General features: G+C 39.0%; 61 protein-coding genes (1 of these 61 running past the window's edge). 5 read left to right on the forward strand and 56 right to left on the reverse strand.

Going from position 1 to position 57671, the window contains the following annotated elements:
• Nucleotides 1-630: 630 nt before the first annotated feature.
• The 24 genes from guaA to rpsU form a co-directional block, all read right to left on the reverse strand.
• Entirely contained in the window at nt 631-2169 is a 1539-nt protein-coding gene (guaA, locus tag FPQ10_RS03255; protein ID WP_144160232.1) for a glutamine-hydrolyzing GMP synthase, read from the reverse strand.
• A 26-nt stretch (nt 2170-2195) separates the two neighbouring features.
• A complete protein-coding gene (guaB, locus tag FPQ10_RS03260) occupies nt 2196-3659 on the reverse strand; it encodes an IMP dehydrogenase (RefSeq protein WP_144160235.1) in 1464 nt (487 codons plus the stop codon).
• Nucleotides 3660-3761: 102 nt separating this feature from the next.
• Entirely contained in the window at nt 3762-4871 is a 1110-nt protein-coding gene (locus tag FPQ10_RS03265) for a Nif3-like dinuclear metal center hexameric protein (protein ID WP_144160238.1), read from the reverse strand.
• Nucleotides 4868-5563: a tRNA (adenine(22)-N(1))-methyltransferase gene (locus FPQ10_RS03270; protein WP_144160241.1), complete on the reverse strand. Its 696-nt coding sequence runs from the start codon at nt 5561-5563 to the stop codon at nt 4868-4870. Before FPQ10_RS03270 ends, FPQ10_RS03265 begins: the two co-directional genes overlap by 4 nt.
• 69 nt (nt 5564-5632) lie before the next feature.
• Nucleotides 5633-5992, reverse strand: a complete 360-nt coding sequence (gene cccA, locus FPQ10_RS03275) for a cytochrome c550 (protein WP_144160244.1) — start codon at nt 5990-5992, stop codon at nt 5633-5635.
• Nucleotides 5993-6098: 106 nt separating this feature from the next.
• Nucleotides 6099-6638, reverse strand: coding sequence for a hypothetical protein (locus FPQ10_RS03280; RefSeq protein ID WP_144160247.1), 540 nt, complete (start codon nt 6636-6638; stop codon nt 6099-6101).
• 19 nt (nt 6639-6657) lie between these two features.
• Complete coding sequence (gene rpoD / locus FPQ10_RS03285) at nt 6658-7761, reverse strand: RNA polymerase sigma factor RpoD (RefSeq protein WP_144160250.1); 1104 nt, start codon at nt 7759-7761, stop codon at nt 6658-6660.
• Nucleotides 7762-7784: 23 nt separating this feature from the next.
• Entirely contained in the window at nt 7785-9614 is a 1830-nt protein-coding gene (dnaG, locus tag FPQ10_RS03290) for a DNA primase (protein ID WP_144160253.1), read from the reverse strand.
• Nucleotides 9615-10079: 465 nt separating this feature from the next.
• Complete coding sequence (locus FPQ10_RS03295) at nt 10080-10895, reverse strand: pyruvate, water dikinase regulatory protein (RefSeq protein ID WP_144160256.1); 816 nt, start codon at nt 10893-10895, stop codon at nt 10080-10082.
• Nucleotides 10896-10910: 15 nt separating this feature from the next.
• A complete protein-coding gene (gene ccpN, locus FPQ10_RS03300; RefSeq protein ID WP_246569048.1) occupies nt 10911-11534 on the reverse strand; it encodes a transcriptional regulator CcpN in 624 nt (207 codons plus the stop codon).
• Between the two features lie 111 nt (nt 11535-11645).
• Nucleotides 11646-12395: a DNA repair protein RecO gene (gene recO / locus FPQ10_RS03305; protein WP_144160259.1), complete on the reverse strand. Its 750-nt coding sequence runs from the start codon at nt 12393-12395 to the stop codon at nt 11646-11648.
• A gap of 30 nt (nt 12396-12425) precedes the next feature.
• Nucleotides 12426-12572, reverse strand: a complete 147-nt coding sequence (locus tag FPQ10_RS03310; RefSeq protein ID WP_144160262.1) for a YqzL family protein — start codon at nt 12570-12572, stop codon at nt 12426-12428.
• 107 nt (nt 12573-12679) lie between these two features.
• Nucleotides 12680-13591, reverse strand: a complete 912-nt coding sequence (era, locus tag FPQ10_RS03315; RefSeq protein WP_144160264.1) for a GTPase Era — start codon at nt 13589-13591, stop codon at nt 12680-12682.
• Between the two features lie 592 nt (nt 13592-14183).
• On the reverse strand, nt 14184-14564 hold the full coding sequence (locus FPQ10_RS03320; protein WP_144160267.1) for a diacylglycerol kinase family protein: 381 nt from the start codon (nt 14562-14564) through the stop codon (nt 14184-14186).
• Complete coding sequence (gene ybeY, locus FPQ10_RS03325) at nt 14554-15027, reverse strand: rRNA maturation RNase YbeY (protein WP_144160270.1); 474 nt, start codon at nt 15025-15027, stop codon at nt 14554-14556. Before ybeY ends, FPQ10_RS03320 begins: the two co-directional genes overlap by 11 nt.
• Nucleotides 15024-16487: an HD family phosphohydrolase gene (locus tag FPQ10_RS03330; RefSeq protein ID WP_186278521.1), complete on the reverse strand. Its 1464-nt coding sequence runs from the start codon at nt 16485-16487 to the stop codon at nt 15024-15026. The genes ybeY and FPQ10_RS03330 overlap by 4 nt, the downstream gene beginning before the upstream one ends.
• Nucleotides 16488-16515: 28 nt before the next feature.
• Complete coding sequence (locus tag FPQ10_RS03335) at nt 16516-17472, reverse strand: PhoH family protein (protein WP_144160275.1); 957 nt, start codon at nt 17470-17472, stop codon at nt 16516-16518.
• Between the two features lie 3 nt (nt 17473-17475).
• Nucleotides 17476-18633 carry a sporulation protein YqfD gene (yqfD, locus tag FPQ10_RS03340; protein ID WP_144160278.1) on the reverse strand — a complete coding sequence of 386 codons (1158 nt, stop codon included), beginning with the start codon at nt 18631-18633 and terminating at the stop codon, nt 17476-17478.
• A 3-nt stretch (nt 18634-18636) separates the two neighbouring features.
• Nucleotides 18637-18927, reverse strand: coding sequence for a sporulation protein YqfC (gene yqfC, locus FPQ10_RS03345; RefSeq protein ID WP_144160281.1), 291 nt, complete (start codon nt 18925-18927; stop codon nt 18637-18639).
• Nucleotides 18928-19032: 105 nt separating this feature from the next.
• A complete protein-coding gene (locus FPQ10_RS03350) occupies nt 19033-19512 on the reverse strand; it encodes a hypothetical protein (RefSeq protein WP_144160284.1) in 480 nt (159 codons plus the stop codon).
• Between the two features lie 31 nt (nt 19513-19543).
• Nucleotides 19544-20542, reverse strand: a complete 999-nt coding sequence (gene floA / locus FPQ10_RS03355) for a flotillin-like protein FloA (RefSeq protein WP_144160287.1) — start codon at nt 20540-20542, stop codon at nt 19544-19546.
• A 21-nt stretch (nt 20543-20563) separates the two neighbouring features.
• Nucleotides 20564-21895 carry an NfeD family protein gene (locus tag FPQ10_RS03360; RefSeq protein WP_144160290.1) on the reverse strand — a complete coding sequence of 444 codons (1332 nt, stop codon included), beginning with the start codon at nt 21893-21895 and terminating at the stop codon, nt 20564-20566.
• 308 nt (nt 21896-22203) lie between these two features.
• A complete protein-coding gene (locus FPQ10_RS03365; RefSeq protein ID WP_144160293.1) occupies nt 22204-22647 on the reverse strand; it encodes a GatB/YqeY domain-containing protein in 444 nt (147 codons plus the stop codon).
• An 18-nt stretch (nt 22648-22665) separates the two neighbouring features.
• Complete coding sequence (gene rpsU / locus FPQ10_RS03370) at nt 22666-22845, reverse strand: 30S ribosomal protein S21 (protein ID WP_144087509.1); 180 nt, start codon at nt 22843-22845, stop codon at nt 22666-22668.
• 163 nt (nt 22846-23008) lie between these two features.
• On the opposite strand from rpsU, the gene FPQ10_RS03375 reads away from it, so the two are divergent.
• Nucleotides 23009-23977 (forward strand): Na/Pi symporter, encoded by a 969-nt coding sequence (locus tag FPQ10_RS03375; protein ID WP_144160296.1) that lies wholly within the window; start codon nt 23009-23011, stop codon nt 23975-23977.
• A gap of 145 nt (nt 23978-24122) precedes the next feature.
• Here FPQ10_RS03375 and hisC read toward each other — a convergent pair whose 3' ends face one another.
• The 9 genes from hisC to hisZ are packed head-to-tail and all read right to left on the reverse strand — an operon-like array spanning nt 24123 to nt 31673.
• On the reverse strand, nt 24123-25181 hold the full coding sequence (hisC, locus tag FPQ10_RS03380) for a histidinol-phosphate transaminase (protein ID WP_144160298.1): 1059 nt from the start codon (nt 25179-25181) through the stop codon (nt 24123-24125).
• Nucleotides 25182-25183: 2 nt separating this feature from the next.
• Entirely contained in the window at nt 25184-25810 is a 627-nt protein-coding gene (gene hisIE, locus FPQ10_RS03385; protein WP_144160301.1) for a bifunctional phosphoribosyl-AMP cyclohydrolase/phosphoribosyl-ATP diphosphatase HisIE, read from the reverse strand.
• A 5-nt stretch (nt 25811-25815) separates the two neighbouring features.
• Nucleotides 25816-26574 (reverse strand): imidazole glycerol phosphate synthase subunit HisF, encoded by a 759-nt coding sequence (gene hisF, locus FPQ10_RS03390; protein ID WP_144160304.1) that lies wholly within the window; start codon nt 26572-26574, stop codon nt 25816-25818.
• 2 nt (nt 26575-26576) lie between these two features.
• Nucleotides 26577-27281, reverse strand: coding sequence for a 1-(5-phosphoribosyl)-5-[(5-phosphoribosylamino)methylideneamino]imidazole-4-carboxamide isomerase (gene hisA / locus FPQ10_RS03395; RefSeq protein WP_144160307.1), 705 nt, complete (start codon nt 27279-27281; stop codon nt 26577-26579).
• Entirely contained in the window at nt 27278-27892 is a 615-nt protein-coding gene (hisH, locus tag FPQ10_RS03400) for an imidazole glycerol phosphate synthase subunit HisH (RefSeq protein WP_144160310.1), read from the reverse strand. The genes hisA and hisH overlap by 4 nt, the downstream gene beginning before the upstream one ends.
• Nucleotides 27893-27909: 17 nt before the next feature.
• Entirely contained in the window at nt 27910-28497 is a 588-nt protein-coding gene (gene hisB, locus FPQ10_RS03405; RefSeq protein WP_144160313.1) for an imidazoleglycerol-phosphate dehydratase HisB, read from the reverse strand.
• A gap of 15 nt (nt 28498-28512) precedes the next feature.
• Nucleotides 28513-29799: a histidinol dehydrogenase gene (gene hisD, locus FPQ10_RS03410; RefSeq protein WP_144160316.1), complete on the reverse strand. Its 1287-nt coding sequence runs from the start codon at nt 29797-29799 to the stop codon at nt 28513-28515.
• The gene (gene hisG / locus FPQ10_RS03415; RefSeq protein WP_144160319.1) at nt 29792-30445 is read right to left on the reverse strand and encodes an ATP phosphoribosyltransferase; all 654 of its coding nucleotides are present in this window, start codon (nt 30443-30445) and stop codon (nt 29792-29794) included. The genes hisD and hisG overlap by 8 nt, the downstream gene beginning before the upstream one ends.
• A complete protein-coding gene (hisZ, locus tag FPQ10_RS03420) occupies nt 30432-31673 on the reverse strand; it encodes an ATP phosphoribosyltransferase regulatory subunit (RefSeq protein ID WP_186278522.1) in 1242 nt (413 codons plus the stop codon). Before hisZ ends, hisG begins: the two co-directional genes overlap by 14 nt.
• A 144-nt stretch (nt 31674-31817) precedes the next feature.
• On the opposite strand from hisZ, the gene FPQ10_RS03425 reads away from it, so the two are divergent.
• Complete coding sequence (locus FPQ10_RS03425) at nt 31818-32606, forward strand: histidinol-phosphatase HisJ family protein (RefSeq protein WP_144160325.1); 789 nt, start codon at nt 31818-31820, stop codon at nt 32604-32606.
• Nucleotides 32607-32637: 31 nt separating this feature from the next.
• Here the strand turns inward: FPQ10_RS03425 and FPQ10_RS03430 are convergent, their stop codons facing one another.
• From FPQ10_RS03430 to gpr, 16 genes are all read right to left on the reverse strand, one after another.
• Nucleotides 32638-32832 carry a hypothetical protein gene (locus tag FPQ10_RS03430; RefSeq protein ID WP_144160328.1) on the reverse strand — a complete coding sequence of 65 codons (195 nt, stop codon included), beginning with the start codon at nt 32830-32832 and terminating at the stop codon, nt 32638-32640.
• Nucleotides 32833-33215: 383 nt separating this feature from the next.
• Entirely contained in the window at nt 33216-34493 is a 1278-nt protein-coding gene (locus tag FPQ10_RS03435) for an IS110 family RNA-guided transposase (protein WP_144160331.1), read from the reverse strand.
• Nucleotides 34494-34537: 44 nt separating this feature from the next.
• Complete coding sequence (locus FPQ10_RS03440) at nt 34538-35170, reverse strand: hypothetical protein (RefSeq protein WP_144160334.1); 633 nt, start codon at nt 35168-35170, stop codon at nt 34538-34540.
• A 126-nt stretch (nt 35171-35296) separates the two neighbouring features.
• Complete coding sequence (deoC, locus tag FPQ10_RS03445; RefSeq protein ID WP_144160337.1) at nt 35297-35968, reverse strand: deoxyribose-phosphate aldolase; 672 nt, start codon at nt 35966-35968, stop codon at nt 35297-35299.
• A 16-nt stretch (nt 35969-35984) separates the two neighbouring features.
• Nucleotides 35985-37340 carry a tRNA (N(6)-L-threonylcarbamoyladenosine(37)-C(2))-methylthiotransferase MtaB gene (gene mtaB / locus FPQ10_RS03450; protein ID WP_144160340.1) on the reverse strand — a complete coding sequence of 452 codons (1356 nt, stop codon included), beginning with the start codon at nt 37338-37340 and terminating at the stop codon, nt 35985-35987.
• 4 nt (nt 37341-37344) lie between these two features.
• Nucleotides 37345-38094 (reverse strand): 16S rRNA (uracil(1498)-N(3))-methyltransferase, encoded by a 750-nt coding sequence (locus FPQ10_RS03455; protein ID WP_144160343.1) that lies wholly within the window; start codon nt 38092-38094, stop codon nt 37345-37347.
• 1 nt (nt 38095) lies between these two features.
• Nucleotides 38096-39055, reverse strand: a complete 960-nt coding sequence (gene prmA / locus FPQ10_RS03460; RefSeq protein WP_144160346.1) for a 50S ribosomal protein L11 methyltransferase — start codon at nt 39053-39055, stop codon at nt 38096-38098.
• Nucleotides 39056-39088: 33 nt separating this feature from the next.
• Nucleotides 39089-40222 carry a molecular chaperone DnaJ gene (gene dnaJ, locus FPQ10_RS03465; protein WP_144160349.1) on the reverse strand — a complete coding sequence of 378 codons (1134 nt, stop codon included), beginning with the start codon at nt 40220-40222 and terminating at the stop codon, nt 39089-39091.
• 250 nt (nt 40223-40472) lie between these two features.
• Nucleotides 40473-42296 (reverse strand): molecular chaperone DnaK, encoded by a 1824-nt coding sequence (dnaK, locus tag FPQ10_RS03470; RefSeq protein WP_144160352.1) that lies wholly within the window; start codon nt 42294-42296, stop codon nt 40473-40475.
• Nucleotides 42297-42336: 40 nt separating this feature from the next.
• Nucleotides 42337-42942 (reverse strand): nucleotide exchange factor GrpE, encoded by a 606-nt coding sequence (gene grpE, locus FPQ10_RS03475; protein ID WP_246569219.1) that lies wholly within the window; start codon nt 42940-42942, stop codon nt 42337-42339.
• Between the two features lie 97 nt (nt 42943-43039).
• The gene (gene hrcA, locus FPQ10_RS03480; RefSeq protein WP_144160355.1) at nt 43040-44071 is read right to left on the reverse strand and encodes a heat-inducible transcriptional repressor HrcA; all 1032 of its coding nucleotides are present in this window, start codon (nt 44069-44071) and stop codon (nt 43040-43042) included.
• 69 nt (nt 44072-44140) lie between these two features.
• Nucleotides 44141-45301 (reverse strand): radical SAM family heme chaperone HemW, encoded by a 1161-nt coding sequence (hemW, locus tag FPQ10_RS03485; RefSeq protein WP_144160358.1) that lies wholly within the window; start codon nt 45299-45301, stop codon nt 44141-44143.
• 66 nt (nt 45302-45367) lie between these two features.
• Nucleotides 45368-47182 carry a translation elongation factor 4 gene (gene lepA / locus FPQ10_RS03490; protein ID WP_144160361.1) on the reverse strand — a complete coding sequence of 605 codons (1815 nt, stop codon included), beginning with the start codon at nt 47180-47182 and terminating at the stop codon, nt 45368-45370.
• A gap of 79 nt (nt 47183-47261) precedes the next feature.
• The gene (locus FPQ10_RS03495; RefSeq protein ID WP_144160364.1) at nt 47262-47552 is read right to left on the reverse strand and encodes a hypothetical protein; all 291 of its coding nucleotides are present in this window, start codon (nt 47550-47552) and stop codon (nt 47262-47264) included.
• A gap of 2 nt (nt 47553-47554) precedes the next feature.
• Nucleotides 47555-48673 carry a stage II sporulation protein P gene (gene spoIIP / locus FPQ10_RS03500; protein ID WP_144160367.1) on the reverse strand — a complete coding sequence of 373 codons (1119 nt, stop codon included), beginning with the start codon at nt 48671-48673 and terminating at the stop codon, nt 47555-47557.
• Between the two features lie 142 nt (nt 48674-48815).
• The gene (gpr, locus tag FPQ10_RS03505) at nt 48816-49904 is read right to left on the reverse strand and encodes a GPR endopeptidase (RefSeq protein ID WP_144160370.1); all 1089 of its coding nucleotides are present in this window, start codon (nt 49902-49904) and stop codon (nt 48816-48818) included.
• A 164-nt stretch (nt 49905-50068) separates the two neighbouring features.
• On the opposite strand from gpr, the gene rpsT reads away from it, so the two are divergent.
• Nucleotides 50069-50335 carry a 30S ribosomal protein S20 gene (gene rpsT, locus FPQ10_RS03510; RefSeq protein WP_144160373.1) on the forward strand — a complete coding sequence of 89 codons (267 nt, stop codon included), beginning with the start codon at nt 50069-50071 and terminating at the stop codon, nt 50333-50335.
• 124 nt (nt 50336-50459) lie between these two features.
• Here rpsT and holA read toward each other — a convergent pair whose 3' ends face one another.
• On the reverse strand, nt 50460-51491 hold the full coding sequence (gene holA, locus FPQ10_RS03515) for a DNA polymerase III subunit delta (protein ID WP_144160376.1): 1032 nt from the start codon (nt 51489-51491) through the stop codon (nt 50460-50462).
• A 296-nt stretch (nt 51492-51787) separates the two neighbouring features.
• Between holA and FPQ10_RS03520 the strand changes: the two genes are divergently transcribed.
• Nucleotides 51788-51922: a YqzM family protein gene (locus FPQ10_RS03520; protein WP_144087524.1), complete on the forward strand. Its 135-nt coding sequence runs from the start codon at nt 51788-51790 to the stop codon at nt 51920-51922.
• A gap of 51 nt (nt 51923-51973) precedes the next feature.
• Here the strand turns inward: FPQ10_RS03520 and FPQ10_RS03525 are convergent, their stop codons facing one another.
• From FPQ10_RS03525 to FPQ10_RS03535, 3 genes are all read right to left on the reverse strand, one after another.
• Complete coding sequence (locus FPQ10_RS03525) at nt 51974-54217, reverse strand: DNA internalization-related competence protein ComEC/Rec2 (protein ID WP_144160379.1); 2244 nt, start codon at nt 54215-54217, stop codon at nt 51974-51976.
• Between the two features lie 12 nt (nt 54218-54229).
• The gene (locus FPQ10_RS03530; RefSeq protein WP_144160382.1) at nt 54230-54799 is read right to left on the reverse strand and encodes a ComE operon protein 2; all 570 of its coding nucleotides are present in this window, start codon (nt 54797-54799) and stop codon (nt 54230-54232) included.
• Nucleotides 54800-54860: 61 nt separating this feature from the next.
• Nucleotides 54861-55454, reverse strand: coding sequence for a helix-hairpin-helix domain-containing protein (locus FPQ10_RS03535; RefSeq protein ID WP_144160385.1), 594 nt, complete (start codon nt 55452-55454; stop codon nt 54861-54863).
• Between the two features lie 55 nt (nt 55455-55509).
• Between FPQ10_RS03535 and comER the strand changes: the two genes are divergently transcribed.
• Nucleotides 55510-56352, forward strand: coding sequence for a late competence protein ComER (gene comER, locus FPQ10_RS03540; protein ID WP_144160387.1), 843 nt, complete (start codon nt 55510-55512; stop codon nt 56350-56352).
• 55 nt (nt 56353-56407) lie between these two features.
• Here the strand turns inward: comER and FPQ10_RS03545 are convergent, their stop codons facing one another.
• The 3 genes in view from FPQ10_RS03545 to yqeK are tightly spaced (at most 17 nt apart) and all read right to left on the reverse strand, a layout consistent with a single transcriptional unit that may run on beyond the window.
• Nucleotides 56408-57136 (reverse strand): class I SAM-dependent DNA methyltransferase, encoded by a 729-nt coding sequence (locus FPQ10_RS03545; RefSeq protein WP_144160390.1) that lies wholly within the window; start codon nt 57134-57136, stop codon nt 56408-56410.
• 17 nt (nt 57137-57153) lie between these two features.
• Nucleotides 57154-57498 (reverse strand): ribosome silencing factor, encoded by a 345-nt coding sequence (gene rsfS, locus FPQ10_RS03550; protein ID WP_144160393.1) that lies wholly within the window; start codon nt 57496-57498, stop codon nt 57154-57156.
• An 11-nt stretch (nt 57499-57509) separates the two neighbouring features.
• Nucleotides 57510-57671: the 3' end of a bis(5'-nucleosyl)-tetraphosphatase (symmetrical) YqeK gene (gene yqeK, locus FPQ10_RS03555; protein WP_144160396.1), read on the reverse strand. Its footprint extends 399 nt past the window's final position; 162 of the gene's 561 nt are visible here — the last part of the coding sequence; its start codon lies off the right edge, out of view; it ends in the stop codon at nt 57510-57512.

Raw genomic sequence — 57671 nt, forward strand, 5'->3', positions numbered from 1 at the left:
CCATCATAAAAAATGGGGCTGGCAAAGTTCTCGAATTTCTTTTGCATTTTTATCAGATTTTCTCTTGCAAAATACAAATCGGGCGCGATTGTGAAATAAGTTGTATTAAATAAAGGCTCTGTTAAGGTTTAGTGTTGATTTTCTAATGATGTTGCATTGAGTTGTTGAATTGTGAGAAACGAAGGTGGCGACTCCTGCGGGTCAACTAAGAGCGGCCACGTCCTGTGGCCAACGTTGACACTAGCCATCCATGGCGTCGGTATAGCACGAGTCTCGAGACCCCGCAGGAAGTGTCTTTCTTCCGAGGAGGCTCGAGCCGTGCCCGCGGTAAAGAAGACACTGCGATTTATCGCAGATGTCGCCCTTATGCCCTTTGGGTAAAAGCGTCCACCGGTAGCGGATCACAATATCAACAACGGCCTTTAACAAAGCCTAAATAAAAGGAGCTAAATCCCTCAAGATTTAGCTCCTTTTCGTATCCTATTTACTTCTCTATATTTGGGGTCAAAAACTCACTTCTGAAGGATAAATGGCTGGGAACTATTTGCTTTAAGATTGCTCTAAACAACAAATAATTTTGCTATAAAATCCATCTAAATTAAAAGCTATTGCCTTTGATTTCTTACTCCCCTATTCCCACTCAATCGTGGCAGGTGGTTTACTCGTAATGTCATACACAATACGATTCACATGTGGAACTTCATTTACGATTCGATTTGATACTTTCTCTAAAACATCAAATGGAATTCTTGCCCAATCGGACGTCATACCATCAATTGAATTGACTGCACGGATGCCTACTGTATGATCGTATGTCCGTTGATCACCCATAACGCCAACACTTTGGATGCCAGGTAAAACAGTGAAATACTGCCATACTGTTTTATCCAATCCTGCTAACATAAATTCTTCTCGCAAAATAGCGTCTGATTCACGAACAATTTCTAATTTTTCTTCTGTCACTTCTCCAAGGACGCGAATGCCTAAACCTGGTCCAGGAAACGGTTGACGCCAAACGATATGTTCTGGAATCCCTAACTCTTCACCTAGCTTCCGGACTTCATCTTTGAACAAAGTATTTAACGGTTCAATTAAATTCAATTTCATTTTTTCCGGTAGTCCACCAACATTGTGATGGCTTTTAATTGTTTGCGCAGTTTTCGTACCACTTTCAATGATATCCGTGTAAAGGGTTCCTTGTGCTAAAAAGTCAACGTCTTCAATTTTCGAAGACTCTTCATCAAAAATATAAATAAACTCATTACCAATTATTTTCCGTTTTTTCTCTGGATCACTGACACCTTCAAGTTTGGCTAAGAACCGATCTTTCGCATCAACTTGAATGACATTCATATGGAAACCTTCCTTGAACATCTTCATGACATCTTCAGCTTCATTTTTACGTAGTAAGCCATGATCAACAAAAATACATGTTAATTGATCTCCAATTGCTTGGTGTAACAATACAGCAACGACAGAGGAATCGACACCTCCACTTAATGCACAGATGACTTTTCGGTCTTTCACGGATTCTCGAATTTTTTCAATTTCTGTTTCAATGAAATTCTTCATCGTCCATTCGCCGCTGCATCCACAAATTTCATACACAAAGTTTTTCAAAAGGTCATTGCCATAAACCGAGTGACCTACCTCTGGGTGAAATTGAACGCCGTAAAACTTTTTCTCCTCATTACTGATCGCAGCAATTGGACAGGAAGGATTTTTGGCATCGACTTGGAAACCTTCAGGCATTTCCACAACATGGTCACCATGACTCATCCAGACAATTTGCTCTTCCGGCAATGTATGAAATGTCGCCGACTGGTTTCCTGTTAATGTTATTTTTGCTTTGCCGTACTCGCGCTGTGCAGCGGGTTCAACACGTCCGCCAAGTTTGTAGGCCATTAATTGCATGCCATAACAAATCCCTAAAACAGGTATGTCTAATTGGAAGATCTCTTCGTCAATAGAAAATGCATCATTCTCAAACACACTATTTGGGCCACCGGACAAAATAATTCCTGTTGGCTTCAAATCTTTTAGTTCTTTTGCGGAAAGGTCATTCGGATGGAGTTCACTATAAACGCCTAATTCTCTAATCCGACGAGTAATGAGTTGGTTATATTGACTTCCATAATCTAAAACAATTATTTTTTCTTCTTGCTTCATACCTACACCTCGACTATTTTGATTCGTTACATTGAGTAATTCGGTGCTTCTTTTGTAATTTGCACATCATGTGGATGGCTTTCTCTCAATCCGGCATTCGTGATTCGAACAAACTGTGAATCCTCACGAAGTGCTTCTAAATCTTTTGTTCCGCAATAACCCATTCCAGATCGCAATCCACCAACTAATTGATAAAGAGTGTCTGCGATTGAGCCTTTATAAGGGACACGTCCTTCGATTCCTTCAGGGACAAATTTCTTCGATTCACCTTGGAAATAGCGGTCCTTACTTCCTTTTTCCATAGAAGTTACAGAGCCCATTCCACGATAAACTTTATACTGTCGACCTTGAAAAACTTCTATATCACCAGGGCTTTCCTTCGTACCAGCAAACATACTGCCAAGCATCACAGCGTGACCGCCTGCAGCGATTGCTTTCACGACTTCTCCGGAGTACTTGATTCCTCCATCTGCAATAATGCTGACTCCATGTTTTCTAGCTTCGGTTGCACAATCATAAATAGCGGTAACCTGTGGAACACCTACACCGGCAACTACACGGGTTGTGCAAATGGAACCTGGGCCAATTCCAACTTTCACGACATCGACACCAGCATCGATTAATGCTTTTGTACCTTCTTTTGTCGCAACATTACCTGCAATTAAATTCACCTGTGGATAGGTTTCTCTCAATTTTTTGATTGCATCCAATACACCTTGTGAATGACCATGGGCTGTATCAATGACTAACGCATCAACACCAGCCTCAACGAGTTTCTGTGAACGAACAAGGACATCACCTGTCACACCAATGGCTGCAGCTACCAATAATCTACCTTGACGATCAACTGCAGAGTTTGGATATTCAATCACCTTTTCGATATCTTTAATCGTTATAAGACCTTTTAACACGCCGTTTTCATCAACTAAAGGAAGTTTCTCCACCTTATATTTTTGGAGAACTTTTTCTGCTTGCTCCAATGTCGTATCAACAGGTGCGGTAATAAGCTGTTCTTTTGTCATAACATCATCGATTGACAATGAATAATCTTCAATAAAACGAAGATCACGATTAGTGATGATTCCGATTAATTTTTGTTCTGATTCATTGTTGACGATTGGTACACCTGAAATCCGGTATTTACCCATCAAATGCTCAGCATCATAAACTTGGTTTTCAGGAAGAAGAAAAAATGGATTTGTGATCACGCCTCTTTCTGAACGTTTCACTTTGTCCACTTGTTCTGCCTGTTCTTCAATCGACATATTTTTATGGATAACACCAAGCCCGCCTTGTCTAGCCATAGCGATTGCCATGCCTGATTCAGTAACTGTATCCATTCCTGCACTCATAATTGGTATTTTTAAGTTTAACGTGTCAGTCAAAGTAACATCTACTTTAACATCACTCGGTAAAACGGTAGATTCTTGTGGCAGTAACAGTACATCATCAAATGTTAAGCCTTCTTTATTGAACTTGTTTTCCCACATATGTGTCGCCCCCTTTACGAAAATATTATTAAAAGACTATCAATCAAAATTTGCATTGTCAACACACCAAATAAATGTTCAACTAGTCACAAAATACTGACATTAATCAGTTGTTAAAAATGTGAATGGCTCTGTTTTCTGATTTGAAATATGAACTTGTAGAGATGGCATTTTTTCTTTCAATTGCTGTTGCAAACCTTCTTTCATCACTTGTTCGATATGATGTCCAGGGTCGATCATGGCAAGTCCCATACCTAAAGCATCATGAGCAGTGTGAAAATAAACATCTCCTGTAATTAGCACATCCGCTCCCATTCGCTTCGCTTGAGAGATATACTTATTTCCATCGCCACCAATAACCGCAATGGTGCGAATGTTTTTATCTTCTTTACCGACAAAGCGCAAGTTCGGAACATCATATGCTTTTTTTACGAGTTGTGCTAGTTCTCGAAGTTTCATCGGTTCTGCTAACTTCGCAATTCGACCTAACCCATAAGATTCGCCTTCAACTTTCAATGGATAAACATCATAAGCCATCTCTTCATAAGGATGAGCTTTTTTCGCTAACTCAATGGTTTGATTCAAAATCCCTTCCGGAACAATTGTATCCATTCGATACTCTTCCACTCGCTCTAATTCATCTTCACTTCCGATATATGGATTAGCTCCTTCTTGTGGTTTAAACGTACCGATTCCTTCAAGATTAAACGTGCAATGACTATAGTTACCGATAAACCCAGCTCCAGCATCGGCAAATGCTTGACGGATTTGGTTTTCATGACTTTTTGGTACATGAATGACGAGCTTATACAACTTTTCTTCAGTTGTTTTGACGAGCACATCTGTGTCCGTCAAATCTAGTTTTTCCATCAATAAATCATTTACGCCACCACGCGCGATGTCTAAATTGGTATGTGCCACAAAAAGAGAAATGTTATGTGTCAGTAATTTTTTTGTAATCCTCCCCTTTTCGCTATCCCAATTAATTTCTTTAAAAGGTTTAAAGATAAACGGATGGTGAGCAATAATTAGGTCGATTTCCTTTTCAATCGCTTCATCAACAACACTTTCAAGTACATCCAATGTAACCATGATTCGATTGGCATCACTATTGGGACTACCAACTTGCAAGCCAATCCGATCTCCTTCAAACGCTAACTTTTTTGGAGCAATCTCCTCCATGACATTCATTACATCCTTTACTTTTGTCATTGCAATTCCTCCTTAATCCATGTTTTTTGCTGTTCAAAAAGCTTGATTTTATCTTCATCTGGATGTTTCGCTTGCTTGATTTGCTGAATAATCTTTTGTTTCTTTTCCAGAACATGTTGCCATTTCTCTATAAAAGCCGGATTTTTTTCTTTCATGAGAAACGGTCCTAAATATATTTCTTTATCTGTTAATTGTTGAGAATGTTCACTTTTCTCCAAAACAAGGATTTCATAAATATAACCTTCATCGTTAATGATTCGTTCACCTATGATTTGATAGCCGTAACTTATTGAAAACGCTCTAATGGAAGAAGCATCGATGTTCGGCTGGAGAATCAATCGGTTGACGCCCTCTAGCTTCTCTGGGTGACTCTCAAGAATGGAACGTATTAGTGTACCTCCCATTCCAGCAATGACGATCGTGTCTACTTCATTTGGTTTGATTACCTCTAGACCATTGCCTAACCTGACGTCAATTTGCTTTTGTAAGTTCATTTTGTTTACTTGTGATTGAGCAGATTCATATGGTCCTCGATTGACCTCACCGGCAATTGCTTGAACGTCGGGTCGATTCAAACAAACAGCGCACGGCAAATAGGCGTGATCTGAACCGATATCTGCAAACTTCCTCACATTTTCAGGTAAAAATTCGATAACTTGATTTAATCGATTCGATATTTCCAAAGCGCTCATACCTTTCCAGTATTAAAAAATCCAGAAACAAAAGAATTTCTTTTGCTTCCGGATTCATTGATTTTATGCTTAATTGCCCGCTCCATCTACTAACCATTCAGCAAGTTTCTCTGCATTGCTTTGGTCAAGATTAATTGCTGGCATTTGTCCTTTACCGTTTTGGATAATCTCTACGATTTCACTCGCGTCATAGCGATCACCGACACTGGTCAAATCAGGACCCATTCCACCTTCTAACTCCCCACCATGACAGGACATACAGTTATTGCTATAGATATCTTCTGGAGCTAGATCAGTTGTTTCTGCGCTTTCTTCTCCTTCACCTTCTGCGTTGTTCATTTGTGCCATTCCGACACCACCCATGATAATCATCGCTAAGATGCCTAGAATTCCAATAAGATAATATGGTGCTGCTGCGTTTCTTTTCATGACATATTGACCTCCTTCAGTTGGATCTATGTAGTATTCTTCGTTTACAAAGCTATATCTATTTTACTTGAAAAGTGTTCAAGAGAAAAGAGATAAATGTGAAGATTTATATAACAATCAATGCAAAGAACAATAAAATTCCAACAAATCCAGAAATAACTAAATAATAGACTTTATTTATCCATCCAAAAGCAATCCAGGCCATTCCCTGAATCACAATCAGAAGATTTAACCAAAAACCGCTTCCCAACCATTCATACACAATCAATGTTGAACCGATGAGTGCTGTCATAAAGAACAAGACGATCACAACATGCGTAAATATGGATTGTGCTTTATTAAAATAATACCAATGTAAGCTAAGAATGAAAATAAAGATCAAAAAAATAATACACTGAACAATAATCTGTTCTGAAAATAAAGGTGCGATGACAATAAATGCCGGAAGAAGAAGGAAAAGAAGAAGCAGATCAAGCCCGATGAATATCTGTCTTTTCATGGAAGTCATTGATTGCTTTTCCTCTTCTACCCCTTCCCCATAGGTATATAATGCTAAGAGAAAATTACAATATTTTTCCGGTAGTAGCTGGTTTTTCTTCCAGTTTGAAATTTCATCGATGATTATTTTATTTTTTTCTTTATCCATACCAAGCCTCCGAGACGACTTATTCTAAGAAATCTTTCAATCGTTTACTTCGACTTGGATGTCTTAATTTACGTAATGCTTTCGCTTCAATTTGTCGGATTCGCTCTCTTGTTACACCAAATACTTTCCCGACCTCTTCTAACGTCCGCGTACGGCCATCGTCCAATCCGAAACGAAGTCGCAATACATTTTCTTCTCGGTCCGTCAGCGTATCAAGAACGTCTTCCAGCTGCTCTTTGAGGAGCTCATAAGCTGCATGATCGGAAGGTGAGGTTGCTTCTTGATCTTCGATGAAGTCACCTAAATGGGAGTCATCTTCTTCACCGATCGGTGTCTCTAAGGAAACAGGTTCTTGGGCGATTTTCAAAATTTCACGTACTTTATCCGGTGTGAATTCCATTTCTTCAGCAATTTCTTCTGGTGTTGGTTCACGACCTAAATCTTGAAGCAACTGTCTTTGTACTCGAATTAGCTTATTGATTGTTTCGACCATATGAACAGGAATCCGAATCGTTCTTGCTTGGTCAGCGATGGCACGAGTGATCGCTTGGCGAATCCACCATGTTGCATACGTACTGAACTTAAATCCTTTGCGATAGTCAAATTTCTCAACCGCTTTGATTAAGCCCATGTTACCTTCTTGTATTAAATCCAAGAACAACATTCCCCGACCAACATAACGTTTTGCGATACTGACGACTAAGCGGAGGTTGGCTTCAGCCAGACGTCTTTTCGCTTCCTCATCGCCTTGTTCAATCCGTTCCGCTAAACTAATCTCATCGTCCGCAGTCAACAGGTCAACCCGTCCAATTTCCTTTAAATACATACGGACAGGGTCATTGATTTTCACTCCTGGAGGCACACTCAAATCGTTTAAATCAAATTCTTCTTCCTTAGAAATCTTCTGCATACTCGGATCGTCTTCACTTTCACCGATGAGGTCGATTCCTTGCTCCGCTAATGTTTCATAAAACTCATCCATTTGTTCGGAATCCAATTCAAAGTGACCTAATTTATCTGCAATCTCTTCGTATACAAGAACTCCACGTTTCTTTCCGATTTCCAGCAGTTGGTCCTTGGATTGTTCTACTGTCAATTCTTGATCTATTGGCTTTTCAGCCATGAAAACCCCTCCTTCCAAACTGACTACGTGAGCTTGGATATATTACTTTTCTTCCTCAATTCGAGCATTTTCATACCTATTCGGGCTGCTGACTTTGGATCATTCTCTCTTTCTGCTTGTTTCAACATGGATTCCAATGCTCGAATTTCTTGATCTATATCACTTTCTTTTTCAATTGCAAGAAAGTAATCTTCCAGTTCGTTCTGTTCCAAATCTTCATTAATTTCCTTCAGTGAAATTTCAATAGCTAATTGCTTGTATTGCTCTTCAGGTAACCGTTCAACAAATTGGCTGACATTCGGTTCGTTGCCTTCCTCATAATAAGCATAGAGATAGGTGACTAATACCTGATGCTCTTGGATATTGAACGCTGAACCTAATCGCTGTTGAACTGTTTCTGCAAACGCTGCATCCCTTAACATGTGAGCAATTAAGTTTCTTTCTGCTGTATGATGTGCTGCATATAGCTTCTCGCTTTTCCTTGTTCTTCCCGTTTGAACGTTTTTACCACCATGTTTATCATTAACCTTCATGGTTTTCTTTATTCTGGAAGTTCGCTTCTCAATCTCCTCGATCAGTGTTTCACGATTCAAATGAAATGCATCTTCAAGATCTTTTAAATGAAAATCACGTTCAACTGGATACTCACTTGTTGCGATTATGTCCAAAGCTTTTTCAATATATGCAATACGATCATGGTCAAGATTTAAGTTGTAGTCTTTTTTATAGTAATCCAATGCAAATGCAATAAAAGTTTGAGCTGGTTGAAGAACTTTCTGTTTAAAATATTCTCCTCCATATCGGTCAATATATTCGTCAGGATCGAGTCGATCTGGAATATAGGCCACTCGAACTTCTACACCTGCCTTACGTAAGATGTTCGCAGATTTGAAACTCGCATTCCGGCCCGCATCATCTCCGTCGAAACAGATCACTGCCTGTTTTACATATCTTTTTAAAGTTTTCGCATGGGACTCAGAAAGACTCGTTCCCAAAGTGGCGACCGCATTATAAACGCCTGCTTGGTATGCTTTGATGACATCCATATATCCTTCAAAAAGAATAACTTCCTTTTCTTTTTGAAAATGTTTTCTTGCTAGATGAAAATTGTATAAAACCCTTCCTTTATGGAAAAGCTTGGATTCAGGACTATTTAAATACTTCGGCTCTTGATGCTCTTTAAATGCTCGTCCTCCAAACGCAATAATTTTCCCTTGATGATTTTTAATCGGGAAAATGACGCGATCTTGAAAACGATCATAATAACTCCCTTGATTGTTTGACTGAATCAGTCCATATTCAGCCAACTGTTCAAGTTTATATCCTTTTCCTTTTAGAAAAGCGGCTAAGAACTCATTACGGTCTGGAGAGAATCCTAATTGAAACTCTTCGATAGTCTCAGGCTCAAACCCTCTTTTTTTCAAATAATTTAAGCCTGATTTTCCGTCAGAAGTGTGTTTGAGCACATGATGAAACAATTTGGCTGACCAATCATATGCTTGTAAAACACCTTCTTGCTCTTCAGAGTAATATGATTCTTGTGGTTGGATAAACCACTCACCTGAGATTTCTTCACCACTTTTGCGAGCTAAAAGTTGGATAGCTTCTGTGAAATGAATGGACTCAATCTCCATTAAAAAACGGAGTGCATTGCCTCCTTTTCCACAACCAAAACAGTGAAAAATCTGTTTCTCTTGTGAAACAGAAAATGACGGCGTATTTTCTCCATGAAATGGACATAGACCAAAAAAGTTTCTTCCTTTCTTAGTCAATTGAATATATTCACTAATTACATCGACGATATCACTCGTTGATAAAAGTCGATCGATCACTTCTTCAGGCACCTTGTTCATTTTTATCACCATATTTATATATCATTCGATAAAAATACCATAAACCCTTCATCAATCGACATTTTTTGTGAAAACTTCGTGAACACCACAGCAAAAGAACTAATTGTTTTTCTTTTACCCTTCTAAAAGCAATCGAAAACGTGTCGACTCTTGAGTTTAAAGGGATTTTGTAGCATTTTTATGTACGTTGAGTTCATTCAAAAACTTAGCCTTTGGAGTGATATGATATTTCTCACAAATATTGATTATAAAACAAAGTTGTCGAGAATGCTAACTTTTTGCTGATAATTTCTTAGGTTTTACGATTTGTTTTAAAACAGGAGATTATTCAAAGTGACAAATATGAAAAGGGAACAAAAATATAGAGGCGGGAATTTATCGATTTCACTTGATTCCCAACCTCTCAGATTGACGCATATACTTATGTGAACCGTTACTTGATTCACGATTAACAATATAAATATATTAAATTTTATTGTTGTTTTTATAATATATTTCTAAAATGATGTTTGCTGTTTCTTCGACAGCCTTGTTGGAAACATCAACCGTCTCACAACCGATTTTCCCGACAACTTGATCAAAGAATGAGTTTTCTTTTTGGATTCGTTCTAACTTTGCGTAGTTGGCTGTGTCATCAAGACCCAGTGACTTTAGCCGCTCTTTACGAATATCATTCAATTTTTGACTATCAATCCGTAAACCAATACATTTGTTTGGATTCACTTTGTATAATTCATCTGGTGGGTCTACCTCAGGAACTATTGGTACATTGGCAACCTTTATTCGTTTATGAGCCAAAAATTGAGATAAAGGCGTTTTGGATGTTCTTGACAATCCGATTAATACAAGGTCTGCTTTTAGAATGCCCTTTGCGTCTCGTCCATCGTCATATTTAACTGCAAATTCGACTGCTTCAATCCGTTTGTAATAATCTTCGTCAAGTTTATGTACTAAACCTGGTTCAAGTTTTGGTTCTATTCCTAAATAATCTTCAAGACGATCCAGTAATGGTCCTAGTAAATCAACTGCTATCACATTATTTTTTTTAGCCATATCCATTAATTGATATCGAAGTTCTGGTTTCACGAGTGTGAATGCAATCATCCCATTATTTTCTTTTGCCAATGTGATTGCTTCACGTAGCGTTCCTTCATCATCTACATAGGGAATCCGCTGAATTTTATCTTCGTGACCGTTAAACTGACTTAACGCTGCTTTCGCTAACAGTTCAGCCGTTTCACCCACTGAGTCTGATAATACATAAAATTTAAACGGGTTCATAGGTTCCCTCCTCTTTTAATCTTCTTTTACCAATTCGACGAAAGCACGGGTGATATTTGTCTTTGTCACTCGGCCGATGACTTCCAATCCGTCATTTTTTTCATTAATAACGGGTAGGGCATCTATTTGATTTTCGATTAACTTATTTGCTACGTCAATCAGCAGTTCATCTTTTTTACAAACTTTGATCATCGGCATTCTTGTCATAATAATATGTACAGGAACCTCCTGTAAACTCTGTTGGCCAAGACTGGCACGAAGTAAGTCTTTTCTAGATAAAACACCTTGTAAGCGTGAGGCTTCATCCACGACAAAAAGAGTTCCGACATCCTCTAAAAACATCGTTGTAATAGCATCATATACACTAACATGTTCATTGACTACAACTGGAACCGAAAAGTGCTCACTGACTTTCATTTTTTTGATATTATGCGTCAGTAATTCGTTTCTAGTTTTACCTGTATAAAAATAACCGACACGTGGTCTTGCGTCTAGAAATCCAGCCATTGTCAGGATGGCTAAATCAGGTCGCAAGGTAGCTCGCGTCAATTTTAGTCGATCAGCAATATGTTCACCAGTAATCGGTCCGTTCTCTTTGACGATTGAAACAATCTCTTCTTGACGGGCGGAAAGTTCCATTTCATTCACCACCTTACCTTCGATTACGTTATACTTTTTGCTATTCATTATATCCGATTCGTGCTAAAAATAAAATAAAGGATGACTCATTGTACGAAATTTGTCACCCTTTTACTCTTCTAATAAATGAATTTGATCTAAAAATCGTTTGCTTTTGATGAACATTCCACCGTAACGATCATAATAGTCATCCAGTAATTTTCTTAGCCATTGAATGGTTTCTTTTCTCAGCTGAATATTCCGTATTCGCTTTATACTTGTTTCACTCATTGTTTGCAGCAGTTTATGAATTGAACTCGGTAACGATACAGCGTCAGACGCTTTATACTGGCATTGCTGGCAGAGTACACCACCTTCAGTTATGGAGAAAGCAACAATTGGTTCATCAATATGACCATTTACGCATTCTTTTAAAACTGGAGCAAAACCACCGATCTGGTATAACTTCAATTCAAGCATCATCGCAATGATTGCTGGTGGATTCTCATCTTCTGCCATCTTTTCTAAACTGGCTAACAGTTCTAGAAATAACAATTCATACTTTTCGCGTTCATTCATCATTTTCGATACCAACTCAGCTATGTATGTCGCATACCCGGTTTTTACGATGTCTTCCCGAATTTTCCTCATACTATCCAATACCTCGGCTTGTTGAATCGTACCCAACCCAGTCGAAATGCGCATGACAAATATTCCATAGATAAATGGCTGCGTAACCGCAGCCATTCGACTTTTTGATTTTTTGGCACCCCTGGCAACACCGCTGATCAGTCCATACTCGCGTGTAAACAGGGTGACTATTTTATTTGTTTCGCCATAATCCTTTGTTCTTAAGACAATGCCTTCAACTTTTTCAAACATCTAGCATCCCTTACTTTCTCAATGTACCCCTTATTTCGTTTCTACCTGTGAAACAGATGACAATTCTTCCGTGTCCTCATCTGCTTTTTCTTCACTCAACTCTTCAACTTGTTTCATCAACAAGTAAGCTTCAAGGTTTCCTGTTTTCTCAAATAATTTCCATGGCAATTCACTCATCATGTCCTCCACCTTTCAGTAATTTGAACTGAAAAAATGACTCATTTGTTATTTTCTCCGGTTTTGGTTAGTTCATAAGTTTTAATAATTACCATTTCAGCGATTGTTTAGTACTCATCCTCACGATATCCGTATTCCCGTAGTTGTGAGGCACGGTTGCGCCAATCTTTTTGAACTTTTACCCAAAGTTCCATAAATACTTTTGAACCAAGCAAGTTTTCAATATCTTTTCTAGCCTCGGTTCCAATTTGTTTCAACATATTCCCTTGTTTTCCGATAATAATCCCTTTTTGTGATTTTCTTTCGACAATGACAGTTGCTTGTACATCGATAATGTCCTTGTTTTCCTGCTTTTTAATCGATTCGATGATCACAGCGACTGAATGAGGTATCTCTTCCCTCGTATGATGAAGTACTTTCTCTCTGATCAATTCACTAATGATAAAACGCTCTGGATGATCTGTTACATGATCTTCTGGATAATATTGTGGGCCTTCAGGCAATTGATCAACCAATACCTCCAGTAATCTGTCAACATTATTTCCTTGCAGTGCGGAAATTGGCACAACTTCAGCAAACGGAAGTTTTTCACGGTATTGATCAATCAAAGGCAGTAAATCATCTGGATGGACTTCATCAATTTTGTTGATAACAAGTAATACAGGTTGCGAAATACCTTTTAACTTTTCAATGATAAATTCGTCGCCTTTTCCATAGCCTTCCTTTGCATTAACCATGAACATGATTGCATCTACTTCATTTAGTGTGTCAATCGATGACTTTACCATGAAGTCACCGAGTCGGTGTTTCGGTTTATGAATTCCAGGTGTATCTATAAAAATCAATTGATACGTATCTGTTGTTAAGACACCTTGAATTTTGTTGCGTGTTGTTTGTGGTTTGTCACTCATGATCGCAACCTTTTGACCAATCACATAATTCATGAATGTTGATTTCCCAACGTTAGGTCGACCGATGATTGCTATAAAACCTGAGTGATAGTTTTCTGATGACTGCATATTTATTACACCTACTTGTATTCTGTTAGTGGTATTTTACTACATTTGAACTGAAATTTCACAACATCGACAAAGGTAGTAGAAATTAGACAAAGACAATGTTGATTTTATTTCATTTTACCCAAAATGCGATCGAGTAAATCTTTTTAATGAATTCATTTTTGTATGCCGCGTACTTATTGAAAATAGTATCATTAGATGGATAATAAGCAACTTGCGAGCACTAATCCCTTAAACGCTAAAACATTTTTGTGATAATGAATTTTTTTCTATAAGTTAATTAATTGGTATGATCAAAATACGAAACCCCAGCTTTGAACTTTTTAACATTCGTTCACTAACTGGGGGCTGTCTGGATTATGGCTCTAATGCCTTTTTTAAAATGGCTTTGTTAAAGTCCGTTGTTGATATTGTGATCCGCTATCGGTGGACGCTTTCCGCGGGCACGGCTCGAGCCTCCTCGGAAGAAAGGCACTTCCTGCGGGGTCTCGAGACTCGTGCTATTCCCGCAGGAGTCGCCACCTTCGCTTCTCACAATTCAACAACTCAGTGTACATCATTCGAAAATCAACACTAAACCTTAACAGAGCCTTTAAAATAAAGCATTCATAAATTCAATTACTTTCGGGAAAAAGATAATTATTCCGACCATCGCAGCAAAAATGGCGGCTACCAAGACAGCTGCCGCACTTATATCTTTAATATTTTTGGCTGATTCGTGTTCTTCTTTAAACAATACATCTGTAAGTAGCTCAACCACCGTATTCATTAACTCAAATGCTAAAACAAAGCCGATGGCCAATATAACAAAGAGCCATTCAAAAACAGAGATGCGAAAAAGGAAACCTGAAAATATGACCACAAACATGATGATGACATGTATACGCATATTAAATTCTGTTTTCAATGAGGTAATGACGCCTGTGACGGCATAACCCAACCCAATTCGATCTCTATTTTTTTTATTTTTCATGGCGAGTTAACCCAAAATCATCAAGTAGATGATCTTGTCGTTCCATCATTTCTTTTTCTTCTTCTGTCGTCATATGATCATAACCCAATAAATGCAAGAAACCATGAACAGCAAGAAAGCCTAATTCCCGATTGAATGAATGACCATATTCATTTGCTTGTTCATTGACCTTTTCAATGGAAATGATGATATCACCAAGATGCCGAGGTAAATTATCTCCCCGGATCTCAATTTCTTCCTCCCCGTGTTCCTCGAGGGCAAACGAAATCACATCGGTTGGCTGATCTTTGTCACGGTATTGCTTATTAATTTCTTGAATCGTTTCATTATCGACAATGGTTATCGATAATTCGGCGTCATTCTCAATCTCTTCTTTTTCTCGTGCGTAATCAAGTAGCTTTTCCAGTAATTCTAGTTGATTTTGTTCGAGTTGGTTTGTTTCATCGTTAATATCAATAATCATGAGTGAGCCTCCTTTACCTTAGCTTCTTGAATGGAATCCGATGGATAGTCAATCCGCTCGTGAAAAACACCGTTTAACACGCTGTGAATAGAGTTTTCAATTATTTTTAAATCGCTCAAAGCTAATTGACTGTCATTTAACTGCTCGTCCATTAATCGGTTATTCATGATCGAGCTGACGAGCTTTCTGATCTCTTCCTTCGTTGGATTTTTCTTCGATCGGACCGCTGCTTCAACAGAATCACATATATTGATGACAGCAGCTTCCTTTGTTTGTGGAATTGGACCTTTGTAACGAAAGGCCGATTCTTCTACATCATCATTCGTTTGCTTTTTTGCTTTATGGTAAAAGTAACTTAGTAATGTAGTACCGTGGTGTTGTTCGGTAATTTCAATTATTTCTTCCGGCAATTTATACTGTCTCAATATTTCAGCACCTTCATAAGGATGGGCCAAAATGATTTTGGCACTTTCTTCTGGTGATAGTTCATCATGTGGGTTATCTATATTTTGCTGGTTTTCGATAAAATAATGTGGCCGAAGTGCCTTCCCCACATCATGGTAATACGCAGCTACTCTCGCTAATAATCCGTTAGCTCCTATGGCTTCACATGCCGATTCGCTTAGATTGGCAACCATGACACTATGGTGATAGGTGCCAGGCGCTTCAATCAGAATTTTTTTCAATAAAGGATGGTTAGGATTGGATAACTTCAAAAGCTTAGACTCCGTCAATAGGTTCAGCCCTGCTTCAAACAACGGGAGCAGCCCGAGTGCCAAGACAACGGAGACTAACACGGAAAGACCAGCGAACAATAAAGACAGAAATAAATTCAGTGTGAAGATTTCTGTTTCTATAGGAATGACAAATGTAATAACGAGCAACCAATGGACAAACAGTAGGAACGCTGAGTTTTTAATTAACGATACACGTTCGATTAATGATCCTAGAAAGTAAATCGCAACCATTTGTGAAATTTGATAATAAAGGAAAGAGATTATGAAAGCATCTGTGAAATGCGCGTGAAAAATACTTGCCGTAATTAAAGACATCCAAACTGTCGATATAATGGCAATCCGCTCACCAACTAATCGATTCATTAAAATGGCGTAAGCAGCTACAGGTGCAATATAAAACAACATCGAATGATCAGGACCAAATACGTTAGTGATCAATAATAAGAAGTACATGCCAAGATTCAACAAGACGAAAGATATAGCCGTATTCTTTGACCAATTGTTATTCGTCGTTCGTAATTCCATATACATCAGCATAAACATACAGACAGAAATAACACTCATTACAGTAAACAAGTGAAGTGATTTGTCACCTTGCAAGTATTGAATCATCAAAATAATAACAAAAACGGCAGGCAAACTGATACTACAGATGACTGCCGAAAAACGAGATGATTGATTTCTTGTATGATTAAAAAGCGTTTTATTCTCGTATTGATCCATTGAAATCCCCAACTTCATTTCTTTTTATTTATTCATCTTCATAAGCTTCGATTATTCGTTGTACGAGTGGGTGTCGAACGACATCGGAGCCTTTCAGATAATTGAATGAGATTCCTTTAATGTTTTTGAGTTTTTGTTCAGTTACTTTCAATCCTGAAATGACACCTTTTGGCAGGTCAATTTGTGAAACATCACCCGTAATCACCATTTTTGAACCGAATCCTAAACGAGTCAAGAACATTTTCATTTGTTCTGGCGTCGTATTTTGAGCCTCATCCAATATGACAAAAGCATCATCCAATGTACGGCCTCTCATGTAGGCCAAAGGAGCGATTTCAATCGTACCTCTTTCCATCAATCTGTCCGTATGCTCTACACCAAATATATCGTGCAAGGCATCGTATAGCGGACGTAGATATGGATCTACTTTTTCTTTTAAGTCACCAGGTAAGAAACCAAGGCTTTCTCCCGCTTCAACGGCTGGACGTGTCAATACCATGCGTTTAACATCGCCATTTCGCAATGCTTTGGCGGCCAATACAACAGCCAAATAGGTCTTTCCTGTTCCGGCCGGCCCTATACCAAAAACAAGGTCGTTCGCTTTAATGGATTGAACATAATCTCTTTGTCCCAATGTCTTAACGCGAATCGGTTTTCCTTGTTGATTTTTCGTGATTTCATCTTCAAAGAGCGTTTCGAATTGCTCGATTTTTCCTTGTTTTGCTAATTCAATCCCATAAATGATATCACGCTCAGTCACATTGATGCCTTTTTTGATAATTTTCATAACAGCCAATAATAGGCTTTTTACTACATTAACATCATCAGAATTCCCAGAGATTTGGATTTGTCCGCCTCTTGTTATAATAGTGACCGGTAAATATTCTTCAATTTGTTTTATATTTCGATCATTGGTTCCGAATAAACTCAATGTATTTTGATGCTCTTCCGTGTGTAAGTCAATCGTTTCCTTACTCTCTTGCATACATCAGTCTCCTTGATCAATGATTTGTTGAGTGGAAATATCCTCGATTACTTTGACAAACATTTCTAGTTTAACTTTATCACTGTCTCGATCTTCGTGCAAAACTTTTTGGTATTCAAGTTTTACTTGTTGGCCAAGTTCCCGTTTTAATCGCTCTTCAATTAAACTTGGCAAGCGTTCTTCAATATCATATTCTAATTCACTGGATTGTTCATCATAATAGTAACGCTTTGTCAGGCTGATTGGCAAAGGCCACTTAAAGAAATAAAACGGTGTCTTTTCTTCATGAACCAACCTTAACTCATTTTCTTCTTTCCCAATTTGCCGATCTCCTATACGCAAATGATAAGAAGTAACTGGGTCTGGTAGTAGTTTTAATTGCTCTTGTCTTAGGTTGATCGTTAATTGAAGATGATACCATACTTCAGCCCATATCTCACCTTTTGATGTTGTTTGGTTCTCTCCTTCTTCATCCAAAAGACCTGATACGAGAACATCTCCTTTTTTCACAACATCATTCACTTCCACCAAAGGCCTTCCATCTGTCACAAACATGGAATGAACCGTACCCGATTTTTCAGCGACCAAATGGCTCGGTCTCTCATTTTGTTCCTCTAATTCTTTTTCACTTTCTTCAATCTCTATGTAATAACTCGTTCCTTGTCTTTGAATGCCGACATACGAGATTTCTTCAATCTTATTCATAATTTCTCTTTCAATTGTTGAGATGTTTTCTGTTTGTTGAATCCAATTCCCCTCCACCAAACCAAGCTCTTGGGTCAAAGCTTGTACTTCATAGCGAGATTCATCTGTCCCGCCTTTTATCGTCACATTCCAAATCAAATTTGATAAACAAAATATAATGACTACACCGATCAGCATACCGATCATCGCCGGAATCCACTTTTTTCGTTGTTGGTAAATTCGTGGAAACCCACTTTTTCTATTGAACCGAATTTTACATTGATACGATTTTCTAAAACGCTTAAGAAGCGCTATATCCTTGTATGCAATCTGAAAAGATGCTTTTTCAGAAGACTTTCTACGCAAAGAAGAGATATGGACATTCTCTTGAAGCAATCGATTCATGAATGATTCGATCTGTTTCCCTTCAACGTCTACAATTACTGTTCCTTTGATTTTACGACCGTATTTATTAATGGTTCAACTCTCCTTTCCTGTAGATTTTTGTGTCACGGACAAAATCGTACCTTCAATGACGATTTCGTTTTTCATCAAACTTTTAATGACTAAGTTTTTACCCTCAACAACTATTTGACCCCCGTTTTGTTCAACAATAATTTGTTGATCCTGAAACTGCTTTAAACCTTTATGATTCTCTATATATAAATGAACATGGCCGATTAATGTCATTCGTGGATAATCGTAGATGACATCATTGGGGAGCTGAGCTTTTTGTGTTAACCATCGATTTATTCGCTTTAATTTTTTCATCCCACTTTCCCCCTATCATCTCCAATGTATGAATGAAATGAATGAACTATCACTTGCGATTAAAAAAACCCACCTATTCCTTATTGAATAGGTGGGTCGCAAGAGTTATGCTTGCCGGTTTCGCCGAGCTGATTTTGGTCGATCGAGTACTTCACTCATAATTAAACTTTCAACCAATCGTTTTCTGTTCAAATTCTCTTTTACTGAAATTCGTTTAGAGGTTCCATGATCTTTCGGGACAATTGAACCCGCTTTAATTTCATCACTTGCCTCCATACGTTCAGCTGTATCCTCTAGTGATTCTTCTCTTCTTCTCTGTGAATCTTCTAACGCTTGATACCATTCATTCGACGAATCGGATTGGACATCTTCGATAGTCGTTTCCACTTCTTGCTTAAATGTTTCAAACCGTTCTCGTACAGTTTGTTTTTCGCTTGCTTCCGGCTTTGGATTGGGATCTTTCCATGTTGGTCGTTCATCGCGACTTTCTTTTTCATCTTCGTTTTTGAAAAATCCAAACAATCCAGCCAGTAAGGCCATAATAATGAAGATATTACTGAAAATCGCGTCTAAAATTCCTTCCAAAAGGATTCACACTCCTTTGGCGAGCAGATTATTATTTCGAATCATTGTCGTGATCGTTATCTTCTTTACTGATCTTGCTAATCATATCTCGCATATCTGTATCAGCCATCACGTTTTTATAGTTGACGTAATCCATGACACCCATATTACCGCTACGAAGTGCTTCAGAAAGTGCTTTTGGAACAAGTGCTTCCGCTTCAACCACTTGTGCTTGCATTTCTTGAACTTTGGCAATGTTCTCTTGTTCTTGAGCAACTGCCATTGCACGACGTTCTTCTGCTTTCGCTTGAGCAATGTTTTTGTCTGCTTCAGCCTGGTCCGTCTGTAACATTGCACCGATGTTTTTGCCAATATCAACATCTGCAATATCGATGGATAAAATTTCGAAAGCTGTTCCAGCGTCCAAACCTTTGCCTAAAACATTTTTGGAAATTCGATCTGGATTTTCCAATACCTTTCCGTGGCTCTCTGAAGAACCGATTGTACTAACGACACCTTCACCGACACGTGCGATAACCGTATCTTCTCCGGCACCACCGACTAAGCGGTCAATATTCGCACGAACAGTTATACGTGCTTTCGCTTTTACTTCAATACCATCCATAGCAACACCAGCGATAAATGGTGTTTCGATCACTTTCGGGTTAACACTCATCTGAACTGCTTCTAACACGTCACGGCCTGCCAAATCAATCGCAGCACAACGTTCAAAGCTCAATTCAATGTTCGCACGCTGAGCAGCAATTAACGCATTAACGACGCGGTCAACGTTACCACCAGCTAAATAGTGACTCTCCAGCTGGTTGGTATTTACATCAAGTCCTGCTTTGTGTGATTTGATCAATGGATTAATGACCATTTTAGGGACAACTCGACGTAAGCGCATACCAATCAATGTAAAGATACTGATTCTAACACCTGCAGCTAGGGCGCTAATCCAGAGTGTTACTGGAACGAATGTGAATAAAATGACTACGGCAATGATAATCAGTGCCACAAGCAACAAAGGCCATAATTCTTGAAATTCCATAATGTACTTCCTCCTAAATAATTAATCTTCTTTTTTTATTTCTCTTACCACTAATCGCGAGCCTTCCACTTTGACCACTTTTATAGTTGAGCCCTGGGCAATAAAGGATCCTTCTGAAACAACATCTAGTCGTTCTTCATCAAATATGGCTGTTCCGGATGGGCGTAGGTAAGTTAGGGCGGTGCCTTCCTTCCCGATTAACTCCATGCGGTTTATGTTGGAAATATAACCCTTTTCTGTGGACGTTTGGTCTTTTAAGACAATATGTCGAAAGATTCCTTTATCCGTATCGATCTTTTTGAAAAGGAAAATTGCCAAGATCATTGCAACCAACAGAGCAATACCTATACTGAATGCCATATGACCCATATCGGCTCCTGAAGTCAGCATGGCTCCAAGAATCGCTCCCCCACCGACAATACCAAGAATACCACTCGGTAAAAATATCTCCAATACAATTAAAACAATACCTGCAATCATGAGAACTAATGACTCATAACCAGCTAATCCCGCTACAAGATGTCCGTAGAAGAAGAGAAATAAAGCCGCAACACCCATTCCGCCAGCAACACCAAATCCTGGTGAATACAGTTCAACAATCAAACCAATGCTCGCAATCGATAACAGGATTGGAACAACAACTGGGTTGGTAATGAACCTCGCTAAATTCTCAGAGAATGTTGGACTTGTTTCTGTGACACTTGGTTTAGAGATTTCCATCTGCTCAAATAACTCTTGACGATCAGATGCAATCCCCTCTGCATACTCTACCTCAAGGGCTTCCTGTGCACGTAATGTCAGAAAATCACCTTCACCCGCACGATATTCAGGCAAATCGATACTCGGGTCTGCCATCGCCTGGGCATACAATGGATCTCTCCCATTTTTCTCGGCTGCAGAAGTCATCGCTGCAATCCATGCAGATTGTGCTTTTTTGTCAGCTGCATTCCCATCACCAGTAATGACTCCAGAGGCTCCCATTGTTGCTCCAGGTTTAAAATAGATTTCATCGGCTTGCAAAGCTATGTATGAACCTGCTGACAAGGCCTCATTAACAATATAAGCTGCGGTTGGTATTTCTGTACTTGATATTAAAGTGGCAATATCTCCAGCTGAGTCTACTCTTCCGCCTGGTGAATTAATTTCAAATACGATTTGATCGGCAAATGCTTCCTCAGCCTCCTTGATACTACGTTCAAGGAAAGCAACCAATCCCCGCTCGACTTCATTTTCAACAGGAATCACATACACGGATGTAGAAGCTTCTGGTTCCTCATTGGCAAAGATTGATGCTTGGTTGATCCATAGGAATGATAAAATGAATATGAATACCGCCAAAAGGTTTTTACGCATTCATTTCACTCCCTTCTTCCAGCCTTTTCAGACGGTTAATTACTATTCTACTATATATACGTCCAAGAACAATCAGAAGTTTCATGATTTACAAAAAATAATACATACCACATACAAAAAGAATTCGAGCTTTTATGTTCCACCATTCTTTTTTGATCGAAAGCCGTATGACTTGAGCTCTAAATAGCTAGTCGAACGATCCTCTTCATTCCAGTTACCAATACAATAAAGTACTTTCAGGCATAATGAAAAACCCAACTTGATGGGTCATGCATTACACAATCCCACCAAATTGGGTTTTTATCTTTTTATTGTAAATGTTTCATTACGAATTGATTGACTTTTGAACCGTCAGCCTTACCTTTAACTTTCGGCATGACTGCACTCATTACTTTCCCCATATCTTTTTTGGAAGTAGCTTGTTGTTCATCAATCGTTTCTTGGATGATTTTTTCTAATTCTTCATCAGATAACTGCTCTGGCATATAAGCTTGAATAATGGCCAACTCGTTTTCAACTTGTTCGGCCAAATCTTCGCGGTTAGCTTTTCGGAATTCATGGAGGGAATCATTTCTTTGCTTTACTTCACGACTTAAAACTTGCAGCTCTTCTTCTTCAGTCAAGTCAGCCTGTTTTTTGATCGCTTCATTTTGCAAAGATGATTTAACCATTCGAATAACAGTTAGTTTTTCTTTTTCTCTGTTTTTCATCGCTGTTTTCATATCAGCGTTTAATTGTTCAAGCATTGACATGAACGCTTACACCCTCTTTTATTTTTTACGCTTCCGTGCAGCCTCTGATTTTTTCTTACGTCTTACACTAGGCTTTTCATAATATTCACGCTTACGATACTCAGACAATGTGCCGTTTTTAGAAACGGATCGTCTAAAGCGTCGAAGAGCATCCTCAATAGTCTCATTCTTTCTAACGCGAGTTGTATTATTAGACATGCTCAACCCTCCCTCCAGCTAAACCAAAAAAGTGAAACAATGCACACAGCTCGTGTACATCTTTGGTTATTATATTAAAAATTCCTTCTCAGGTCAATGAACACTTTTTAAAACAAGTCATGTATTGATCGAACAAGCATAGAATATCACGGGGAGGAACGCTATGTATCTCATGATTTTGATGATCGCTACGTATATTGGAATTTTTTTATTTGGAATATTGCTCATGCGGATCGGTTTCGAAAACCTAAGTATGCAGTCCATAAAATCCATTCGACCGAACCCTTCGATCTTTGCTGGTTTACTAATGGGTTTTTTGCTGACGCTTCTCCTGCAAAGCAGTTCTGTCTCGATTGCTTTATTAATCTCGTTTTACGCAGCCTATCGACTGAGTATTCCCTTTGCAATTTGTTTTATCATCGGAGCAAACATTGGGACAACCTTAACGGCTCAATTATTTGTTTGGAATAATGAACACTTGATGATTGCTAGTTTATTGATCGGTTTCATCTTGTTAATTAGTCAAAAACGTAACTTTTTCTTCATTGGTTCCATTTTATTTGGAATGGGAATTGTGTTTAGCGCTTTGGGTGGACTTGAACAATTATCGGATCAAATTCCAAAGAATTCATACATGGCTATCCAAAATGGACAAATCGATCATCCATTTTTCCTGCTATTATTCGGTGCAGCAGTAACAGCCATTATTCAGTCTTCTACTGCTTTTACAGGAATTCTAATGAGTTTTTCTGGTGGAGGTGGAACCATTCCGTTGTTGGATGTCTATTATTTACTCTTAGGCGCCAATATAGGCACTTGTTTAACCGTCATACTGGTTGGTCTAAGCCACAAACCGAAGCTAAGGATTGTTGCGTATATTCACGTTTGGATCAATGTAATCGGCAGTATTGTTTTTTTCCACCCGGGAATCGGACAAGTCTTCGTTCAGCTTGTCACAACCATTACCAATCATTCCGGTCAACAAATTATTTTATTGGCATTTTTGTATAATCTGGCCCTCGGGTTACTCATTTTCACTTTACACAAACCTTTTGCACGATTTTTAATGAAGTTATATTCACATCAAGCGAATTGGTCTACGTCCATTAACCAAAGACGTATAAAAGATTAAAACAGACTTGGACAATAGAGAACTAGTGACGCAAAAGCCGAACAGTTAAATAATAAGGAAGCCTGTTAAACAGAAAATCCGAGCGATTTATGAAGATCTAAATCGCTCGGATTTTCCTTACTTCTATAATTTTTATTCCAGTCTCTTAAGACGATATAATCCATTTAATTTGCTCCACCAATTGTTCCATTTCAACATCTGTGCCGATCGAAATGCGGATATATCCATCAATTTTTGATTCGTTGAAATAACGCACATAAATGCCACGTTCTTTTAAACTTTCGTATAAAAATTTGGCGTTCATATTCGGTTTCACAAATAGAAAATTTGCCGTTGAATCTATCACTTCAAAATTTAATGAGCGAAGAGCTTCAGAAGTCCATTCTCGTGTCTGTTTCACTTGATTTATGGTCGTTGAATAGTAAACTTCATCTTTAAAAGCCGCTTCTGCTCCTGCTAATGAGACACGATTAATCGTATACGAATTGAATGAGTTCTTAATTCTTTCTAATCCTTCGATAAGAACTTCATTACCGATCGCATAGCCTAAACGAATTCCGGCAAGTGCATGTGATTTCGATAGTGTCCGTGTAACGAGTAGATTCGGATATAATTCTGTTAGTTTAACGGCTGTTTCGGCCCCGAACTCTACATAAGCCTCATCAACAATTACAACTTGATTTGTATTCTGTTGAAGGATTCGTTCAATGGCGCCTAAGCGTAGTGCGAGTCCTGTAGGTGCGTTTGGATTCGGGAAGATTACGCCGCCAACCGAATCATATAGGTTTTCAACATCTATTGAAAAGTCAGTATTCAAAGGAACTTTTTGAAAAGGAATATCGTAAAGATTCGCGTAGACCGGGTAAAAACTATACGTTGTTTCTGGAAACTTGATCGGTTTATTCGGTTCGAAAAATGCTTGAAAAGCAAACGCCAAAACTTCATCCGATCCGTTTCCGACAAATACGTTCGATGGTGCCACTTTTTCTCGAGCGGCGATTATATTTTTCAATTCCGTAACGGTAGGACTGGGATAGCGTCTCAAATCACTGTTAATTGCCCGATGCATCGCTTCAAGTGTCATTGGGGAAGGTGGGTACGGATTTTCGTTCGTATTCAATTTAATGACGTCTGTTTCTGCTGGTTGTTCACCGGGTACGTAAGGCTTCGCTTCTTTGGCCTTTTTGCTCCAAAATTGACTCATACTTACTTCTCCTTCATCCGTTCAGTCAAAACTTCTTTCACGCGTTCGATCGGCATATTTTTTTCAGCTAACAATACAAGAATGTGATAAACGAGATCAGCGGTTTCCATGGCTATATTTTCATGATCGTCATTCTTCGCACCGATAATAATTTCACTGGATTCCTCGCCAATTTTTTTCAAAATTTTATCGACGCCTTCGTCAAATAAATAATTTGTGTAAGATCCGTCTTTCGGATTTTCTTTCCGATCTAAAATAGAACGATAGACCTCATGGATTACTTCTCTACGATAATTCAAAGAATCATCACCCAGATCTACACTTCGATAAAAGCAACTGCGCGCTCCCGTATGGCAAGCTACACCAACTTGCTCAACCTGTAAAAGAATAGTATCTTTATCGCAATCATAAGACATCTCTTTTACATATTGATAATTTCCGGATGTCGCCCCTTTATTCCAAAGTTCTTGTCGAGAACGACTATAAAACCATGTCGTCTTCGAATCAATGGTCTTTTGAAGTGATTCTTCATTCATGTAAGCTAGCATCAATACTTCTCCTGTACGTGCATCTTGAACAATAGCTGGAAGCAGTCCATTTTCATCAAAGTTAAATGTTATATTTCCCACTAATTTCACCCTAACCTGATTGGTAATTTCTCTTTTTTTAAATAGGTTTTTAGCTCGTTGATCTCTATTTCGCCAAAGTGAAAAACGGAGGCAGCCAATGCGGCGTCTGCCTTCCCTTCTTTCAACACCTTAGAAAAGTGCTCTTTCTTCCCTGCTCCGCCTGAAGCTACGACAGGTACACGAACACGTTCAGCTACCTGACTCATGAGGTTCACGTCGTAGCCTTCTTTTACGCCATCTGTATCCATTACGTTTAGCACTATTTCCCCAGCGCCACGAGCGACACCTTCATCAATCCAGTCCCAAAGTTTCATGCCGGTGTTTTCTCGACCACCTTTTACAAAAACGAACCAGTCACCGTCTTCCTTTTTTACATCGATAGATAATACGGCACATTGACTTCCGAAGCGTTCTGCCGCCTCATTGATCAATTGTGGGTCCGAAACCGCCGCACTGTTCACCGAAACTTTATCAGCGCCGGCGTTCAGGACACTCCTGAAATCCTCGACTGAACGAATGCCACCACCGACCGTAAAGGGGATATGTACTTCTTCACCAACTTTTTCTACGACGTCTAGAAATATGTTTCTTTTTTCATGTGACGCAGTGATATCATAAAAGACGAGCTCATCGGCACCAAGTTCACTATATTTCTTCCCTAAAGCAACTGGGTCGTCCACGTCCTTGATGTTTTTGAATTTCGTGCCTTTAACAACGCGGCCATCGCGTACATCCAGACACGGAATAATTCTTTTCGCTAGCATAACTAGACCTCCATTACCTTCTTTAAGTTCACTTTACCCTCATAAATCGCTTTGCCGACGATTGCCCCATAAATGTTCATTTCTTTTAACTGTTCAATATCTTTAACTGAAGAAACGCCACCCGAGGCAATCACTTGAAGGTTATTTACCGTATTCATTCGATTTAGTTCTTGCAAATTTGGTCCCTGAAGCATTCCATCTTTGAAAATATCCGTATACACAACAGTTTTAACACCGACTTTTTCTAACGTTTTCAAAAATTCAATGGCATCTACCTCAGAGGTTTCAAGCCATCCATCTGTTGCGACATATCCATTTCGTGCATCAATTGACACAACAATTTGTTCACCGAATTGAACCGCCGCTTCTTGTAAAAATTCAGGATCTTTAACGGCTGCCGTACCTAAAATAACTCGCGAAACACCCATTTTCAGCAATTCTTTGATTCGGCCAATGGAACGTACGCCTCCACCTACTTGCACCGGCAAACCTGTCTCATCAATAATTTTTTGGATGACACGAAGGTTGTTTGACGGGTCACCTTTGGCGGCATCAAGATCGACTAAGTGTAGATATTTCGCACCTTCTTCTTTCCACTTTTTCGCCATTAAAACAGGATCTCCGTATTCTGTCTGTTGATTATAATCTCCTTGGATCAGTCGCACACATTGCTGATCTTTGATATCGATTGCTGGATATATGTTCATGATACGATTCCTCCAAAATTTCTCAGTAACTGCATACCAGTTTTTGCACTTTTCTCTGGGTGAAATTGCATCCCGATGACGTTATTTCTTTTGACTGCAGACGTGAATTTTTCGCCGTAATTCGTTGTGAAAAGGATGTCTTGGTCGTTTGTCGGTTTGGCATAGAAAGAGTGCACGAAATAAACATAATCCCCTTCATCAATTCGATTGATGATTGAATCGTCGTCAAAACGTTTATTGAGTTCTATCTGATTCCACCCCATATGCGGAACCTTGACTGCTCCTTCAAAAGGTACAATTTCACCGGGAATTAATCCCAATCCTTCGTGTTCTCCATATTCATAGCTTTTTTCAAACAGCAGCTGCATACCGAGGCAAATTCCTAGCAACGGCTTCCTCTTCTCGGCCTGTCGGATGATCTCTAGATCGAAACCCGTTTCACTCAATCTTTTCATCGCTTCTCCATAAGCCCCGACCCCAGGAAGGATCACACCATCAGCTTTCTCCAAGTCAGATGGTTGATCGGTAATACGCGAAGAGATGCCAATCGTCTTAAGTGCGTGCTGTACATTTTTTAAATTTCCTGCTCCGTAATCGATTATGGCTATCATAGATTGCACTCCTACTCTTATAATGTTCCTTTTGTCGAGGGAACGTCTCCGTTGGCATCGATAATTGTAGCCGCTTCATTCAGCACGCGACCAAATCCTTTAAAAATCGATTCAATGATGTGATGTGTATTGCTTCCGTGAAAAAGATTAATATGGAGCGTGACCCCTGCTTGATTGACAAATGCCCTAAAAAACTCTTCGACCAGTTCCGTATCAAAGGACCCGACAGTGTCTTTCATCCCCTCAACGTCAAATACAAGATAAGGCCGACCAGAGATATCCACTGAAACGAGACTTAACGATTCATCCATCGGAGTGAAGGTAGAAGCGTAACGTTTGATGCCCTTCTTATCACCTAACGCCTCTAAAAATGCCTGTCCAAAGACAATGCCTACATCTTCTACCGTGTGATGACTATCTACTTCCAGATCACCTTTTGCAGAAACATTTAGTCCGAACTGACTGTGTGCCGCAAAAAGCGTCAGCATATGATCAAAGAATCCGACACCTGTGTCGATTGAATCATCAACTTTCCGATCTTCCAAATTCAAAGTCAAATCGATTGTTGTTTCACTCGTCTCTCTATTTTTAGTTACTTCAGCCATCGTCTCACTCCTTTTTTATTCAAACCTTTTACGAATGGAAGCTGCGTGTGCATCCAATCGCTCAGCTTGAGCAAACTTCTGTATCTTTTGATTGGCTTTTTCTAATGATTGTTGATCGTAATAAATGACACTCGATTTTTTCTGAAAGTCATAAACCCCTAATGGTGACGAAAATTTTGCCGTTCCATTCGTTGGTAAGGTGTGATTCGGCCCTGCAAAATAATCCCCCAACGGTTCGGGTGAATATGACCCTAAAAATATTGCACCAGCATTTTTAATCTTTGGCAGTTGTTCAAAAGGGTTTTCAACGAGAATTTCTAAATGCTCGGGTGCTAGCTCATTCACGAATTCAAATGCATGATTCAACTGATCAACGACATAAATACGTCCTTGTTCAGCAATCGAAACGGCCAAAATATCTTGCCGGGAGAGAGATTTTATTTGATTTTCTACTTCTTGTTGCACTTCAGTAGCTATTTGTTTTGAAGTCGTCACCAAAATAGAAGAAGCTAACTCGTCATGTTCCGCTTGCGCTAATAGATCTGCTGCAATCAATCTCGGTTCAGCTTGATGATCAGCAATAATACAAACTTCACTTGGACCCGCAATCATATCAATCGCCACGTCACCAAAAACGAATTTTTTCGCCCGCGCGACATATGCATTTCCTGGACCAACGATTTTATAGACTTTATCAACGGACTCCGTACCGTATGCAAGGGTTGCGATTCCGTGTGCACCACCTATCTTCAATATTCGATCAGCCCCCGCAATAGAAACAGCGACCAATGTGTTCGGGTTTACTTTTCCATCAGGCTGGACCGGGGTGGTAACGGTGATGGATTCTACTCCTGCAACTTTGGCCGGTACGACATTCATCAAGACCGTTGACGGATAGGCCGCCTTTCCTCCTGGCACATATACACCGACTCGTTCGATTGGAGTGACCTGCTGACCTAGCCAAATACCTTCTTGATCATTGACGTACCAGGATTTTTCTAATTGATTTTTATGATACGTTTCAATATTGCTTCGTGCTTCTTTCAGAATAGTGATCATCTCATCATCGACTTGTTTAAATGCTTGATCAATTTCTTCATCTGTTACAAATAATTCATCTAATTTCACGCCATCTAATCGCTCGATATAATCGAAAACTGCAGCATCGCCTTTATTTCTGATTGAGGCAATGATCTTTTGAACGTCTTTGTCGACTTCTTCATAGGTTTCAGAATCACGTGATGTTCTTTGTTGGCTGATTTTTGAGAACTGTTTTTGATTAATGGTTTCAATGTTAAGCATTCGCCTTTTCACCTTCTGACTGTTTGATCATATCCTGAACGTTTTCAATAAATGGCTGGATGGATTCACCCTTCGTCTTAAAACTCGCCTTATTGCAAATTAATCGAGCGCTACTTTGAACCATGTCTTCTAAAACGACGAGACCGTTTTCTTTTAATGTCCCACCTGTTTCTACGATGTCGACAATGGCATCACTTAATCCGACAAGAGGAGCAAGTTCTACTGAACCATTTAATTTGATGGTTTCAATTTGTTTCCCCTTTTGTTCAAAATAATCTGTCGTCACCTTTGGATATTTTGAAGCGATACGAGGTTTGATCATTCCATTTAAATCAGTATCTTCCTTGCCGGCGACAGCAAAGCGACATTTTCCAAACCCTAGATCGATCACTTCATAAACATCCGCTTCCGATTCAAGCAATGTATCTTTTCCTGCAACACCTATATCAGCAGCACCGTTTTCAACGTAAGTCGCTACATCCGTTGCCTTGACTAGTATCATTTCGAACTGCTGATGATCGCTTTTGAAAATCAATTTTCTACTTTCCTCGTGAAACTGTGAGAAAACAACCCCAATGGACTCAAATAGATCGACACTTTTTTCAGCCAATCGACCTTTGGCTAATGCAATTTTAATTACTTCCATAAATCACGCCTACTTTCTGGGTCAAATCTTCCATATTGGTATATGTTTTCTTCTCATTTGATTGTGGTGTTTGAATGGTCTTTGTGTTCAAGTCGATGACAAAAGCATTGTTTGATGATGGAACTTCTTTAGTAATCTCAACCTCAAATCCTAATCGGCGAAGTTCTCGAGCTACTTTAAAGCCCTCCGCCCACTCTGTTGCATAAACGAGTATTGTGGGGGAAGTTTGATTCTGAAGGAGTCCTCGCGCCTTCAACGCGGCAATCAAATCATCCACATATACGCCAAACCCGATTGCGTCTTGCTGCATACCGAAATATGGAGGCAAGTCATCGTATCTTCCGCCTTGAATTACTGGTTTACCGAAATCATAGATGAATCCTTGGAAAACGACACCTGTGTAATAGTTCAGATGATTGATCAATCCCAAATCGATGGATATAAATGCTCCATAACCAAGTTGATCTACTAATGAGTGAACGTCTCTTAAATACCGAACCGCTTCTTTCATTTTTGAATTGATCGCTAGTTCATCTGCTTGGTTCAGCACGGCTTCAGAAGTACCGAATAAATGAGGCAGTTGAAGAAGAACATTCTTTATTTCTTCATCCAATTGAAACTCTTCCAATAGCTGTTTCAGCTCTGGTAGATTTTTTTGTTCAATCTTTTCTTGAACGATCAGTTGATCTTCTGTAGACAGACCTGCTTCTCCAATGAGAGCCTTAAAATAAGTAGCCTGGCCAATATCTAATTGAAAACGATCTAAACCGACTTTTTTAAACGACTCAATCGCAAGTGCAATCATTTCCACATCCACTTCCACACATGCCTTGCCGAAATGCTCGACACCGACTTGCATAAAAGAACGTGAAAATACATCTGATTCACCATTCTCCATGCGGAAAATATTTGTTACATAAGAAAGTTTACTTTCTGGATGGTCATCATTGTAAGAGCTCGCAACCATTCGAGTAATTGGTATCGTTGCATCAGGTCGTAGCACCAAAATTTTCCCATCATGATCAACCATCTTAATCATCTGGTCTGTATCCATCGTCCCTGGCAAATTTATGAATAGGTCATAATACTCGAAAGTTGGTGTTTGGATTTGCCTGAACCCATACTGCCGATTCAATTGTTTCAAATCTTCTATTACTTGTTGCTTCAATTGATAGTCTTGCGAAAATAGGTCAGCCACCCCTTTTGGTAACTGTTGTGTAAATTTCACGGAACCATCCTTTATTAGTTTATCACTTTATCAGGATAAAGATTTTAGTTATAAATTCATTCTAAAAGGTGTACAACAGCTTGTCAACCCATTAAAATAATAGAATATCTATTTAAAGAATTGCCTATTTAGGAGGATAAAAACATGTACGATTTCCATATGCATTCAACTTTTTCGGCTGACTGTGAAGTTCCAATGGAAGAAATGGTCCAAGCCGGGATAAAACAGCAGTTGAAAAAAATCTGTTTCACTGAACATATCGATTATGAATATCCTGATCCATCGATTACGTTTGATGTCGACCTGGATCAATATGAAAATGAAATCAAAAAAATGAACGAACGCTTTGGTAGCCAAATTCAAGTTCTTAAAGGAATTGAATTAGGTGTGCAACCACATATTTTAGAACAATATCGTCAATTACTTCGTGAACGTTCGTTTGACTTCATTATCTGTTCCATGCATTCGACAGATGGTAAGGACTTGCATTCAGGTAAGTTGTTTGAGGGTTTGAAGCTCGATGAAGCATATGAGAAGTATTACGGAGAACTATATGATTGCGTTAAAAATTTTGAAGGATTTAATATTCTCGGGCACCTGGACCTAGTTACCCGTTATAAGTACGAAGAAGGAGTCTATCACTTTCTTGATATCATCGAAGAAATTTTCAAAACGATCATGCCGCGGGGACAAGGAATTGAAATCAATACATCTGGCTACAAATATAATATGGGACGACTTCTTCCAAGTAAAGATATCCTTCAACTTTATTATGATATGGGCGGAGAGATCATTACAATTGGATCAGATGCTCATAAACCAGAACGCATAGGTGACCGTATTGATGAAGCGACAGAACTGTTGAAAGATATTGGTTTCAAGTACATTTCCACTTTTGAAAAAGGAACGCCTGATTTTCATAAAATCGATTAAAGCAACAACGCCATTGTTCTACTAATTGCAGTTATTGTAAAGATGCAGATTGCTGATAAGTGAATGCGAACTGCTGATAAAGTGACGCTGACTGCTGATAAACGAGGCCTAACTGTTGAAAAAGCAATGTTGACTGCTGATAAACGAGGCCTAACTGTTGAAAAAGCAATGTTGACTGCTGATAAACAGGAGCTAACTCCCTCAGTAAGATACGATTTTCTTTCAAATACTCACTAATTCGCAGGATTTCAAGCCAACTTGTTTGAGCATATTATAAGAAATGAGCATTATATAACGTTTCGACTCTTTGTAGGCATACTTAAATAGAGGAGGCACAACTTTTCTCCATTAATTTCCAAGTTATGGCACGTCTCTCCATCTGCCCTTGGAGGCTGTCCCTCCCAAGTCTCAACGGGTCATTGCCCTTTCATTCCTTCGTTATGCCTATCCAAGGACTGGAGCCTGTTTTTGCTGCTGACACGGGTCATATTGCCCTTTAGTTAGCGCCATCCAGTTCTCCGTGCTTTTTTGAAATCCTGCGAACAAGTCAATACTCAAAGTTAAATCCTTTCGGATCAAAATATATCTGATAAACAATTCATTTTTATATCAAGCTGCCAGTTGAGTGGTTGTAGGATATACCTTTTCAGGACAATAAACCTCGTTTTTCCGTGCGATTCCTACCAACATTCTCGCTAATTTTCCTATAAGTTTCATGACAGATTTCATTCGTTTCATTTTTTTCACGTTGACATTGTTTTCATGCAACTTACTAAATTCGGGGTTGTTCTTAATCATGCTGAGAGTCGCTAAGTATAGGAATCGCCGCAAACGAGATCTGCCACGTTTTGAGACAACAATTTGTCCTCTCCATTTGCCTGAACTTGCCTCGGATAGGTTTAAACCTGCATGTCTTAATAATGAATTCCCGTGTGCAAAACCACTTAAATCCCCTGCTTCTCCCAAGATTCCTGCAAGTGAAACTTCGCTAATTCCTTTAATATCGAGGAGCTTATCTGAAAAAGTAACGTTTTTTAATGCTTTATTTATTTCTTCATCAAGTCTTTCTAATTGCGCTTTTGTGAGCTCATACTCTTCGAGTAATTGCTCAAGGTGTAACTTGTAAGCATGATTAGCTCGTTGATTGCCAATAGATCGGTTTGCTAATTCAATAAGCAATTGAGCTTTTTTCATTCCAGGTTGTCGTTTTAAAATAGTTTTCCATCCATTAATGACGTCTTCAGGTTTCATCTTACGAAGCTCTAATGGTGTAGGAAACAAATGCAAGGTAGCGATTGCACCTTTTCCCTGTATACATTTAAAGACCTGTCTAAATTCTGGAAACACGATATCAATCCAACGGTTAATTTGATTAACAGTACTAACATTTCTTTTTACAATCGCATCACGATTAGACATTAAAATACGTAATTCTTCGAACGTTTCTGAAGTTGGATGAATGAAAGCATAGTAGCCATTCTTCACCATGTCAGCTATTACTAATGCATCTTTTTTATCACTTTTTGATTGAGTATTGTCACGATTTTCTTTATTGTTTTTTACCAGGTGAGGATTAACCGTTACTATTTCTATATCTTGATTGTGCAACCACTGAGCGAGGTTTAACCAATAATGTCCTGTAGGCTCCATACCGACAATTTCAGCATGCAGATCATTTACTATCTTTAGATCTTCGATCCAGTTGATAAGCTCTTTAAATCCTCTCTCATTATTTTCAAAAGAAAGAGATTTACCAACCGCAATGCCGCGGAAATCGACCGCACGTGCAACGTGTATCTCCTGAGCGATGTCGACACCAATGACAATATGCTTGTCAGTAATTCGTCTAATAAGTTGATTTTGTTTATCTTGCATTTTATAATTCATTTGAGTTCCTCCTAAGATAAGGTTGTTTGGTTATAATCATCATCTTAGCGAGGGACTCTTTTTTTATCAACTTCCAAATTTAACGTTCTACAGGAATGCTGTTGAAAAAGCGACGCTGACTGCTGATAAACGGGGGCTAACTGTTGAAAAAGCAATGCTGACTGCTGATAAATGAGAGCTAACTGTTGAAAAAGCGACGCTGACTGCTGATAAACGGGATCTAACTGTTGAAAAAGCAACGCTGACTGCTGATAAATGAGGGCTAACTGTTGAAAAAGCATAGCTAACTGCTGATAAACGGGATCTAACTGTTGAAAAAGCAACGCTGACTGCTGATAAATGAGGGCTAACTGTTGAAAAAGCATAGCTAACTGCTGATAAACGGGATCTAACTGTTGAAAAAGCAACGCTGACTGCTGATAAATGAGGGCTAACTGTTGAAAAAGCATAGCTAACTGCTGATAAACGGGATCTAACTGTTGAAAAAGCAACGCTGACTGCTGATAAATGAGGGCTAACTGTTGAAAAAGCAACGCTGACTGCTGATAAATGAGGGCTAACTGTTGAAAAAGTGCGGCTAACTGAGTTCCAACTGTTGAAAAAGCATAGCCAACTGCTGATAAACGAGTTCCAACTGTTGAAAAAGCATAGCTAACTGCTGATAAATGAGTGCTCACGACCCCTTTAATCACGATCATCACTTATTTTGATAAACCCAAACCATAATGCAAACAAAAACCCGAGCGATTTATTTTTAAATCGTTCGGGTTTTCATTTCATCTATAAACTTTCATACAATTCAATTAGTAACTTGATTGTCCTTCTTGACCATTCACAATATCTACGCCTGCTGAAGCGCCAATACGAGTCGCTCCTGCATCTAACATTGCATTGGCATCTTCTAGGTTGCGGACACCACCAGATGCTTTGACACCCATTTCAGGGCCAACTGTCAAACGCATGAGACGGATATCATCAACAGTTGCACCGCCACCGGCAAATCCTGTGGAGGTTTTGACGAAGTCAGCACCAGCTAGTTTAGCTAGCTCGCACGCTTTCACTTTTTCATCTTGGTCCAATAAGACGGTTTCAATGATCACTTTAACAATCGCTCGACCTTTTACAGCTTCTACGATTTCTTTGATTTCCGTTTCAACTTCTTCAAAGCGATGATCTTTTAGTGAACCGATATTAATGACCATATCCACTTCAGTTGCACCGTTTTCAACAGCTTGTTTTGCTTCAAATACTTTTGTTTCTAATGTTGTTGCACCTAAAGGGAAACCGACCACGGTACAGACTTTCACATCTGAATCTTTCAATAGTTCATGACAATGTGCGACCCATGTAGGGTTTACACAGACGGAAGCAAACTTATATTCCTTTGCCTCTTCACATAGTTGATTGATTTGTTCTGCTTGAACATCTGGTTTCAATAACGTATGGTCAATCATTCCTGCGATATTCCGGTCCATCTCAAATCTACTCCTTTTATGAACTGATTACTTGATTATAAACTTCATCATCTTCCATGACACGGACAAACTGCCCTTTATTATAAGGATAACCAGCTTCTGTGATTTTTACTTTAACTACATTTCCAACCATATCCGGAGAACACTCAAGCACAACTTTCATATAGTTGTCTGAATACCCTTCATATAAACCACTATCTGGATCTAATTTATATGGAACTTCCGGAATGACTTCTAACACTTCACCTTCAAAGAGAGAAGCATATTCTTTCGCTTGCTGATCGGATAGCTCAATGAGTCGATGAACTCGGTCATTTTTTGTTTCGTCGTCAATTTGATCTTTCATTCGTGCAGCAGGTGTCCCGGTTCTTTGTGAATATGGAAACACGTGTAATTCAGAAAAACCGATCTCCTGAATGGAACGATAGGTTTCCATGAATTCTTCTTCCGTTTCACCTGGGAAACCAACAATGACGTCTGAAGTAATGGCTAGTCCAGGTAAAGCTTCTTTCACTTTCTTCACCCGTGTGAAATAAAACTCCATGGTGTATTTTCTTCGCATACGTTTTAAGACGGTATCAGAACCTGATTGTAGTGGAATATGCAAGTGACGGACAATCTTTTTCGATTGATCGAGCACTTCAATCACTTCATCAGAAATCTGACTCGCTTCAATGGAGGAAATTCGAATCCGTTTTAGACCGACAACTTTGCTTTCCAAATCACGGAGCAAAGCAGCTAGGTTATAGTCTTCTAAATCTTCTCCATATCCGCCGGTATGAATACCTGTAAGTACAATCTCCTGGTACCCGGCGTCCACAAGCTGTTGCGCTTGTTTAATGACATCCTCTGGTGGACGAGAACGCATTAAACCTCTTGCCCAAGGAATGATACAAAACGTACAGAAATTATTACATCCTTCTTGAATTTTCAAAGAAGCACGTGTACGGTCAGTAAATTCAGGTACGTCCATCGCTTCAAAAACGCGATTGTTCATAATGTTTTTAACGGCATTGATCGGTTCTCTTTCTTCTTTATAAACTTCGATGTACTCTAGCATCTTTTTACGATCCTGCGTACCGACAACAATATCCACTCCAGGAATTTCCATGATTTCATCTGGAGAGGTTTGTGCATAACACCCTGTTACACAAATAACGGCTTCAGGGTTTTTACGCACGGCTCTACGGATTACTTGTCGGCTTTTTTTATCGCCGGTATTCGTTACAGTGCATGTATTGATGACGTAGACGTCTGAATGCTGGTCGAAATCAACACGTTCATAATCATGCTCTTTAAAAAATTGCCAAATGGCTTCTGTTTCATAATGATTGACCTTACAACCTAAGGTGTGAAAAGCAACGGTCGTCACACGATCAACTCCATTCTTCAAAATAAAAAGACAAAGCAGCAAGTACATATAGTGGTGCTGTCTCCGTCCGTAATATACGTTTTCCAAGTCGTATCGAATACACATGGTCATGATCCAAGAAAGCTAATTCCTTCTCAGAGAACCCACCTTCTGGACCAATGACTATAAGTATTTGATCATTTTTATTTATCTTACCAAGAACTTTTCGAAAAGTCGAAGAATGATCTGTTTGCTTGACTTCTATTTCATTAGCTACCAAACAATAATCATACTGATGAAGATCCAACTCTTTTAATGATGTCATCGGTAGTATGTGAGGGATGATTGTTCGATGCGATTGCTCACTAGCTTCTTTCACAATTTTTTCTAAACGAGCTCGCTTTTTCGCTTCTTTTTTTCCATCCCATTTAACAATCGATCGATTCATTTGAACAGGTAGAAGCGAATGCATGCCGAGTTCTGTCCCTTTTTGTGCGATTAGTTCAAGTTTATCACCTTTCGGCATACCCTGCGCTACAGTGACCGTTATTGGCAACTCCTTCTGTTCATCTAACTCTTCCAGCAAAGTAATTTTAATTTCTTCTGGATGAATTTGATCGATAACACCTATATGGCTCGTTTCGTCAGGTTGGCAAATAACCACTTGATCTCCAGGTTGGAAACGCATGACATTCGCCATATGATGGCGGTCATCACCTTGGATGGTAACCGTATTCATTTGTACGTCATTTACTGACACAAAGTATCTTTGCATATTATTCCCGACCCTTTTTCGCACCATCCGGCTTTTGCGCCACAATGGAGACCCAGTCCTCTAAATCTTTCGTTTCAACGATTTGAAATCCTTTTTTCGTCAAATCTTCTAAAACCTCTTGTTTTTTTCTTTGGATAATACCAGAAGTAATAAGTAATCCATTCGGTTTTAACAAGTGAAAAGCATCTTCGGTCAATTGAATGATGATCTCGGCTAAAATATTGGAGACGATTACATCCGGCTCTTGTTCCACGCCTTTTAATAAATCATTCTTCTGAACGGTAATCCTCTCATCTGTTTCATTCAACGTCGAGTTATTTTGTGTGCTAGTAACCGCTACTTCATCCAGATCGTATGCATAGACATGAGATGCTCCTAATTTTGCCGCGGCAATACTAAGAATACCTGAACCCGACCCCACATCTAGTACAAGATCTTTCGAATTCAAGTAACGCTCCAATGCTTGCAAGCTTAAGATCGTTGTAGGATGGGTACCTGTACCAAAAGCCATTCCGGGATCCAACTCAATAATCAATTCGTCTGTGGTAGGTTGATATTCCTCCCATGTCGGTTTTATGGTAATTCGTTCGGATACTTTGACGGGCTTATAATATTTTTTCCACGCTGTTGACCAATCTTCTTCGTGAACCTCTGACAGGGTCACTTCATTGCGCCCGATCGGAATATCAAATCTTGGCAAATCACTGATGGCCTGTTTGATGAAAGACACTTTCTCAGTCAGAGAATCGTCTGTAGGTAAATAAGATTTTACATAGACTCCATCTGTTGGATAGTTGGAAGCGTCGAGCTCATAAATTGTTCCGTATAATGTAACATGATCCTTATATAAGTCATGTGGATCAACAATGACTACGCCACTCGCTCCAGCTTCTTGAAATATATGAGAAACAGCTTCAATTGCCTCGTTTGTTGTATGAACTTTAATTTCAGACCACGTCATCAGTGAATCGACCAACTTTCTTTTACGTCTTTATTAATCACCTTTAAATGCTCGTTTCATTCGCTGAAACAAGTTGTCGTGATGCTCATCTAACGTTTCATCACTTTCCATTTCATGAAGTTCTCTAAGCAGTTCTTTTTGTCGCTCATTCAGTTCTTTTGGAACCATTACTTTAACAAGGATATGCTGATCTCCCTGTCCATAACCATGAACGTTCGGTACACCTTTTCCTTTTAAGCGGAAATGAGTGCCTGTTTGTGTTCCACCTGGTATTTTAAACTTAACTTTGCCATGCACTGTCGGAACTTCGACCTCATCACCGAGTGCCGCTTGTGCATAAGTGATTGGCATTTCACACAGAATATCATCACCGTCACGCTCAAAAAATTCATGACTTTTTACCCGGATCACGACAAACAAGTCTCCTGGAGGTCCCCCGTTTTCACCAGGGTTCCCTTCGCCGCTTACACGAATTTGTTGACCATCGTCAATCCCTGCTGGAATATTAATGTCAATTTTCTTTCGTTTACGTACGGTCCCTTTACCACCGCAAGTGGAGCATTTCTGTTCGACTTGTTTTCCGGTCCCACTACAATAATGACAGACACGACGATTGACGACGCGACCAAAAGGCGTATTCTGCGTTTCATTCAACTGTCCTGTCCCTTGACAGTGTGAACAAGTGTTTACACTCGTGCCTGGTTTGGCGCCTGAGCCTTCGCACGTATCACATGTTTCTTCTTTCGGGATATGAATTGTCGTTTCTTTTCCAAAAACGGCTTCTTCAAAATCGAGTTCCATCGTATATTGAAGATCTTGACCTTTTTGTGGCGCATTTGGATCTCTTGTACGTCCGCCTCCGCCAAAGAACATGTCAAATATATCTTCGAAGCCACCAAACCCTTCTGCTCCGAAACCACCGGCACCAAAGCCGCCTTGGCCGCCTTGTGTTCCTGCATGGCCGAATTGATCATACTGAGCTCTCTTTTGCTCATTGCCTAAAATTTCATAAGCTTCTTTTGCCTCTTTAAATTTATCAGCCGCATCCTCTTCTTTATTCACATCGGGATGGTACTTGCGCGCCATTTTTCGATAGGCTTTTTTAATTTCATCCTTAGAGGCATCTTTAGAAACCCCTAGGACCTCATAATAATCTCTTTTACTCATGAGACCACTCTCCTGCATCATATAACATAAAATTTATCATAACATTAGATGATTTCTTTCTGCAACGTAGAGTCGGATTTACTGATTGATCATGTATCGATAATTTGCTTACGAATGATTAATTATGTTTTTTCTTAAAGACAGAATCCAACTATACATATTAAATGATCGGCATAAAGAAAATCACCTTAAAAAAAGTCAAAGCCAGTAAGTTGACTTTGACTTTTTTTAAAACTTTTACACATAAAACTTATTTTTTCTCTTCATCGTCCTGAACTTCTTCATAATCCGCATCAACGACGTTGTCATCTTCTGGCTGTTCGCCGCCTTCTTGTTGTGCTTGCTGTGCTGCCTGTTCATACAATTTCACGCTGAGGTTCTGTACCTCTTGCTCTAGTGCTTCTTTCTTCTCTTTGATAGCATCTAGATCTTCGCCTTCAAGTGCTGTTTTTAATTCTTCTTTAAGCTCTTCGGCTTTCTGCTTTTCGTCTTCTGTTACTTGTTCGCCGAGATCTTTAATTGTCTTATCCGTTGTGAAAACAAGTTGATCGGCTTCGTTACGAAGTTCAACTTCTTCACGACGTTTCTTATCTTCTTCAGCATTTTCTTCTGCTTCTTTCACCATTTGTTCTACTTCTTCATCAGAAAGACCAGAAGAAGATTTAATGGTAATGGACTGTTCTTTATTTGTACCTAAATCTTTAGCACTAACATTTACAATACCGTTTGCGTCAATATCGAAAGACACTTCGATTTGAGGTACACCACGTGGTGCAGGTGGAATGTCTGTCAATTGGAAACGACCTAGTGTTTTATTGTACTGGGCCATTTCGCGCTCACCTTGTAGCACGTGAATGTCTACTGCAGTTTGGTTGTCAGCAGCCGTTGAGAATACTTGTTTTTCACTTGTTGGAATTGTTGTGTTACGTTCAATAAGCTTAGTGAATACGCCACCCATTGTTTCAATTCCAAGTGAAAGTGGTGTTACGTCCAAGAGTACAACATCTTTAACGTCTCCTTGAAGGACTCCACCTTGGATTGCTGCACCAAGTGCAACAACTTCGTCTGGGTTAACGCCTTTTGAAGGCTCTTTGCCGATTTCTTTCTTGATAGCTTCTTGGACAGCAGGAATACGAGTGGATCCACCAACCAATAGAACCTTATCAATTTCGGAAGCTTTCATATCAGCATCATTTAATGCTTGGCGAGTTGGCTTCATTGTACGCTCAACCAATCCGGCAGATAGCTCTTCAAACTTCGCACGACTTAGAGTCATTTCAAGGTGAAGTGGGCCTGCATCTCCCGCTGTAATGAATGGTAGAGAAATTTGCGTTTGTGCTACACCAGAAAGGTCTTTTTTCGCTTTCTCAGCAGCATCTTTCAAACGCTGAACTGCCATTTTATCTTGAGACAGATCAATACCGTTCTCTTTTTTGAATTCTTGAACCATATGGTCGATGATTACTTGGTCAAAGTCATCTCCACCTAGACGGTTATCACCTGCAGTTGAAACAACTTCAAATGTTCCGTCACCGATATCTAGAATAGATACGTCAAACGTACCTCCACCAAGGTCATAAACCAAAACAGTTTGATCATCATCTTGGTTAATTCCGTATGCCAATGCTGCAGCAGTCGGCTCGTTAATGATACGCTCTACTTCCAAGCCAGCAATCTTACCAGCATCTTTTGTTGCTTGTCTTTCAGCGTCATTGAAATATGCAGGTACTGTTACGACTGCTTTTTCAACGGATTCACCTAAATATTCTTCTGCATATGATTTCAAGTGTTGTAGTAAAATTGCAGAAACTTCTTGCGGTGTATATTCTTTACCTTCTGCTTCTTCTTTGTGGTCTGTTCCCATATAACGTTTAATGGACTGAATGGTGTTAGGGTTCGTGATTGCTTGACGTTTCGCAACTTCACCTACTTGGCGCTCGCCATTTTTAAAGGAAACAACGGATGGTGTTGTACGGTTTCCTTCTGGATTTGGGATGATGGTAGAATCGCCGCCTTCCATTACGGCTACGGCAGAGTTTGTTGTTCCTAAGTCAATTCCGATAATTTTACTCATAAAAAAATCCTCCTTGCACACTGTTTGATTTGGTTTATTATTACTGGTTTACTTTAACCATTGCCGGGCGGATCACACGGTCTTTTAACTGATACCCTTTTTGAAGCACTTCGATTACCTGATTTGATTCAAATCCATCTTCTTGAACTTGCATCACAGCTTGATGGACAGTTGGATCAAATTCTTTTCCTTCAGCTTCAATTTCAGTCACACCGACTTTTTCCAAGGCTTGTTGAAGTTGTTGATATACCATTTCTACGCCTTCAATAAAAGAGGCAACATTCTCTTGATCGGCGCCTGTTTGCAACGCTCGTTCAAAGTTATCCAACGCAGGAATGATTTCTGTAGCAAGCTCTTGAGATTTATATTTCAAATCCGTCTCTTTTTCTTTTTTCATTCTTCTTTTGTAATTATCAAAGTCTGCTTGCAAACGAAGGAGACGGTCATTTAAATCAGCATTCTCATCCTTTAATTGGTTGAGTTCGGATTGATTTTCTTCCGAATCAGCTTCTTGTGACTCTTCAGTTTCGTTCTCTTCTTGATTTGTATCTTCAATTGTTTCATTTTCTTCTTCAATCACTTCATCGAAATGATCTTCTGGGTCTGTTACGATGCTATCTTTTTCGTTGTTATGTTCATCGACCAATCCAGTCACCTCCTCATGTAACGCTTCCTAGATTTCCAATTGTTAAATATATCATCTATCGATTAAAAATCAACTAGTAGGGATTGACATCAAATGATTAATTTTTATCATACCAGGACTTTAACGATTGGCTCATTTGCTTACTCCATAATTGAAGCATGGCAACAGCTTTCGCATAATCCATCCGTGTTGGCCCGAGTAAAGCAATCGTACCTACTTGGTCTTCGCCAATTGTATAGGTAGATGTAATTAATGATAAATCATTTAATGCCTCGATTTTATTCTCTCGTCCGATAAAAATATGGGTTCCTTCTTCTTTCGATTTTAAAATCGGTGCAATTTGTTCTTCGCTTTCCATCATACTGAATAGAATTTTAATCTTTTCAATATCATTGAATTCTGGTTGGTTTAACATGTTCCCTTTTCCACTTACATATAAGTTGGTCGGCAAGTCGATCAATAAAGCTTCTTCTAGCAGTTGGTAAGCTTTTGAAAAGTCGGACGTATACTTCTCAATTAAACCTCTCACTTCTTTCTTGATCATCCGGTCCAAATAGACGAGTGGTATGCCCACAAGCTTCTCATTTAAGATATTGACCGTCTTCTCAAGGTCTGATCGATCTAATCCTTGAGGGATAACAAAAGATCGGTGCTCAACATGACCCGTATCTGTCACAAGAATTGCAATCGCTGAATGCTGCGTTAACGGAACAATTTGTACTTGTTTTAATTTTGTTTCGAAAATTTCAGGACCAAGAACCAATGTCATGTACTGCGTCAATTCGGATAAAATGTTAGCAGAATTCTCCATAACACGTTCCAATTCGATCATCTTATGACTAAAATATTTGTTGATGCGCATGATTTCGTCTTTTGTCAATTTTAATGGGTCCATCAGATGATCGACATAGAAACGATATCCTTTTTCAGACGGCATCCTCCCCGAAGATGAATGAGTTTTTTGCAAGAAACCCAACTCCTCTAAATCAGCCATTTCATTCCGGATTGTAGCTGGGCTAAACCCGACTTGATCTTTTTTGGCGATGTTTCGAGAGCCGATTGGTTGTGCAGTATCAACAAACTCATCCACAATGACTTTCAATATTAACAATTGGCGATCTGTAAGCATTTAACTCACCTCTGTTAGCACTCTTTTTGTTCGAGTGCTAATGCTATTATTAAATTATCAAAAACCATTTTAACTGTCAATAAGAGTGTATTGATTTTCATCCAATAGAAATGATGAGAATACTTCGTTACCGAACATTAACCCTTGCCGTGTCATACGAATGGTATCTTTGTCGTACTCAACCCATTCTTTTTGACTTAATCGTTTAATCTCTTTTCCGTAAACATCAAATAAAGAAACGCCATACTTTTGCTGAAACAAAGAATCAGATACGCCACTTCTTCTTCGCAGGCCAAGAAACATTTCTTCTTCAATTTTTTCTTTCTTCGTGATTTCATCGATATGTAATATCGGCTTTTTCCGATCATTGATCGCTTGAATATAATGATTCACCGGCCGGTAATTCACATATCGCTCATCGTTTAAATACCCATGTGCGCCTGATCCAAATGCATAGTAGGGTGCGTTACTCCAATAGGTCAAATTATGTTGACTCTCAAATCCCTTTTTCGCATAGTTACTAATTTCATAATGATTTAACCCGTTGCTTTCCATCATATCCATCAAGGCGATCAGCATATCCGCTTCTGTTTCCTCTGGCGGTTTATTCAACTTACCTTGTTGGTGACGCATGTGAAATACAGTTCGCGGCTCGATTTGTAGTGCATAAGATGAATAATGGGGCAAATCATACGCTATCGCTTGATTTAATGTTTGTTTGAAATGCTCTAACGATTGATCTGGTAGCGCGTAAATAAAGTCCATACTAATATTTGTCAGGTCATGACGCTCCAATGAGTGGACAGCTTTGTTGACATCTTCGACAGTGTGAAGCCTGTTCAACTGTTTCAGATAAGCATCATCCAATACCTGGACACCAAGCGAGACTCGGTTGACACCGAATTCTTTCATAACTTTTACATGATCTTCTGTAAACTCACCCGGGTTCGCCTCAATCGTAAACTCTTCAACTTCATCGACGTTAAAATATGTCGAGATGGACGTCATTAATTTTGTCAATTGTTCTGGATTCAAGCTTGTCGGTGTTCCTCCACCGATATAAATGGTGCGTACCGTTTTTGGTTGCTTTCCAATATATAGCTCCATTTCCTTGTCTAAAGCCTTCAAATAGTCATCTGCCAATGATTGATTGTAATACATTTTTGCAAAATCGCAGTAATGGCAAATTTCATGGCAAAAAGGAATATGAATATAAGCTGCGTTTGTCATCGGTAACCTTCTTTCTTCGAGACAGTGTGTTAAAAACAAAGAAAAGGGCGACCGAATTGGCCTGCCCTAGTCGTCGTCACCCATTTCAAGTACGGACATAAATGCCTCTTGTGGGATTTCGACTTTTCCAACCATTTTCATTCGTTTCTTACCTTCTTTTTGTTTCTCCAATAGTTTTCTCTTTCTCGAAATGTCTCCACCGTAACATTTGGATAAAACGTTTTTACGCATGGCTTTGATTGTCGTCCGAGCAATAATTTTATTACCGATTGCCGCTTGAACCGGCACTTCAAATTGTTGCCTTGGGATAATCTTTTTTAACTTTTCGGCGATATGCTTTCCTCGATGAAATGCAAAATCCCTATGGACAATGAAAGACAATGCATCGACGGATTCACCGTTCAGAAGAATATCCATTTTAACCAGATTCGAAACTTGGTAGCCTTTGAAATCATAATCGAACGAAGCGTATCCCTTCGTCTGTGACTTCAATTGGTCAAAGAAGTCGTAAACGATTTCGGATAAAGGAATTTCATACGTAATATTTACACGGTTTTCATCTAAATATTGCATGTCCTTGAATTGACCACGTTTCTTCTGACAAATTTCCATCACCGCACCGACAAAGTCATTCGGCACCATAATAGTCGCTTCAACATATGGCTCTTTAATTTCTGAAACTTCCTGCGGATCCGGTAGCATAGATGGGTTGTCAACATGGATGATCTCGCCATCATTTAATTGAACTTCATAAATAACACTTGGTGCTGTCGTAATTAAATCAATGTTGAATTCCCGTTCGATTCTTTCCTGAATGATTTCCATGTGTAAAAGTCCTAAGAAGCCACAACGGAATCCAAAACCGAGCGCCTGAGAAGTTTCCGCCTCGTATTGTAAAGACGAGTCATTAAGCTCTAAGCGTTCTAGCGCCTCGCGTAAGTCATTGTATTTATCCGCATCTACTGGATACAAACCACAAAAAACCATTGGATTCATTTTTTTGTAACCAGGTAATGGTTCGGACGCTGGGTTGTTCGCTAATGTAATCGTATCCCCAACCCGAGAATCTCCTACGTCTTTAATTGATGCTGTTAAGAATCCAACGTCACCAACAGTAAGCTCTTCTTTCTCGACAGGACTTGGTGTGAAAACTCCTAGCCCGTTTACTTCGAATGTTTTACCAGTCTGCATCATTTGGATTTTATCGCCTTTTTTTAGGCTGCCTTCTTTTATACAAATATAAGCAATGACACCGCGGTAAGAATCATACAAAGAATCAAAAATCAAAGCTTTTGTTGGCTCTTCTTCATCTCCAGCCGGAGCAGGTATATCTGTCACAATACGTTCTAAAATTTCATCTATACCTTTTCCTGCTTTTGCAGAAGCCAAGATAGCATCATCCGCGGGTATCCCGATGACATCTTCTATCTCTTGTTTCACACGTTCTGGGTCTGCACTTGGTAAGTCAACTTTATTAATAACTGGAATGATTTCCAAATCGTTATCCAAAGCTAAATAAACGTTTGCAAGTGTTTGGGCTTCAATACCTTGCGCTGCGTCAACGACTAGGATCGCCCCTTCACAAGCTGCCAGACTACGTGATACTTCATATGTAAAGTCGACGTGTCCAGGCGTATCGATCAAATGAAATAAATAATCTTCACCATCTTGATCCGTATATCCTAATTGTACGGCATTCAATTTGATGGTTATTCCACGTTCTCTCTCCAAATCCATGGCATCAAGAAATTGTTCTTTCATTTCTCTTTGGGTCAACGCATTCGTTCTTTCTAATATGCGATCGGCTAGAGTAGATTTACCGTGATCGATATGGGCAATAATTGAAAAATTTCGTACGTTTCTTTTCTTTCTCTCTGTCAAACTGCATCACTCCTGTAATTCGCGAAAATACGCTAGCTTGATTATAGCAATACAATCGACAACATTCAATTGATTTTCGTTACCAGAATAGCAAAGAAAATCGATGAAGGAATTCGAACAGGAATGAGAACAAGCTTTTTAGTCCTGTTTCCAAAAAGCTAGCAATCATGAATAGCTCGCTTCCTTTAGGCTTCTCATTTAATTGCTTCGTATGTTTTACTTCAAACGATTCAACACCCTGTTCTTTCTTGTCCAGTTCCGTTTCATTCGCTATAACTTCTGTTGTAGTAGGTTCGGCGTGCTTTCCGAAAGACACACCGACCTGAAAGATAAAGAACAAAACAATGAGAATACCTAAAAGTCTTAACATGATTACACCTCTTCCGCCGTTTTATTGAAATAATAATCTGCAAAAATTTCACTGAAGTACTTAATGGTTAAATAAAGTTCTTCAAATGTATTTTCATACCCACCAACCTCAAGAACAATCGAGTTCTCTGCTAAATCTTGGTTATAGACTCCGTTAACCCCAGATCCTCTTTTCACTTCCACACCCCGACTTAACGTTGGATATTTTTCTTCAATCCGTTCGTGAAGCTCTGCTGCGAATGCTAAGTTTTTCTCATAATTCTCATGTTCGCCACCGATGACAAACATTATCTTCGCGGCCTTTTGACCGTTAATTTCTGTCGTTGTTATATTCCTTGGCTGCGCATCACGATGGATATCGATCATAAAACTTAAATCTTCATTGTTTGCTTGCGCTTGTTGAACCACTCTTCGTGCATAATCATATGACTGGTGATAAACCATTCCTTCTTTTTTCAGTTCATTCCAAATATCCGTTTCATCCACAAACGATTCAATTTGCTGATTCTTTAAGTGTTCACTCATTTTTTTGGAAAGCTTCATAACGTTCTCCGTCTGATGGAAGGCTTCATCTGGAACTCGACCTTCTGATAGTTCAGGTAAAAAAGATTCTCTATTATGGGAGGTATAAATGAAAACGGACTCACCGGTATAGGTTTGATCTGGCTTACTGTCCTCATCAATTTCTTCATCTTCGAACAGATCTTCTGGAGGAGCTGACTCGACAGATGTGGTAAATTGGTTCGTTCCACTCCCTCGAATAGCAATCGTACTATTATTAATCGAAAAATTCGGTAGTTCATGCCCAAACAACAAACGAATATCCTGATACGGTAGGCTCGTGAGCATTGGCAATAAAACAGATGACAGTGACAATTGCTCATCTGCAGAAACAACCCCATCCATAATCGGCTGGTCAATGGTTAATAAATGGCTTAACGAAACAGCGTCCACATCAGCTAACCATTCATCCATAAAAGAATCAGATCCGTTTGGAATCGGTCTGATTGTAAATGCTGGAATTAACAGCCACAAGACGATAAACAAGACAATGAACAAAACAAATGGATTTTTCATCTTCTTTTTAAAGTTTTTTGAGTTGAAGGATATTGGATTCTTCATTCATTTCAACCTCTCTAGTAAAGTTCTACTAAAACTCTATTCAAGAGATGCAGATGATAGAACGATGAATCAACGAAAAACAAAAAGAACCCTAGTCTCGAACTTCTTAAACGTCCGCTAACTAGGGTTCATTTTGTTGACTCTATAAAAAATCTTTAGCATTCTTTGGATTGATTGATGCATGAAGTCCTTGATTCAGTCCGTTGGCAATCACTTTGCTTAATTCTTCAATCACCTCATCGACTTCTTTTGGTGTAACCATTAAATTATGTCCGATTGGATGAAGAACTTCTTGAATCAGCTGGCGCTTTTCCTCTTCTCCTAAAGCTCCGATCACGCCCATGAATTTTTTTCTTGTATCTTCATCTGGTAAATCTTCTTGTTTCAACTGTTTACGCTTGCCGAAAGACATTCCTGCTGGTGTTAATGCTTTACTTGCTCGATCTTGTTCAGTAATTTCCCTGCCAAAATGTTTAAGCATGTAGTCAATCGTGTCGCTTGTAATCGTAACCGCGTCGACGACAGTCGGTATTCCTATTGAAAAGACAGGAACATTTAATGTTGCTTCACTGACTTCTTTTCGATTATTTCCCACTCCAGAACCTGGGTGTATTCCCGTATCAGACATCTGGATTGTCGCATTCACTCGGTTAATACTTCTTGCCGCAAGGGCATCAACGACAATGATAAAATCAGGTTTGGATTGTTTGGTCACACCGAAAATCATATCACTCGTTTCAATTCCGGTCATACCCATCACCCCAGGAGTGAAGGCAGCGACCGGACGGAAACCTTCATCGACCGATTCTGGGTGAAGTTTGAAGAGATGTGCATTCACATAGGTTTTATTCAACGTTCTTGGACCTAGTGCATCCGGTGTTATATATTCATTCCCTAAGCCGACAATAAGGCACCGTGCATCTTCCGGGATTTGATGCTTTTGAATCAACCGGCTAAGCTCTTTAGCCATCATCGTACTGATTTGATTTAGAAAATTTGATTGTAAATCCCTTAACTTCTGTGATTCCAATGTGATATATTCTCCAGGACTTTTCCCTACACGTTTACTTCCTTCTTCGTCAATTTCTACGCGGGTTAATTTCACATCATCTTCCTGAAATTCTCGAATAATGATTCCGTCAAGCTCGTGTTCTTTTTCTGGATTTTTCTCAACAAACATTTCTTTTGCTTCTACAGCCAAATCTGTTCGTGGTTTGAATTCATTTTTCATCTAATACCCTCCAATCTCTGTTCCTTAGTCTGTTCTAAATTCCATATTTTACTCGATAAGCATTCGCGCTTGACAGGAATTAATTGAAATTTGGACCAAGCTTTGGTACAATAATTTTTGTCCAACGAATATTTCTTGGACATTTCATCAGGAGGTGAATGAATATGGCGAATACTAAAAGTTCAACAAAAAGAATCCGTGTGAATAATGAAAAGCGTACAGGAAACCAAACGATTAAATCTGACATGCGTAGTTCTATGCGTGAGGTGGAGAATCATGTACGTAACAACAATGTAGATGAAGCAAAAGAATCTTTAGTTACTGCGGTCAAAAAAATCGACAAAGCACAACAAAGAGGTATTATTCATAAAAACAATGCAAGTCGAAAAAAACGTACGCTTATGACAAAAGTAAATGAATTGACTTCATAAGTGAAAATTTAGTTGGAATTTATTAAAAAAAGAGCTGGTCTTCAAGCAAGCTTAACTCGAGTGCTTGAACATCAGCTCTTTTCATTTGATTTATTTGATTGATTTCAGCTCGATTCTTTAACCTCTAAGCAGGCTCACCAATTTTTCTTCCGGCTCTTTCTAAAAACATCTCCAGGGCTAACCATTTATCCTTTTCACCTGTTTTCATTTGCTCATCACAACGTGCTGCTTCAATGATCATTTGTTTCAATTGATCTTCTGTGAATCTTCTTTCCCTTTTTAGAGCCATTTTGACCGCATACGGATGCACTTTCAACTGCTTTGCCATTTGTTGTTGTTGGTAATTCGATTTTTTCAGCAATTTGCATTGCAAAATTAAACGGATTTGGGATGCGACAAGTGCCAACAGTGCAATCGGTTCTTCATTTCGTTTACGGAATTCCTTTAAAGCTGAAAGTGAATGACCTAGGTTTCCTTCAGTCAATGCATCAATCAATGTAAACGTACTCGTTTCTGCATGAGTGGAGACTAGTGACTGTGCTTGTTCATAATTAATTGCTCCGTCAGTCGCATATAAAGCGATCTTTTTTAATTCGTGATCTAAGGCTTCTATATGCTCCCCAATTCTTTCGATCAGTAGATCAATCACTTCATTGGACAACTGTAGGCCATGTGATGCTGCCATTGGTTCAATTGTACTTTTCATGTCATATAAGTTTGGTGGTGTGCAATCAATCACCATGCTATTCTCTTTCACTATTTTGGTGATTTTTTTTCGTTGATCGAGTTTTGGATAGGGAGCAATGATTACCACAGTCGTGAAATCGACTGGATGATTGATGAAATCCATCAATACATCAACCTGGTGATCAACATCTCCTTTATGTACTTGACCCGTCAAAAAATGTGCGCGATTGATAATCACTATTTTGTGATCGCTGAAAAAAGGAAACGTTTCTGCATCATGAATGGCTTCTTGGATTGGCGTTGTTTCCATGTCATAAAGCTGAACATCATCATTTTCATTTCCAATACTCGATGATTGAACAATTTTTTCCCTTACCTTTTGAATATAAAACGTTTCTTCTCCATATAATAAGAAAACACTGTGCTTAATTTTGTTCCCTTTTGCGTTCAAAAATTCCTTTGCATGCATTTTGATTCATCTCCTCCTTTTTTATCGTATAACGGATTACCTGCAATGACAATGCAAATATATAGAGGGTGTCAGAACTGACACCCTCGAATCTATATAAACGCCAAAAAGACAAAATCCCGGGCCGTTTTTGTCTTTGGCGGCGTTTGGTGGTATACTTATTGTGTGTATTGTTAGCAGGAATATAGCTGACAACTCTTAACAATCATTTGTTAAAATTTTATGGAAGTTATCGAAAAGACTAGACGTTAACTTCTGTCTACCAGTATAATGTATATGAAACGGGAGGGATGAACGTGAACGAATTCGAACAAGAAGTACAATCAAAAAACAATGATGTCGTTGATTCAATTAAAGGTTTTGGTTTTTCTTTCTTATTCTTTTTCATTATTTTCTTCATTGGAACAGTCTTTCAGGTGATCGGTTCTTAATCAGTATAGTTAGTTCAAAGAGGCTGAGTTATTCAGCCTCTTTTTTCTATTCTATGGTGTAAACGGAGAAAATGTGCTTTGTCCATTTTTATAGATCATTTCGACAGCACCATGGGTATCCGTTCGCCAAACCTTTATTCCATGATCTTCCAAGCGTTTAATGACTACTTGAGATGGATGGTTAAAGGTGTTGTCTTCTCCAACCGAAATCAAAGCATTCTTCACATCTACACCGACTTCTCTAATAAATGCTTCACTCGTAGAAGTTTTGCTTCCATGGTGGGCTACTTTCAATAAATCAATCGGAGGCAAGTTCCTTTGTAGAATGCGTCTCTCCCCTGATTCCTCTAGATCTCCGGCAAATAATGTGCGATGTCCATCTACTTCCAGAATAAATACTAATGAATGATTATTTTCACTTCCGGATGATCGATTTGTTTTAGGTGCTATGACTTCAATTGTTCCACCACCAAACTGTAGGCGATGACCGTGCATGAGATGAATGGGTTGATATTTGTCACCAAAATAGCGTGTAATTGGTTCGAGATCCTGTCTTGCCGCAATAAACAACCCTTTTGGTTTGAATGAATCCATGATTTCTTTTCCGCCTGCGACGTGATCGTAATCAAAATGACTAATCAATAAGGCGTCAATCTGAGTAATGCCTTTGGACCATAAAAAAGGTTGAATGATATTCTTTGTGTTTCTGTTTGATTGGTCCAAATGAGAATATACAACCTCTTCTCCTGCATCTACCATTAAAACACCCGATCTCCTTGGTAGCTCAATGACGAATGAATCACCTTGGCCGACATCAAGCATTGTAATTCTGTAGGCATTGTCCATATAAGGAAGGGCTTGCTGCATCCACCAGCATCCAATCAAAGCAATCGCGAATACTGCAGTGAATCTCAACTTTCCACGATTCCACATAGCCATCATGATGAGAAAAATTACATAATAAATGCCAATCACAAGAATTGATGGTTTGCCGACAATCCATTGAGCAATCGAAAATTGTTCAAGACCGACTAACGCATCCATCATTGGTTGGTTGATCCATATAAATAACTTTTCCAATAATACAGCAAATGGAGTGTGCAGAAGCTGCAACAACAAGAGAGTGATTAATACCGGTAGCATAAACACGGTGAAATATGGGACAAACAATAAATTGAGGAGAAATGAGAGCACATTTGTGTAGTAAAAGTGATAAAACTGAAGAGGCAATAATGCGAGTTGGCTAATTAAACTAATTTTTATCGAAGTCCACAACCATCCATCCGTTGTAATGATTTGCTTCGACAAGATTAGACTACACGTCACAAGAAAAGAGAACTGAAAAGAGAGCTGATAGAACAAATAGGGATCGAACACTAGAGAAATAATATAAATGATGGCCAAAACATCCAGCAATTTAACAGTCATTTTTAGCTTTGTAACCAGAATGACCAAAACAGCCATCAGGCCTGCACGAATGACAGATGGTTGGCTTCCAGCAAGCACAATATAGACCGGAATGCTAACGAGCAATATGTTCATAGCAGATTCTTTTGAAATGCGAAAACCAAAATACAACACAGCATAGGATAAGGCCAACAGTAACCCTACATGTAATCCACTAATCGCAAGCAAATGTGATAGATTCCAAAATTGAAAACTTTCCATCAGTTGGTCATCGAAATTTGACCGTTCGCCAAACAAGAGGGCTTTCATCCACATAGAAGTATTTGGAGAAAAAACATCGTCAATTTGTTCCAACAAACGATCCCGATATTCATATAAGGGGGATACGAACGATGAACCAACACACTCTTCAATAGTTGCATCATATGCAATTCCATGAATCCCTTGATGATTCAAAAATGAACGATAATCAAATTGGCCCGGATTCGTTGCTTGATTAACTTGCTCGATAGACATCTCTGTTAGGCAGACGGCACCATGCTTGATCGCATTTTTTTCAACTTTTTGTTGGCGGATGAGTACCATTTGCTGATTGGATAACTCAACTTCAAATTCAGTGTAGAATTCTTTGGTGATTGGATGACTTTTAATAATGGTTGGTCCAGCGTATTCTTCTGGTAGGGTGTTCTCATCTGAGAGGGCTGTTGTTTGAGGCGAGAGATATATGGAGAGGATAAAAAGAAAAAGGGATACTCCGAGAAACCATTTATGACTGAACCAAAAACGGAGAAGTGTTAGTAACAATGCTCCAAGCAAACAAAGGCTCACTGCAAACGGCAAGTATCCCAACGTATAGATTACGGCAGCTAAATAGATATTACCTTTCAATTCGACCTCACATCATTCGACATGCATGAATAGGTCATTGACTTGTTCTCGGTAATGACGTAATTTTTCCTCTTCGACCCCTTGCGCTTCCAACTCTTGAATTAATTTTGTCATTAAGGTGATTTTTTCTTTCGTCCCAGTGTCAATATGTAAATAATCCAATTCTACTTTTTCATATTCAACACCTGCAGCTTCAAGCAGTTCAATCGCATACGGATGATTCCGATAGTCTTCAGCATAATAAATTTTACTGATCCCACTTTGGATGATCGTCTTGCAACAATTCAGACATGGAAAGTGGGTGACGTAAATTTCAGCCCCCTCTGTTGGCACGCCGAATTTTGCACATTGTAATATCGCATTAATTTCTGCGTGAATTGTTCGTACACAATGACCTTCAATAACTTTACATCCGACTTCAATACAGTGATCGCCGCCAGAAACACTTCCATTATATCCACCAGCAATTACACGTTTTTCACGTACGATTGTCGCTCCAACTGATAACCGTTCACACGTACTGCGCAAGGCCAATAAATGACTTTGCGACATAAAGTATTGATCCCAAGAAATTCGCTCCATTGGTTATGATCCTCCTAGGTATTTTCAGTTTATTATTTTCCTTTAGTATATCATGTCAGCTCTATGGGACAATCACCATTTCTCTAAACCGCTCAAGCGTTTTTTCTCCGATGCCAGAGATTTGTAACAAATCATCAACGGATTGAAATTTACCATTTGTATCACGAAATTCGATAATACTTTTCGCTTTTTGTTCGCCAATTCCTGGTAAAGTCATGATTTCATCTAAACCCGCAGAGTTAATCCTTACCTTCCCTTCTTCCACTTTTCCACCTGTGGAAAAAATATTGGCGTCTTCTGTTTCTCCCTTAGCTGGTACGTAAATAACCATTTCATCTTGGATCAATGCAGCCATATTGACCATCAATTCATCAGCATCCTTTAAAAAGCCACCTGCTACCTGGATCGCATCCTTGACACGATCTCCTTCTTTTAACTGGTATACACCTGGCTTTTCAACCATGCCTTTAATATCCACCCATATTATTTTCGATTCAATCGAATCATCGATTGAATTAGTCACCTCTTCCTCCGCTTCAATTGGCTCTTCAATCACAATTGAAGAAGTTTCCGGGTTTTGCTGAAAGAGAAATAACGCAATAAGTAAAAGTAAAAAGATCAGTACATAAATCAACCATTTCTTTTGAATAATCATGTTCAAGACCTTCTTTCATATATTAATTTAGGGATACCTTTAAGGAGGTTGTGAAATGAATTGGGGAATTATCGGAACAGGCAATATGGGGAAAGTTCTTTTGCATTCTTTAACGCAAAGTCAGGCTGTGGAAGAAAAGAACCTTTACCTTTATAATCGAACATTGATGAAGGCTTATGAGCTATTAAATCAGTATCCAAACGTCCATGTCGAACGAAGTTTAACAAGCATGGCCAATAAATGTGATGTGTTACTATTATGTGCTAAACCGAAAGAGATCCTTGAAATTGCCAAAAAGCTTCAACCGAACATTAGAAAGGACCAACTGATTATATCGATTACGAGCTCGATTTCAACGGATCATCTTGATCAAATCTTACCGTGTAAAACTGCACGTATGATTCCGAGCATAACGAATCAATCATTGACTGGAGCCACGTTATTGTCTTTTGGTCAGCGAACGAACGCAATTGATCAGCAAATGATTAAACAAACATGCAAATTGTTTTCAGAGCCCGTTGAAGTCAAAGATGAAACGGTACGTGCCGCTTCTGACCTCGTTTCTTGCGGTCCAGCTTTTCTAAGTTACGTATTGGAAGATATGATTCAATCGGTTGAAAAGGAGACTTTGCTTAAGAGGGAAGATGCTGAAAAGTTTATAGAGACAATGGTGATTGGTTTTGGCCGTTTACTGGAAGAGAGACATTTTTCACTTCAAACTTTACGGGAAAAGGTGATGGTTAAAGGTGGAATCACCGGAGTAGGTATGAAGGCGTTGGAAAAAGAGATTCACAACAGTTTTAATCAGGTATTCATTAATACGCATGAAAAATTTGCTACAGAGCAAGAAATGGTAGAGGCATTAATCCATGAGGCAAAAATGAATTTCAGTGGATAATTCTATTGTTAATCAAGTCAAAGAAAAAAGCAACAAATTTATGTTGCTTTTTTCACTATGCTTCACAGACAAAGAACAAACGGTCTCCATCTTCACTTTCCTCAAAAAAATTAAAATCTGCATATACGCGTACAGTCGAAAAACCCGCTTGCATTAGCCAGTGTTTATATTGTTCGACCAAAAAAGTCCGTTGGGTATGCTCTTCGTCAAATCGTTGATAACGCCCGTCATCATCAGCTACGAAAAATGTGAGGTCGTAATGGACCTCTCCTTTTTCTTGCCCAGGTAGACAAAACCAAATATAACTTAGATCATCTGTTACATATGAATAAATTTCATCTTTAATCAGTTGGTTCATATGTTCAAGACTATGAACATCAAAAAGAAATTTCCCACCTGGATTCAGGTGCTTTTTTATTCGCCTCAAGGATTCCTTCACTTGGTCTTTTTCTGTTATATAGTTGAGAACATCCAAAAAGCTGACAATGACATCGAACCGTTCATCGAGTGATAACTGAACCAAATTCGCTTGCTCAAACTCGGTCGAACTGCCGTGTGGTTTTTTATCATTCGCTTGCTCAATCATTTCTGCGGACAGATCGATACCGACGACTTTTTTTGCGGTCGGCTCCAAGCGTAATGACATCTCCCCCGTTCCACAACCGAGGTCCAAAACCGACGGATTCAAATGTTCTTTGGTAAACGCTTTGTAAAAATCAACCCATTGATTATATGGTACGTCGGTCATGAAGTAATCATAGATTTTTGCCATTTGGCCATACATGAAAATTGCGTCCTTTCTTAGATCGGCAAGTCAACTTTTGACGCGTCGCCCCATAACTTTTCCAAGTTATAATACGCTCTTTCTTCTTTATGGAAAATATGGACAACAACATCTTCTAAATCAACGAGCACCCATCTTGCTTGCTCTTTTCCTTCTATTTTTTTCACTTCTTTTCCTTGTTCTTCTACTGCGTCTTTTATGGACTTGCTGATTGCGTCCACTTGACGTTCATTGTTTCCAGAACAAATTAAAAAGTAATCTGCAATTAATGATACTTCTTTCATATCGAGTGCAACAATATCTTGACCACTTTTATCATCACAAGCCTTTGCTGCAATCTCGAGTAGTTGTTTACTATCCAAATAAAACCCTCCTATTTTTTTGTTAATTCATTATATGCATGAAACGTATCAGGGTAAATCAATTGATTTTTACTCATTAAAAACTGAATCGTTTCCCTTAGTGTATATCGGCAACCTTCATCTAAGTCTTCAGTAGCTAACTCCCTTGCTTTATATACGGCAGGAAAATCTCT

It is taken from the genome of Allobacillus sp. SKP2-8, assembly GCF_007559355.1.
GTDB classification, from domain to species: domain Bacteria; phylum Bacillota; class Bacilli; order Bacillales; family Alkalibacillaceae; genus Allobacillus; species Allobacillus halotolerans.

What these genes read in the sequence shown, in the direction of transcription:
- FPQ10_RS03455 (WP_144160343.1), bottom strand. Translation starts at nt 38,094, where the DNA reads ATGCAAAGATACTTTGTGTCAGTAAATGACGTACAAATGAATACGGTT.
- comER (WP_144160387.1), top strand. Translation starts at nt 55,510, where the DNA reads ATGAATTGGGGAATTATCGGAACAGGCAATATGGGGAAAGTTCTTTTG.
- FPQ10_RS03320 (WP_144160267.1), bottom strand. Translation starts at nt 14,564, where the DNA reads ATGAAAAATAAAAAAAATAGAGATCGAATTGGGTTGGGTTATGCCGTC.
- ccpN (WP_246569048.1), bottom strand. Translation starts at nt 11,534, where the DNA reads ATGGAACTTTCCGCCCGTCAAGAAGAGATTGTTTCAATCGTCAAAGAG.
- cccA (WP_144160244.1), bottom strand. Translation starts at nt 5,992, where the DNA reads ATGAAAAGAAACGCAGCAGCACCATATTATCTTATTGGAATTCTAGGC.
- dnaG (WP_144160253.1), bottom strand. Translation starts at nt 9,614, where the DNA reads ATGAACAAGGTGCCTGAAGAAGTGATCGATCGACTTTTATCAACGAGT.
- hisF (WP_144160304.1), bottom strand. Translation starts at nt 26,574, where the DNA reads ATGCTAGCGAAAAGAATTATTCCGTGTCTGGATGTACGCGATGGCCGC.
- hisD (WP_144160316.1), bottom strand. Translation starts at nt 29,799, where the DNA reads ATGCTTAACATTGAAACCATTAATCAAAAACAGTTCTCAAAAATCAGC.
- FPQ10_RS03335 (WP_144160275.1), bottom strand. Translation starts at nt 17,472, where the DNA reads ATGCAAGAGAGTAAGGAAACGATTGACTTACACACGGAAGAGCATCAA.
- dnaK (WP_144160352.1), bottom strand. Translation starts at nt 42,296, where the DNA reads ATGAGTAAAATTATCGGAATTGACTTAGGAACAACAAACTCTGCCGTA.
- prmA (WP_144160346.1), bottom strand. Translation starts at nt 39,055, where the DNA reads ATGACGTGGTCTGAAATTAAAGTTCATACAACAAACGAGGCAATTGAA.
- rpsU (WP_144087509.1), bottom strand. Translation starts at nt 22,845, where the DNA reads ATGTCTAATAATACAACTCGCGTTAGAAAGAATGAGACTATTGAGGAT.
- FPQ10_RS03280 (WP_144160247.1), bottom strand. Translation starts at nt 6,638, where the DNA reads ATGGATAAAGAAAAAAATAAAATAATCATCGATGAAATTTCAAACTGG.
- hrcA (WP_144160355.1), bottom strand. Translation starts at nt 44,071, where the DNA reads ATGCTTACAGATCGCCAATTGTTAATATTGAAAGTCATTGTGGATGAG.
- rpoD (WP_144160250.1), bottom strand. Translation starts at nt 7,761, where the DNA reads ATGGCTGAAAAGCCAATAGATCAAGAATTGACAGTAGAACAATCCAAG.
- FPQ10_RS03375 (WP_144160296.1), top strand. Translation starts at nt 23,009, where the DNA reads ATGTATCTCATGATTTTGATGATCGCTACGTATATTGGAATTTTTTTA.
- yqfC (WP_144160281.1), bottom strand. Translation starts at nt 18,927, where the DNA reads ATGAAAAAATTAAAGCGAATAAATCGATGGTTAACACAAAAAGCTCAG.
- FPQ10_RS03365 (WP_144160293.1), bottom strand. Translation starts at nt 22,647, where the DNA reads ATGTCAATGCTTGAACAATTAAACGCTGATATGAAAACAGCGATGAAA.
- spoIIP (WP_144160367.1), bottom strand. Translation starts at nt 48,673, where the DNA reads ATGAAGAATCCAATATCCTTCAACTCAAAAAACTTTAAAAAGAAGATG.
- FPQ10_RS03425 (WP_144160325.1), top strand. Translation starts at nt 31,818, where the DNA reads ATGTACGATTTCCATATGCATTCAACTTTTTCGGCTGACTGTGAAGTT.
- FPQ10_RS03270 (WP_144160241.1), bottom strand. Translation starts at nt 5,563, where the DNA reads ATGAGCGCTTTGGAAATATCGAATCGATTAAATCAAGTTATCGAATTT.
- deoC (WP_144160337.1), bottom strand. Translation starts at nt 35,968, where the DNA reads ATGGACCGGAATATCGCAGGAATGATTGACCATACGTTATTGAAACCA.
- hisG (WP_144160319.1), bottom strand. Translation starts at nt 30,445, where the DNA reads ATGGAAGTAATTAAAATTGCATTAGCCAAAGGTCGATTGGCTGAAAAA.
- FPQ10_RS03265 (WP_144160238.1), bottom strand. Translation starts at nt 4,871, where the DNA reads ATGACAAAAGTAAAGGATGTAATGAATGTCATGGAGGAGATTGCTCCA.
- ybeY (WP_144160270.1), bottom strand. Translation starts at nt 15,027, where the DNA reads ATGATTATTGATATTAACGATGAAACAAACCAACTCGAACAAAATCAA.
- FPQ10_RS03435 (WP_144160331.1), bottom strand. Translation starts at nt 34,493, where the DNA reads ATGAATTATAAAATGCAAGATAAACAAAATCAACTTATTAGACGAATT.
- FPQ10_RS03360 (WP_144160290.1), bottom strand. Translation starts at nt 21,895, where the DNA reads ATGCGTAAAAACCTTTTGGCGGTATTCATATTCATTTTATCATTCCTA.
- recO (WP_144160259.1), bottom strand. Translation starts at nt 12,395, where the DNA reads ATGTTTGAAAAAGTTGAAGGCATTGTCTTAAGAACAAAGGATTATGGC.
- hisA (WP_144160307.1), bottom strand. Translation starts at nt 27,281, where the DNA reads ATGAACATATATCCAGCAATCGATATCAAAGATCAGCAATGTGTGCGA.
- rpsT (WP_144160373.1), top strand. Translation starts at nt 50,069, where the DNA reads ATGGCGAATACTAAAAGTTCAACAAAAAGAATCCGTGTGAATAATGAA.
- gpr (WP_144160370.1), bottom strand. Translation starts at nt 49,904, where the DNA reads ATGAAAAATGAATTCAAACCACGAACAGATTTGGCTGTAGAAGCAAAA.
- FPQ10_RS03330 (WP_186278521.1), bottom strand. Translation starts at nt 16,487, where the DNA reads ATGGATCAATACGAGAATAAAACGCTTTTTAATCATACAAGAAATCAA.
- hisC (WP_144160298.1), bottom strand. Translation starts at nt 25,181, where the DNA reads ATGAGTCAATTTTGGAGCAAAAAGGCCAAAGAAGCGAAGCCTTACGTA.
- hisB (WP_144160313.1), bottom strand. Translation starts at nt 28,497, where the DNA reads ATGGCTGAAGTAACTAAAAATAGAGAGACGAGTGAAACAACAATCGAT.
- guaB (WP_144160235.1), bottom strand. Translation starts at nt 3,659, where the DNA reads ATGTGGGAAAACAAGTTCAATAAAGAAGGCTTAACATTTGATGATGTA.
- holA (WP_144160376.1), bottom strand. Translation starts at nt 51,491, where the DNA reads ATGCATGCAAAGGAATTTTTGAACGCAAAAGGGAACAAAATTAAGCAC.
- hemW (WP_144160358.1), bottom strand. Translation starts at nt 45,301, where the DNA reads ATGACAAACGCAGCTTATATTCATATTCCTTTTTGCCATGAAATTTGC.
- FPQ10_RS03530 (WP_144160382.1), bottom strand. Translation starts at nt 54,799, where the DNA reads ATGGAGCGAATTTCTTGGGATCAATACTTTATGTCGCAAAGTCATTTA.
- FPQ10_RS03495 (WP_144160364.1), bottom strand. Translation starts at nt 47,552, where the DNA reads ATGTTAAGACTTTTAGGTATTCTCATTGTTTTGTTCTTTATCTTTCAG.
- FPQ10_RS03535 (WP_144160385.1), bottom strand. Translation starts at nt 55,454, where the DNA reads ATGATTATTCAAAAGAAATGGTTGATTTATGTACTGATCTTTTTACTT.
- FPQ10_RS03310 (WP_144160262.1), bottom strand. Translation starts at nt 12,572, where the DNA reads ATGAGTGAATTGCCATGGAAATTATTTGAGAAAACAGGAAACCTTGAA.
- floA (WP_144160287.1), bottom strand. Translation starts at nt 20,542, where the DNA reads ATGGAATTTCAAGAATTATGGCCTTTGTTGCTTGTGGCACTGATTATC.
- era (WP_144160264.1), bottom strand. Translation starts at nt 13,591, where the DNA reads ATGCAGTCATCAGAAAACTATCACTCAGGTTTTATAGCAATCATCGGT.
- FPQ10_RS03295 (WP_144160256.1), bottom strand. Translation starts at nt 10,895, where the DNA reads ATGAACCCGTTTAAATTTTATGTATTATCAGACTCAGTGGGTGAAACG.
- dnaJ (WP_144160349.1), bottom strand. Translation starts at nt 40,222, where the DNA reads ATGAGTAAAAGAGATTATTATGAGGTCCTAGGGGTTTCTAAAGATGCC.
- hisH (WP_144160310.1), bottom strand. Translation starts at nt 27,892, where the DNA reads ATGATAGCCATAATCGATTACGGAGCAGGAAATTTAAAAAATGTACAG.
- guaA (WP_144160232.1), bottom strand. Translation starts at nt 2,169, where the DNA reads ATGAAGCAAGAAGAAAAAATAATTGTTTTAGATTATGGAAGTCAATAT.
- FPQ10_RS03545 (WP_144160390.1), bottom strand. Translation starts at nt 57,136, where the DNA reads ATGTATGGCCAAATGGCAAAAATCTATGATTACTTCATGACCGACGTA.